Source organism: Allokutzneria oryzae, assembly GCF_042429765.1.
GTDB lineage: Bacteria > Actinomycetota > Actinomycetes > Mycobacteriales > Pseudonocardiaceae > Allokutzneria > Allokutzneria oryzae.
In genome coordinates, this window is the sequence record NZ_JBHLZU010000014.1 from 116,635 (window position 1) to 174,305 (window position 57,671).

A 57,671-nucleotide genomic window follows, 5' to 3' on the forward strand; every position below is an offset into this window, starting at 1 on the left:
TCACCACCCCCGGCGCCCTCACCCCCTGGCGCCCCCGCGCCCTCACCCCCCTGGCGCCCTCACCCGCCGCCCCTCATTTCGCGTTTTGTCACCTTGATGCGCGAAAGAGCGCTCCCAAATCGCATCTAGGTGACAAAACGTGAAAACCCCGACCACGCCAGCCAAGCCGCGCGCGCGTTCCCCCAGTACGAGCGCGGTTCTCGTCCGAGCAGGCCAGCAGCAGGCGCGTGTTCTGACGCCGTCAGGTGGTGATGTGCCGTAGTGCTGCGGCAAGGGCCGGCTCACGTGGTTGAGCGGTGTCCACGACCAGTGCCTCCCCGCGCCAGGAGGGGAACTCGGCCGATCTCCGCCGCACGTCGGACCAGTCGCCCGCGTCGTGCCAGCCGGGGATGCCGCGGCTGCGGCCTTCGAGCCTGGCCCGGTGGAGTTCCGGGTCGGAGCACTGGCACACGACCACCCGGAACTCCGCTCCGGCCCTGCGGGCCAGGCTGCGCCAGCGATCCCTGGTCGCGACCCGTTCGACGGGGTGATCGAGGATGACGGACTGCCCGGCGACGAGTTGCCGGAGGGCGAGCGTGGTCAGCATCTCCTCGGCGACATCCAGCGCCGCCTCGACATGGCGACCGCCGAACGGGGTCAGCGCGCCGAGCAGCCAGTCGGCGGCGAAGACCGGAATGCCCAGCTCGGCGCCCGCGGCGTCGGCCAGGGTGCTCTTACCGCTGCCGGGCAGTCCGGAGAACACGACCAGCCGAGCATCCGCAGCGACGGGAGGGAGGTCGTAGTCGGTGAAATCGGCTGGCAGCCTCGGTGTCAGATCGGTCGGCACCAGTCCGGTGACCCATGTGGTGGCAATGCGATGCGGCGGTGCGGGCTCCACGACACAGGTCACGACATCGACAGTGCCGTCGTGACGGCGGATCCGTGCGCGTGCGGTGGTCTCGTCGACATCGAGACCGACCACGACGACCGGCGCGTAGTGGCCCGCTCGACCGCGGGTAACCTCGACGTAGCGTTCGGGTGTGACAACGGTGAACGCGGCCGAGAGCACGTCGGACGCGTCAGCTCCCCAGCCGGGTTTCCCGTCCAGGCCGTCAAGAATCCATTCCAGCCGCGCTAGGGCAGGGCTGGCCGCGAAACGTTGCACTGGTCCCCCGGGCAAAGTGGCTGAGGCGAGCCAGCCAAGCCTAGCGAGCCTGCCCGGCGACAGATCCGACGTTCGCCCACGACTGAAAGCGACTGCCCTGGGCACGCCGCGCTGGGAGAAGCCAGACCGCCGCGCGAGTTGAGTGAGGCGCAGGGCGCGCCGCATGGCCGATGGTGCGGCCACGTTCACTCGCCGTTCGAGGCCACTGGGGTCGACGGATGTCATTGGGATTCACCGAGATCAGCCCAATGGGTTCAAAAAAGAACAGTGATGCCGCCGAAACTCCCTTGCGGTCGCATTGCCGCGCATCGCTGTCTCTCACCCATTTCCGGGGCAGCCGATTGGTCGCCAGCCATTCCGAGCAAGTCGCACAACGCCCGTACGGCGGTTGCCCGGCCGGATTGGACATTGAGACTGTCCAAGATCACGAATCTTACCGCGAGCACGATCCAGACCAACGGCGCGGTGCCGCACGACATCAGGCTTGCGAGGAATAGAGAGGCAGTGGAATGACCACAGTTCGGCACAACAGGGAGATCGACAGGACGTTACTGCCGATCCCGGAAGCGCCGTTCACCGGAGTGACCCGTCGCACCTTGGCGGGGTCGATACCGCAATGGCCCACGGAGGTGCGCCCTCCGGACGGCGCCCCCAACGTGCTGCTGATCCTCACCGACGACGGGGGGTTCGGGAACCCGGGCACCTTCGGCGGGCCGATCGACACGCCGAACCTGGCCAGGATGGCGGCGGGCGGCCTGCGCTACAACCGTTTCCACGTGACCGGTTTGTGCTCGCCGACGCGGGCGGCGATGCTGACAGGGCGCAACCACCACGCCGTCGGGTTCGGGTCGATCGTGGAGCGGCCCGGCGGCTGGCCCGGGTACTCGATGAGGCTTCCCCCTGAGGCGACCCCGGTCCCGCAGGTGCTGCGGATGAACGGCTACAGCACGGCGGCCATCGGCAAGTGGCACCTGACGCCGGACAACCACCAGGGGCCGGCAGGTCCGTTCACCCAGTGGCCCAACGCCTGCGGGTTCGACTACTTCTGGGGATTCCTGGGCGGCGACTCGGACCAGTACGACCCGGTGCTCGTGGAGAACAACACGGTCATCGGTGTGCCGCCGGGCGAGGACTACTACCTCCCGACCGCATCGGCTGACCGGGCGATCCAGTGGCTGCACGGGCTGCGTGGGCACTCCGCCGACAAACCGTTCTTCCTCTACTACCCCACCGGGTGCAGCCACGCACCGCATCAAGTTCCCGAGGAGTGGAGCGAGAAGTACCGAGGTCGTTTCGACGAGGGCTGGGACGTCTGTCGTCAGCGCACGTTCGCCCGGCAGAAGGAGCTCGGCGTCATCCCCCCGGACGCCCAACTGACCCCTCGTAGCCCCGAGCTCCCCGCGTGGGACTCCTTGCCGCCGGACCGTCAGCAGTTCTTCGCGCGGCAGATGGAGGTCTACGCCGGGTACAACGAGAGCAACGACCACGAGATCGGCAGGGTCCTGTCGGCCATCGAGGAGATGGGGGAGCTGGACAACACCGTTGTGATCTACATCTGGGGTGACAACGGCACCAGCTTGGAAGGCACGCCCACCGGGACGTTCAACGAGCTCGTCCCGCTGAACGGCATCACCCTGACCTACGAGGAGCAAGCCAAGCTCATCGAGTCCTACGGCGGTGTGGACGCTTGGGGTGGGCCGACGATGCGTCCGCACTACTCCGCCGCGTGGGCCTGGGCCGGCAACACACCTTTTCAGTGGGGCAAACAGATCGCCTCACACCTCGGAGGCACTCGCAACCCCATGGTCGTGCACTGGCCCGCCGGCATTCAGGAGCCCGGCGGTCTTCGGTCGCAGTTCACCCACTGCACCGACATCGGCCCGACCATTCTTGAGATCGCAGGAATCCCCCAGCCCCAGACCGTCAACGGCACCCCCCAGATGCCGGTGCACGGCACCAGCTTCGCCTACTCGCTCAACGAGCCGCAGGCGGCCGAACGGCACTCCCAGCAGTATTTCGAGATGTTCGGCAACCGGGCCATGTACAAGGACGGGTGGTGGGCGGCTGCCCGGCTCGACCGGGCCCCGTGGGACTTCACCCCCGCGACGTTGGCGAGGTTCGCACCGGACGTGTGGGATCCCGACTCCGACCGCTGGGAGCTGTACTACCTTCCCGATGACTTCAGCCAGGCGGACGACCTCGCCGCACGGTATCCCGACAAGCTCGCCGAGCTCCAGGACCTGTTCTGGGCCGAAGCCCGTGAGTACCAGGTGCTTCCGCTGCTCGGCAGCTTCTCGGTGTACTACGGCTTCCTTCCGCCGGCTCGCGCGCAGACCACCTTCACCTACTACGCGGACGTGCGGAACGTGCTTCCCGGGACGATGCCCCCTGTCCTCGGGCGCTCGTACACGATCAGCGCCGACGTGGAGGTTCCCGCCACCGGCGCGGCAGGTGTCATCGTCGCGGCCTTCGACTACCTCGGGGGCTTCGCGCTCTACGTCGAGGAGGGCATCCTCAAGCACACCTACAGCATGCTCGGGGTCACTACGTACACCCAGGTTTCCAGCACAACCTTGCCCGCTGGTCGTCTGAGCGTCGCCATGGAGTTCGTCGCCGACGCCGCGAAGCCCGGAACTGGCGGTACCGCGACGTTGCTGGTCGACGGGCGCGCCGTGGGCAGCGGGCGCATCGAGCACACCGTCCCGCAGCGGTTCTCCTTCAGCGGGGGGATGGACATCGGCAGGGACAACGGAGAACCCGTGTCCCGCAGCTACGCCGAGGACTCCCCCTTCCCGTTCACCGGAACCATCCACAAGGTCGTCTTCGACGTCCACCCCGACAACAGTGCGGAGAAGCGCCGGGCGCGTGCCGGGGGACTGTGAACGTCCGCTCAGCGGCTGTCGGCCAGGAGCTTCTGGATCACGTCGGCGGCCGCGGCGGCACCGCCGCCCTCGCCGAACCTGGCGGCCATCGCCTTGGCCGCCGTGCGCATCGTCGGGTCGGCCAGTGCGCGTTGGACAGCCGCTCGAAGCTCGGCGGGCGGCACGGGTCGGTCGGAGACGTTGTGCCGCAACACGATTCCGGCACCTCGGTCGGCGACGGCGCGACCGATGACCAGCTGCTCGACCTGCTGGGGGAGCACGACCAGCGGCACGCCGTTGGCCAGTCCTTCCAGTGCGCTGTTCATGCCCCCGTGGGTGACGAACAACGCCGCCCGCCGGAGCACGTCGAGCTGGGGTACGGAGGTCCGGGCCAGCGTGTTCGCCGGTGGTGGGCCGAGACGGGCGGGATCGGTGTGCGTGCCGACCGAGAGCAGGACGCGCGCGGGCAGCTCACCCAGCACCTCGAAGCAGGTGCGGAAGAAGGCTTCGCTGCCCGCGTGGAGGGTGCCCAGCGAGACCAGGACGAGAGGGTCCCTGCCATCGACGTGGGCGGCGAGCTCCGGGTCGAGACCGCCGCCGCGGACGGCCGGGTCGAACGTGGGGCCGACGAAGTGGCAGCTCCGGTCGATCCGCGCGTTGGCGGACTGGAGCTCGCGCGGCACCGGGAAGATCGTGACGTCGCCGCGCATCGGCAGAGTCGGCGCGGGCGGGTAGTACTGCTTGCCGAAGCGGCGCAGGAGTCGCCGCCTCGCCGCGATCACGCTGGGGACGTCGGGGAGCATCACCCGGAGGAAGTGGGCCCACTCCCGCGCGGTCAGCACCTTGATGTCCTTGGCGCCCAACATGACAGTGGTCATCAACGAGATCTTCGGCAGGCCCAGCATCGCCGCGGCCATGTAGCCCCAGATCGCGTTGGAGTCGAAGGCGATGGCGGCCGGCGGCTTGTCGCGCAGGTCGGCCAGCAGGAACGGCACCAGCGAATCGGTGGCCGCAAGGGCCCGGGTGACCACGGCCACCGAGCTGCCGCTCCGGGTGGCTTCGGCGATGTCCTCCGAGGAGAGCGTGCCCTCGGGATAGGCGCGGAACTCGGCGCCCGTGCGCTCCACCGTGTCCCGGAACTGCTCGGTGGCGTAGTAGGTGACCTGGATGTCCCGGCGCACGAGCTCGCCCACGACCGGCACGCTCGGGTTGATGTGACCGGAAGCGGGCATGCCCGCCACGACGATGCGACTCATCTGGCTCCCCTCCTCAAGCTCCTTACACTGACTATAAAGTTACACTCGCTGTAAATATAGTGGCACTGTAAGATCTGCCTCGTGACGGAGTCCCGGCGGGAGCGCAAGAAGCAGCAGACCAGGCGGTTGCTCACGGAGACGGCGATCAGGCTCTTCGCCGAGCAGGGCTACGAGCAGACGACCGTCGCGCAGATCGCCGAGGCCGCCGACGTGGCCACCAAGACGTTCTTCAACTACTTCCCCAGCAAGGAGGACGTGCTCTTCGCCGACAACGGGCCGAGCAGCGCGGTCCCGCTGGAGGTGATCGCCAGCCGCGGCCCCGGGGAGAGCGTCGCCGACCTGCTCCTGCGGGCCTACGAGGCGATGCGGGCGGACTACCTGTCCCTGGACACGGGGCTGCGTGATCCGGCGCTGATGAGGATCTACGCCCGGTTGCTCCTGTCGGTACCCGCGTTGCAGGCGCGAGCGCTGCACATGACCTTCAAGGTCCAGCGGGAGATGGCCGCGGCGCTGCTGAAGGTCTACCCGGACGAGCTCGACCCGGTCGGCGCCGCGGCGGTGGTCGGCGCGCTCGCCGGTGGCGCCCAGCAGGCGGCGTTGACGAGCATGGAACTGGGCGAGCCCGAAGAGCGGTTCTGGGCATCCGTGCGGCGCGGCGTGGAGATCGCGCTGCGAGGCCATCCGCAGACGCGCCAAACCCCTTCCGTGGCCACATCCGCAGCAGACGACCGGCACGGGAGGTAACACGTCGTCGCAGCGGTCCTGCTCGTGGCGGCGATCATGTTGCGCCCCAAGGAGATCACGCGCTCGCTGACCGGATCCTGGCCACGGCGTGCTGCCTCAGCGGTCAAGGTCGTCGCCACCGCCCCGCCCTTCGCGCTGGCTTCCACCTGCGGGCTTCAGCCGTTCGGACGTTGCCGGGGCGGATACCGGCGGTCACTGTGGATTTGTGGGGTGGTTCGGCTGTAGCGGAAGGTGACGAGCGCGGGGGGACACCATGAGCACTGGAGCACCATCACCCGAGGAGCAAACCGTCACGGCAGGCGCCACGAGGGTGCGCGACGTGGTCCGCGATGTGGTGGCCGAGGTGGCCGCCGAGGAACTGCCGATCGTGGATGGTCTTGCCGCGCTTGATGACGCCACGGTCGTGCGGCGGCTGAGTGGGCGGGGGCGGCGGCGTGAGCCGCTGGGCTTCGGCCTTGGCGAGTTCGTGGTGATGGTGACGCCGGTGGTGTGGCTGGTGGTCGACCACATGGCGAAGAAGCTCGCCGACTCCGCGGTGGACGGCGCGGCCAAGGGGATGAAGTCCTTGCTGCGCAAAGTGTTTCGCAAAGGTGCCACGTCCGTGGTCGTCACTCCGCTGACCGCTGAGCAGCTTGCCGAGGTGCGGCGGCGGGTGCTGGAGGTGGCCGCGCAGCGGGGTCTTCCGGAGGAGCGCGCCAACGCGGTCGCCGACGCGGTGGTGGCCAGGCTGGCACTGGACGCGCGGCGGAGGACCTCGAAGGGGAAGGACCTGGAGAGGCCAACCGATCCTGACGACCCTGCCGGTGGCGGTGTGGCGCCCCGGGAGTAGGGCGTGACGGCCATCGAGCTTGTCAGGCGGCGAGTCGACGAGCGGGTGTTGGGTGCGGGCACGACACAGCGGTTCGTGCTGCTGGTGGTGCTGCTGGTGCTGGCCAGCGGCTCGATGGCGCTGAGCGTCGCCTCCGGGCTGTCCGACTCCGATGGTGGTGGGTGGGGCTGCGCGCTGGCCGCCGGGTGGGACCTCAGCCACGGCGACGACCGGGCCACGATGATGGCCCGCCTGGCCCAGCCGCACGCCTACGAGACCTGCATCGCCCGTTTCGCGCCGCCACCACCGTGGTGGATACCGCTCGTCTGGCCGGTCCTCCTGACCGCCGCGGCCGGAGTGCTGTTCTTGTGCTTGTCAGCGTGGAAAACGCGGCGCGGCCGGGTCTTCCCGTTGGAGGTGGACAAGCACGACACCGAGCTGCGCGCTCTGCTGGAGGACGTGGTCGCGGCGGCCGGCCTGACCCGAGCGCCACGGTTCGTCGTGGACCCCGTTGCGGCTTCGACCTCAGCGGTGGTGTTCGGCAGCAACCGTCGGCCGACGGTGTGCCTGCACGGTGGTCTGCTCGCCAGCAGGCACGCCGATCCTGAGCGGTTCCGGGCGGTCTTGCTGCACGAGCTCGCCCACATCCGCAATGGCGACGTCACCATCACCTACGCCACCGTCGCGGTGTGGCGGGTGTTCCTCGCCATGGCGCTCCTGCCCTACCTGGCGACGAACATCTACTGGTTCGCCGCCGGGTTGCGGTCGCCGTGGTGGTCCGCCAGCTCGCCGAACCTGACACGCGGCCTCCTGGTCACGGCCGTCATGGTCGTGCTGGTCTACCTCGCGCGGTCGGATGTGTTGCGCAGCAGGGAGGTCTACGCCGATCTGGCCGCCGAGCGCTGGGGCGCGGACCCCCGTGGCTGGGCCGTCATGACAGCGCCCCCGGCTGCCGGCGCGGTGCGGCGTGCGCTGGACTCGTTCGTCGAGCTGTGGCGCACCCATCCGCGTTGGGATCTGCGCCGGGACGCCTTGAACGACCCCGTGGTGTTGTTCGAGGTGCGGGCGTTGCCGATGTTCCTGACCGGCACCGCCGCGGCATTGATCAACAACTCCGCGTGGCGGTACCTCAAGCAGTACGGCCTGACCGGGTGGTGGGTGGACCAGGCGACCGCGTTCATCGCGGCGGGGCTGGTCACCGGGGTGGTCGGGATCGCGCTGTGGCGGGCGGTGGCCCACGCGGTGCTCACCTCGCGCACCGTGCCGAACGGGGTGCGCGCGGGGCTGTGGCTGGGCTTCGGGATTGTCGTCGGCGAGCTGGTCACGGGCCAGCAGGTGATCGACGACTGGCTGCCGGGCCACTCCGAGTTCTTCGTGCTCGTCGTGCTCGCGGGCGCGGTGTTCACCTGGTGGGTGACGCAGTGCGCCCACCTGTGGATCACGACGTGGCAGGGGCGGACGATCCGCCCGGTGATGCTGCTGGGCCTGGCCGCCGCCTGCCTGGTGCCGGTGTCGTGGTTCGCGTGGTGGCTGGGCAGTGGCGCGCTGGTCGTGGTCGGGTGGCCGGACCTCGCCACGGGGATGCTCCAGATGATGCGGCGGGCGTTCCCCGGCCCGGCCGACCACTCGGCCATGCTGTCGGCCATCGCCGAGGCGATCCCGGTGGTGGCCAGTGTGACCAAGGTGCCCCTGGTTCTCGCCGGGGTCGCGGCCCTGTGGGTCGTGCCCTTGCTGGCCTGGACGATTCGGCCTGGCGGGGCGCTCCCCTGGGCGCGACGTGCCACCGCTGGCGTCGAGGAGGCACCCGGGCACGCGTTGCCGACGCTGTGGCGGGTGCTGCTGCCGGGCGTGCTGGGCGGCGTGTTGTGCTGGGTCGCCGTCGCGGGTGTGCAGGCGTACATGCACAGCTGGCAGCCAGACGGCCAGGGAGGCGGGGGTCTCTATTCGTTGGTCTACTGGGCGTGGGTGTTCGTGGCTGTCGTGGCCGCGCCCGCGGTGGCCGCCGTTGTCGCCAGCGTGCTGGCGAGCCACTACCGGCTGCTCGTCACGCTCATCGCAGCCGAGACCGCGGCGATGCTGGGTTTCGTCGGAACGTTCGTGCTCGCGTCCGTCGACGGATGTGTCCGGCCGTTGAACACGCTCCAGTCGTCCTGCGGCTGGCGGCCCGAGTTGGCACAGACGCTCTTCGAGGTCCTGCTGACCCCCGTCCTCGTGTTCACAGCGGTCTTCGCCGTCGTCGCCGCCGCGGTCGTGTCGGTGTTCCGGAAGGCACGGGCCCCGGTTCCCGCGCACCCGCCGAGCAGGAAGGCGGTGATCGCCCGCCGACTCTGCGTCGGGGTGTTGTGCGCTGCGGCGGTGGGCGTCGTCCCTCCGAACGCGTCGCAGGGGCTCTCATCCATGGGCCTGCAACAGGACGTACGACCTTCGGGTGTCGTTGACCCCACGTCGGTGTCCGTGCAGACGAGGCAACTCCAAGCCGCAGCGTGGAGACGGTTCGGTGGAGCGGACCTGCTCCGCCGGTTCAACCAGGACGGCGGCCGTCTCGTCGCACTCGTGAACCAGCCGACCAGCCCCGTCGACGAGGCGCGCGTCCGTCCCGTCTGCGTCGCTCTGAAGACGACGGCGCGGGAGGCCAACGACTACTTCCGCCTCCCCGCCCGCCAGGCCCAGCAACGCTGGCAAACGTTCGTCATGCAGGCACGGATGGTCGGCCAGAACTGCGAACAGGCACTGAGCCAGAGCAACGGAGACCTCTTCGGCGCGTCACTGCTGTGGCTAGAGGCTGCTTGGACAACGTCCAGATCCGTGGACGCCTGGCTCACCTCGGTGATGCGTGACAGCGGCCAGCTCGACACCCCCCCAGCCACCCAGCCCCGGCAGCTGTCGGCGGGGGCCTGGAAAGCCTTCGGCGGCGGAGAGCTGGTTCTCCGCTACCTCAACACTTCGAACAGCCTCATCACGTACGTGGAGCAGGCGCGCGGCAGGGTCGATGTGACCCGGCTCCGCCCCCTCTGCGACACCCTCGGCAAGACGGCTCAGGAGGCTGGCGACTACTTCCCCGTCCGCGACCCGGAAGCCCGGACACACTGGCAGACCTTCGTCGCCAAGGCCCAGAAGGCGGGCCAGGACTGCGATCGAGCCCTGACCGAGCTGGACAACCGCCTCTTCGGCACGTCGCTGAACGAGGTCGAGGAGGCGGCGACGGCCGCGCGAGCGGTCGAGTCGCGGATCGACGCCGCCGCACGCGCCGGTGGCTAGGCCCGGTCCTGCGTCGCCCCGATCCCCCGAACCGGCGCGCCGCCCCCTGCCCTGATGCACGCGTGGGCCAGCTGGCGTGGTCGAAGTTTTTCGCGTTTTGTCACCTTGATGCGATTTGGGAGCGCTCTTTCGCGCATCAAGGTGACAAAACGCGAAATGAGGAGCAGGGGGGGTGAGGGGGCCAGGGGGTGATGAGGGGCGCCAGGGGGTGATGAGGGGCGCCAGGGGGGTGAAGGGGTGACGACGGGGGCGCGAGCGGTCGAGTCGCGGATCGACGCCGCCGCACGCGCCGGTGGCTAGCGACCGCGTCCTCCCCCAGTCAGTGCGCACGCCGCGGCGTGGCGCGGCTTGGAGAGGCAGCGAACGCGGTCGGGCTGGCACCTTGGGGCCGTTCCGCCGTTCGGGGTATCTGGTAGCCGGTCTTCCTGATCGCGTGGGGCGGTCGTTGCATACTGTCCGGCGGCTCACAATTCCACCGTGCCTCGGACGGTGTGAGCAACCGCCGCGATCCGCGGCGGTCAACGACCCGAAAGCTGCGAACCAGCGATGAGCGCTGGCGGGGGACGCAGCGGTGTTCCCACTGCGACGGCATTCGGCCCATTGCGGCGTCGGTGCGCTGGGTTCGGGCCCTTTTCTCGGCTTTGGATCGTTCGGGAGAACGCGCGTCTGAAGGAGTTTTCTTGTGGCTGAGTTGACGCCCTTGAGAAGGAACAAGCAGTTCCAGCTGCTGTGGTTCGGCAGCGCCGTCTCGCAGCTGGGCACGGAGCTGACGAGACTCGCGATGCCGCTGCTGGTGCTGGCCCTGACCGGGTCCCCGGGGTGGGCGGGTGTGGTCGCCGGCGCGCGGACCGCCGCGTTCATCGTCACGCAGATGCCCGCCGGGATCTTGGTGGATCGGTGGGACCGCCGCCGCACACTGATCGCCAGCCAGGGCGCGCAGCTGGTCAACGCCGCGGTCCTGGCCCTGTTGATCGTCACCGACGGGGCGCGGATCTGGCACTTCGTGGTCCTCGGCGTCGTCGACGGGATCTGCACCGCCTTCAGCGGGCCCGCCAGGACGATCGCGATCCGCGGGGTCGTCCCCGCCGAACAGCTGCGCGGCGCCTACGCACAGGAGGAGGCGCGATCGCACGCGGCCAGGCTGCTCGGTCCGCCGCTCGGCGGCCTGCTCTACGGGATCGGCCGGGCGGTTCCGTTCGTGCTCGACGTGCTGACCTTCCTGGTCGCGTTCCTGTGCTCGGTGTTCGCCAAGGTGCCGAGGCGCCCGGCGACCACGAACAGCGCCGAGGAGGCGGCCCCGCGCAAGCGCACCATGCGCCGCGAAGCGGCCGAGGCCGCCGCCTGGCTGTGGCGCCAGCGGGGACTGCGCGGTGTCTGCGCCGCGGTGATGGCGATGAACCTGCTGGGCCCGGCGATCCTGATTCCGCTGATCGTGCTCGTCGGCCAGCGTGGTGGTGGCGCGCTCACCACCGGCATGGTGCTGGCGGGCATCGGGATCGGCGGCCTGGTCGGCGCGCTGCTGTCCGACCGCATCGGCGGGCTGCTTCCGGCGGGCATGCTGCTCATCTCGATCCTGGCGGCGTTCGGCGTCGCGGACCTCGTGATGGTCCTTCCACTGGGTTCGTGGTGGCCGATGGTCCCGTTGCTGATCACGGCCGTGTTCACCCCGACCCTCAACGTCCTGCTGAGCGTGGCTGTCTCACGGCTGGTGCCGCACGAGATGCTCGGGCGGCTCGACGCCATGCTCACCGTGGCGGTGATGGGGCTGTCGCCGTTGGCCCCGGTCCTCGGGGGCGCGCTCGCGGCGGGGTTGGGTGGCGCGGGCGCGATCGTCGTCCTCGGCGTCGGATTCCTGCTGGTCGCCGCCGCGGCCGCAACCAGCAGGGAGCTGCGCCACTTCACCGAAGAAGCCCCGGCCGAGGTCGCTGGCGACGCCGAACCGTCTAAAAAGGACTGACGTGGTGTCGGCAAATAACTACAACGATGCTGATGTGGTCGAGATGGCACAAACAACCGAGTCCATATAGGACACATTACCTGAAAGCGTTATGCGCCAGACTGTCTACCGTGACAGTGCCGTGACGCCCCATTGACGGATCGCGGCATATGCCCAGGAGCGCGCAGCGGTGACGCGGGTCCGAAATCGCGGCAAGTGACGCCTTGAACTGCGACTATTAGCAGTCAGGTGCGTGATTCGACAGAACCATCAGCTGATTCAAGATCTTCTCTTCCGGTCGTGTTCGCGGGTAGCCTCCACCATCGCCTGTTCCCCTCCCTGCTCCGACCGAGGACATGACAACTCCAGAAAAGCCTTATGACAGCCCTGTCTTCGTTGACGCCAGTGGTCGCCGTCGCCGCACGTTGCGCACCGTGGTCGGCTTGGGATCCGTGGGTGCTTTCGCCTATGTGGCGCTGCTGTGCGTTGCACTGAGCAACAACGCCCCGGGTCCGGCCATGCTGTTCCCCAAGCCACCCAACGAGAACACGACGACGACGGCCGTTCCGCCGACGACCACGCCGACCAGGTCTCGAACCACACCGACGAGCCGAACGACAGTGAAGCCCGTTCACACCAAGTCCCCCAGCAGCTCGAAGCGCACAACCAGCAAGCCTGGCAATGGCCACTGAACGCCGGACGCCGAGGACGCATTGGGCGCTGCTCGCGGTGACCCTTCTGGTTCTGCTCGGCGGTATTCTGCTGGACACTCTTGTGCTGCAAGGGATCGACGGTGGAGCGCGGATCACGAAGGACGCGGCGGCGAACGTGCCCGCCAGTGTCAGCTCCGGCGGGCCGCTGCTCGGGCGTGACGAGCATGGCCTCGCATCGCGACGCGTTCCTGATCACACGATCGCGCTCACCTTCGACGACGGCCCGGACCCGGTGTGGACGCCCGCGGTCCTGGACGTGTTGCGCCGCAACGAGGTGCACGCGACGTTCTTCGTCACCGGTGCCGCGGTCTCGCGCAATCCCTCTGTCGCGAAGCAGATCGTCGACGCCGGGCACGAGATCGGGCTGCACACATTCACGCACACCGACCTCAGCCAGGCCGGGCCTCTGCGCACCAGGCTGGAGCTCGACCAGACCCGCTTGGTGGTCGCCGGGGCAACGGACCGGTCCAGCCGACTGGTTCGGCCGCCCTACTCCGCGAGGCCGGAGGATCTCGACGACGCGGACTTCCGGGCGGTCAACGGGCTCATCGACTCCGGGTACGTGGCCGCCCTGTCCGACCTCGACTCCAAGGACTGGATGAGGCCGGGGGTCGACGCGATCGTCAAGGCGGCGACGCCGCAGGACAACCGTGGCGCGGTGGTGCTGATGCACGACAGCGGCGGTGATCGCGCGCAAACCGTCGCGGCACTGGAGAAACTCATTCCGTCACTGCGGCAGCGAGGGTGGCACTTCAGCACGCTCGGTGGCGTTCTCCCGTCGGCGGCGCCCACGTACGCGTCCTGGGGCGAGCGGACGCAAGGCAGCGCCATCCTGCTGACCACCAGCGCCGCCCACGCCCTCAACAGCATCATGGGATGGCTGGTCATCGTGTGCACCCTGCTCGCCCTGGTGCGCGCGGTGCTCCTGCTCGGCTGCGCCATGGTGCACTCGCGCCGCAAGAAACTGAGCCGCCGCGACGACCAGCCGTACCGGCGGCCCGTGACCGTGCTCGTACCCGCGTACAACGAGGAAGCGGGCATCGAGGCCACGCTCCGCTCCATCCTCGCCAGCACGACGCCGGTGCGGGTGATCGTGATCGACGACGGGTCGACGGACGGCACGGCCGACGTGGTGCGGCGTCTCAGACTGCCCGACGTTCGGCTGATCCGCCAGGACAACGCCGGTAAGGCGGCGGCGCTCAACACCGGCTTGGGCTACTGCCAGACCGAGCTGGTGGTGATGGTGGACGGGGACACGGTGCTGGAACCGGACACCGTCTCGGAGCTCGTTCGCCCGTTCACCGATCCGGTTGTGGGCGCGGTGTCCGGCAACGCGAAGGTGGGCAACCGGAGCGGGTTGCTCGGCACCTGGCAGCACATCGAGTACGTGATCGGCTTCAACCTGGACCGCCGCATGTACGACGTCATGCAGTGCATGCCGACCGTTCCCGGCGCGGTCGGCGCGTTCCGGATGAGTGCCCTGCTCCAGGTCGACGGGATCCCGATGGACACCCTCGCCGAGGACACCGATCTCACGATGGCGCTGGAGCGGGCCGGGTGGGCAGTGACGTACCAGGAGTCGGCGCGGGCCTGGACGGAGGTGCCTGCCAGCCTGGGGCAGCTGTGGAGGCAGCGCTACCGCTGGTGCTACGGAACCCTTCAGGCGATGTGGAAGCACCGGGGCGCGGTGCGCGAACGCGGGTTGGGCGGCAGGCTGGGGCGTCGGGGCTTGCCGTACCTGCTGCTCTACCAGGTGTTGTTGCCGTTGCTGGCCCCCGCGGTGGACGTGTTCGCTCTGGTCAGCCTGTTCAGCCAGCCGATGCTGGGTGCCGTGGCCTGGATCGGCTTCTTCGCACTGCAACTGGTTCCCGCCCTCGTGGCGTTCTGGCTCGACCGTGAACGGTTCCGTCCTCTGTGGACCCTGGTGTTGCAGCCGGTCGTCTACCGCCAGCTCATGTACCTGGTCGTGATCCAGTCGGTGGTGACCGCGTGCACCGGTGCCCGCCTGCCGTGGCAGAAGCTGCACCGCACGGGCAGCGCGGCGCAGGACTCACCGCTGACCGTGTCCTCGGCGTCGGGTCAGTAGAGCTCGGCGGTGTCGGGGGTGAACCGCACCGGCAGGCTGCTGATGCCGGTGAGGAAGTTCGAGTGGATCCGGCGGGCGGGGCCGGTGACCTCGAAGCCGGTGCTGAACGCGCGCAGCGCCGCCAGCACCTCGGCGATCTCGATCCGCGCGAGCTGGGCGCCGAGGCAGAAGTGCGGTCCGTGGCCGAAGGCGATGTGCTTGTTGGGTGAGCGCCGCAGGTCGAAGCGGTCGGGGGCGGTGAACACGGTCTCGTCCCGGTTGGCGGAGCTGTGCCACAGGGTGACGACGTCCCCGGCCGCGAACCGCTGGCCGCCGAGCTCGACGTCGACGAGCGCGGTCCGGCCGAAGTGCATCGTGGGGCTCGCCCAGCGGAGCACTTCCTCGACGGCACTGGCGAGGTCGGCCTCTCCCCTCCTGAGCAGGTCCCACTGGTCGGGGTGCTCTGCGAGGGCGCGCACCGCCTCGATCATCGACAGGCGGCTGGTCTCGTCGCCGCCGATGACCAGGCTGTAGCAGTTGAGCACGACCTCGTCCGGGGACAGCGGGCGGCCGTCGACGCGGCTGGTCACCAGCGCGCTGAGCACGTCGTCGCCGGGCGCCTGCCGCCGCCGGGCGGCGAGGTCGGTGAAGTAGGCGAGGATCTCGTTGCGCGCCAGGGACGACTCCAGCTCGTCCGCGTCGTGCTCGTCGGAGCTGAGCGCGATCTTCGTCTGGGTGAGCAGGAACTCCCGGTCGCCGTCCGGAACGCCGAGCAGGTCGCCGACCGTGGTGATCGGGATCTGGCCGGCGATGTCGGTGGCGAAGTCGCAGTCGCCGCGACCGACCGCGTCGATCACGAGGCGGCGGGTGTTCTGGCGAACCCGGCGGGCGACCTGCGCCAGTGCCTGCGGGGTGAACACCTTCTGCAGGATCTGGCGCAGCTCGCGGTGTCGCGGTCCGTCGGTCACCGCGAGCATCCGGCCCGCCGCGGAGTCACCGCCCGCGAGCAGCGTCACCAGGACGTTGCCGCGCTCGGAGGTGAAGCGGGTGTTGTCGCGGTAGACGGTGAGGATGTCGGCGTGCCGTGACACCACCCAGAAGCCGTGGGGCTCGTGCCAGTAGACCGGCCGCCTGGTCCGGACCTCGCGCCAGAACCCGGACAGGTCGGCCTCGGCGAAGGTTCGCGGATCGGCGAGGTTGACCGCGGTCGTCTCCATCGTCGTCCCGGTCACGTGAGCAGCGCGCCGACCTCGTCGGCGAGTGCGCGGACCGTCGGGTGGTCGAACAGGGTCGCCGCGGGCAGGTCGACGTCCAGGTGCTGGCGGAGCCTGGTGAGCAGCTGGGTCGCCTGGAGGGAGTTGCCGCCGAGGGTGAAGAAGTCGCTGTCGAGTTCGAGGTCCGGCACTCCGAGGGTTTCCTCCCACAGTTGCAGCAGGGTTTTCTGGAGCTCGGTCGCGCCGTCCAGCTGCGGGCGCGCGACCGGGGCCAAGTGTCCTTCAGGCGCGGGTGTCGGCGCGGGTGGGACGCTCGGGGTGCTCATCCGCTGGTCGGCTTCGCGGCCGACCTCCGCGAGTCCGCGGGGCGAGGCGATCACCTGGGGGCCGAGCCGGGAGCCGAGGACCCGCCAGAGCAGTTCGAGCCCCTCCGCCGTGCGGATGTAGTCGGTGTCCTCCCGGGGCTCGTCCGAGGCAAGCATCCCGGTCTCGCTCCAGGCGTCCCAGTTGATCGACACCGTGTACCGGGGACCGGCGGGGCACGAGTGGGCGAACGCGTCGAGGTAGGCGTTGGCGGCGAGGTAGTCGGCCTGGCCGTAGAAGGTCGGCACGAGCGAGGTCACCGAGGAGAAGAGCACGAGGAAGTCCGGTTCCTGACCGAAGAGCCGGTCCAGGACCTGGGTTCCCGTCACCTTGGGGGCGAGGACCGCGTCGACGTCCTCGCGGCGGCGGACCGCCATCATGCCACCACCTGGGCTGCCCGCCGCGTGGAAGATCCCGTCCACCCGGCCGTACGCCTCGTGCGCGGACTCGCGGACCGCGCGCATCGCGTTCTCGTCGGTGGTGTCGGCGACGCGGACCAGCACGGAGCCGCCGAGGGCCTCGATCGCCTTGAAGCGCCTGATGGTCCGCTTGCGGATGGGGCACGGTCCTTCGGCGAGATAGGTGTCCCAGTCGGCGCGGTCGGGGAAGCTGGAGCGGCCCACCAGGACCAGGCGGGCCCGGACCAGGCGCGCGAGGTCCTCGGCGAGGGCGAGTCCGATGCCGCCGAGCCCACCGGTGATCAGGTAGGTGCCGCGTTCGCGGAGCAGGGCCGGGGTGGACTGCTGCGGGGCGGAGGGCAGCGGCCGGAACTCGCGCACCCAGCGGCGGTGACCGCGGAGTGCGACCTGGTCGCCTTCGGCGGTGAGCTCGGCCAACAGTCGCTGTGCCTGGGACCGGGCATCGTGTGGCGGCGCGAGGTCGATGACGCGGCTGGTCACGTTCGGGATTTCCTTGTTGACCATGTGATGCGGGCCGAGCACGGTCGCCTTCGCCGGGACGACCGGGTCGGTGCCGGTGACCTCGTGCAGCCCCGTCGCGATGATCGAGAGCGCGATCGGCACCGAGATGCGACGCCTGGCCAGGGTCCGGCCGAGCGCGAGCAGGCTGTGCAGGCCGTGCTCCAGGCTGTCCTCGTCCAGCAGCCACGCGTGCGCGATGCGGCGGGGAGCGAGGTCGGCGGCGGCCAGGTCGGTCAGGAGCCGGTCGTAGTCCTCGTGGTGCCCGGGACGGACGGTGTACTGGCCGGGAGCGCGACGGGCGTAGTCCTCCCCCGGCTCGACTCGCACCACCTTCGCCCCGGCTTGCCGCAGGTCGTCGAGGACGAGGTCGATCACCCTCGCTCCAGAGGTGAACACCAGCCATGCCTCGCCCGGTGTGATGCCGGTGTGGGCTTGGTCCAGCGGGTGCTCGGCCCAGGTGGGCAGCGCCAGCGGGGACTCCTCGGCAGGGGCGCTCGCCGGCGTGATGGCGATGTCCCACATGCCGTCCAGCGGCGGGCGGGCCGGGTCGGGTTCCACCCACGCGCGCACCCGCTCGTAGGGGTAGCCGGGCAGCGGCAGCCGCTTGCGGTTCTCCCCCGCCCAGAACGCCTCCCAGTCCGGTTCGACCCCGCTGGACCACACCGTGCCCACGGCACGCAGCAGGAGGTCGGAGTCGGTGCGGCTGTCGGCGCGGTGGCGCATCGAAGGCACGATCGTCGGCGGGGTCCCCGTCCGGGTCTCGCGCCAGTGGATGCGGGCGAGAGTGGACAGGGTGCCGCCGGGGCCGACCTCGATCAGGGCGTGGTTTCCCTTGTCCCACAACGTGCTCAGCGCGTCGGCGAAGCGAACCGGCTCACGCAGCTGCCGCACCCAGTACTCGGGGTCGCGGGCCTGCTCGTCGGTGAGCCAGTCGCCGGTGAGGCCGGACAGGATCGGGATCTTCGGAGCGTGCAGCTCGATGTCGTCGAACAGGGCGCGGAACTTCGACAGCACCGGGTCCATCAGCGCGGAGTGGAACGCGTGGTCCACCGGGAGCGGGACGCAGCGCAGTCCCTTGGCTGTCAAGCGTTCCCGGACCTGGTCGACGGCCTGCGTGGTTCCGGAGACGACCGTGAGCCGGGTTCCGTTGACCGCCGAGATCGACAGGTCCTGCGGCAGTTCCGCGCGGACTTCCTCTTCAGCGAGGGGGACGGCGAGCATCGCGCCCGCCGCGGTCTCCGCGAGCAGCCTGCCGCGGAGGGCGACGAGCTTCGTGGCGTCTTCGAGGCTGAGGCATCCGGCGACGCAGGCCGCCGCGTACTCGCCGACGCTGTGTCCGACGAGGGCTCGTGGTCGCACGCCCCAGTGGGTCCACAGGCGGGCAAGGGCGAACTCCACGGCGAACAGCGCGGGCTGGGCGAGTTCGGTGCCGCGCAGGCTTTCCATGGACATGAGGTCCAGGCCGAGGAGGTCGGCGCAACGGTCGAACTCGCGGCGGAACACCGGCTCGTGTTCGTGGAGCTCACGGCCCATGCCCGCGTACTGCTCGCCCTGGCCGGGGAACAGGAACGCGACAGCCGGTGCGCGGCGCGGAGCCGGAGGGCGGCCCTCGACGACCAGTTCTTCCAGCCGTTGAGCCAGGTTCTCACCGGATGCGGTCACCAGGGCGCGGCGGTGGACGTGCGCGGCTCGGCCTCGGTGAAGGGTGTGGGCGAGGTCGGCCAGGTCGAGGTCGGGGTTGCGGCGGACGGTGTCGGCGAGCGCCTGCAACGCCGCGTTAGCGGCCGTTTCGGTCCGGCCGGAGACGGTGATCAGGTGCCGGGGACGGGCGGTGGCCTCGGCGGTGACGGCCGGGGCTTGGGTGAGCACGACATGGGCGTTGGTGCCGCCGATGCCGAAGGAGCTGACGCCCGCGACGCGGGGGCCTTCCTGCCAGTCGCGGAGCTCGGTGTTGACGAAGAAGGGGCTGGTCTCGAAGCCGATGTCGGGGTTCGGCTCGGTGAAGCCCGCGTTCGCCGGAATCTGTCCGTGGTGGACCGCCAGGGCGGCTTTGATCAGCCCGGCGACTCCGGCCGCCGTGCCGAGGTGACCGACGTTGCCCTTGACCGAGCCGATCGGGGTCCGCGCGGTGGCGGTGACACCGTGCTTGTCGAACACCGTGGTCAGAGCTTCGACCTCGATGGGGTCGCCGACCTGGGTCCCGGTGCCGTGGCATTCCACGTATCCGAGGTCGGCGGCGCTGAGACCGGCGCGGGCGAGCGCGGCCTCGATCAGCTCGACCTGGCCGATGATGCCCGGGGAAGTGAAGGTGAACCTGCGCGCGCCGTCGTTGTTCACCGCCGAGCCGTCGATCACCGCGTAGATGTGGTCCCGGTCGGCGACCGCGTCCGCGAGGCGTCTCAACGCGACCACACCCGCGCCGGAGCCGAACACGGTTCCGTCGGCGGAGGCGTCGAACGGTCGGCAGCGGCCGGTACGGGAGAGGATGCTGCCCTCGTGCCAGAGGTACCCGTGCCCGTAGGGCAGTTGGACGTCGGCGGCTCCGGCGAGCGCGAGGTCGCAGTCGCCCGACCGAAGTGACTGGGCGGCCAGGTGAACGGCCACCAGCGCCGAGGAGCACGCCGTGGCCACGGCCAGGCTTGGGCCGTCGAGGCCGAGACGGTGCGAGACGGTGGTGGCCAGGTAGTCGTTCTCGTTGCCGACGCTCCATTCGAGAGCCGCGAGCGAGGCGCGCGCCGCCGGGTCGCGGCTGACGTGCAGTGCGCCGTAGAGGTTCGGGGCCGCGGCACCGAAAACGCCGACACGACCCGGAGCTCGGCCCGTGTCGTAGCCGGAGTTCTGCAAGGCGGAGTGGGCGCATTCGAGGAACAGCCGGTGTTGCGGATCGACCGCGCGGGCTTGTTCCGGCGTGTAGCCGAACAGGTCGGCGTCGAACCCGGCCAGGTCGTCGACGAGTGCGGCAGCGCGGACGTAGTTCGGATCGGAAAGCCGCCTCTCCGAGACGCCCGCCGCGCGGAGGTCGGCCTCGGAGCGGGTGGTGACCGAATCGACGCCGTCGCGGAGGTTGTCCCAGAACTGGGTCACCCCGTCCGCGCCGGGGAACCGGCAGGCCATGCCGACGATCGCGATCTGCTCGCTCATCGCGCTCCTCGTTCGATCAGCGTGTCCGAAAGGGTGCGCACCGTCGCCGAGTCGAACAGCGCGCCCGAGCTCAGCGCGATTCCGTAGCGCTGTTCGATCTGGTCCACGATGTGCACCGCCGCGAGGGAACTGCCGCCCACGTCGAAGAAGTCGTCGTCCAGGCCGATGTCGGGGTTGCCGAGCAGGTCTGTCCACAGTTGACGGACGACTTCGGTCACCGGCTGCTCGCTAGGCGGTGGTGGTGCTGCTTCTTCAGGTTCGGGTTGCTCACCGATGTAGTCGACGATCACCGTGGCGGGCAGGCTTCGCCCTAGGGCGTCAAGGAAGATCCGCGCGCCTTCTCCGGGACTCAGATGCGGCTGCCGCGACACCGGCTGGACTTGCGGGGTGGTGAAGTCCGCGCGAGGCACGGCGCGGAAGGTCAGCGAGCGAATCGCGACCAGGTGCTCGCCGGTCGCCGTGTCGTGGATGTCCACATCGACCACTCGTGCGGTGTCGGTGTGTTCGCGCAGCCAGGAACGGGCGGTGATGCGAGCCGTGAGCCGGTCGAACACGGCGACCGTGCCGTAGCGGAACGGGACGAACACCGTGTCGGCTGTGGTGTCAACGAGGACGGAGGTCGCGACGTCAAGCAGCGCGGGGTGCAGGACGTGGTCACTCAGGTCCGCGTGGAACTGTTGGGGCAGAGCGAGTTCCACGACGGCTTCGCTGTCGTCGCCCTGCCGGTGGACCTCGCTGTTCCATCTCGGGCCGAAGCCGAATCCTGGTCCTGCCGCCGCACTCGGCCCTTGTTGGGCTCCAGTGAGTGAAGGTTGGCGCACCGGACGGACGGCCTGCTGTGCGAGATCGGCGGCTTCGATCCGCCCTTCGGCGTGGTCGGTCCAGCCGTCACCGTGCACGGGCCGCGAACGCAGACGGAACCTGGCGCCGGAGGTGGTGACCTCGATGACGTGGGGCTCCGACGCGGGCAACGGCCGCAGGATCAGCATGTCTCGCACGCCGACTGCCGCCGTATCCGGCACGAGGGCCTGTTCCCTCGCGGCAGCGACGACGAACTCCAGCATCGCCGTGGCGGGCAGCACGGGGACCGCGCCGAATCGGTGCTCGTCGAGCTGCCAGGTCCCACCCGGCGTGATCATGACCTGGTAGCCGCCGTGATCGGTCATGCCGGTGTTCTCCCAGGCGGGCCAGGCGATCGCGAGGGTCCTGGGGTGGTCAAGGCGGCGTCGCCGGGCGTGTGCGTTGAGGAAGGCGTTGGCCGCCGCGTAGTCCGCGCTGCCGCGAAGTCCGGAGATCCCCGCCTGGCTGGAGAAGTGCACGAGGAAGTCGAGATCGCCGAGGACCCGGTCGAGCGCGAGGGTTCCGTGCACCTTCGCCCGCAGCACTCTGTCCACTTCGGATCTACTGCGGCGTTCGATGAGGCCGCCGCCCGCCACTCCGGCCGCGTGGACGACCCCGTGCGGGCCACGGCCGAACCTGCGCTCGATCTCGGCGAGTGCGGCGCGCAACGACTCCGGGTCGGTCACGTCGGCCGTGATCGCGGCGACGGTGGCGCCTGCGGCTTCGAGTCGGCCGATCGCGGCGGTGTGGCCGTCGGTGGAGCGGCCGAGCAAGGCCAGCCTCGGGCGCAGTCCGGTGTCGGCCAGGGCTTGCGCGATCACCAGCCCCACTCCCCCGAGCCCGCCGGTGATCAGGTAGATCCCCTGCTCGCGCAGGAGACCGGGTTCGGCCGGGCCGTCGTCGATGGGCGCGATGGCGGGCAGCCACCGCGTTCTGCCGCGCAACGCCACGCGGTCGGCGGTCAGGCTCGCGAGTTCGGTGGCCAGGACCGCGTTGACGGTCAACGGCCCGACGTCGATGAGCACGCAGCGGATGCCGGGGTTCTCGCGTTCGACGGTGCGGGCGAAGGCGTTGAGCATCGCACGGGTGGGGTTGATCGGTTCGGCTCCGGTCAGGTCGACCGAGTACCGGCTCAGGATCGCGAGGGTGACCGGTGTAGACAGCTGCTTCACGAGGTCGTGGATGCTGTGGAGACCGGCTTCCAGCTGAGCGTCCACAGTGTCCAGATCGACATCGGCTTCAGGGGTGACGCCGAGCGCGTGGACGACCAGGTCCGCCGCCTGTGCTTCGGTGGTGACCGAGTATCCGGCCTGGCTCACGGCGTCGCTGACCCACTGGGCGTCGTCGGGCCGCAGCACCCAGGCCCGTGCGCCGGTCGGGACGGGTGCGGCAGGTGCTTCGTCGGCGGCGCGCCAGGCTTCGTGCAGCAGGGTCCATCCCGTTGGCGCGGGCGGCTGGTCGGCAGGCACCGCGACTGCCGGACCGTGGTAGTCGACCCAGTAGCGCTTGCGCTGGTACGGGTAGCCCGGAACCGCGACCCGGCGCGCGGAGCGGGGAGCGCGCCGCCGCCAGTCGATGTCCTGGCCGTGCACCCACAGGGTGGCCAGGGCCTCGTTGAGAGTGGTCTCGGAGCGGATCGGCAGGGCATCGCGGCCGAGGTGGATCACCAGCACCGCTTCACCGCCGACCTGCTCAGTCCGTTGTGGACCGTTCGTCACGCGTTCGGCGATCTGCCGCGAGATCGCCCCGTCGGCCACCGCCTGGGCGGCCAGCTCACCGACTCCGGCACCGGACGTCCGAGCCGGTCGCACACCCCAGCGGAGCAGGCAGGTCGCCAGCGCGTACTGGATAACGAACAGGATCGGCCGCGCGACATCGGGCGGCACCTCCGACCCGGACAGCCACATCGTGCGCAGTGGTTGTCCGGCAAGGGTTTCAACGACGTCGAAGGCGCTGTCGCAGGCGTCGCGGAAGTCGGCTTCGGCCTCGTGCAGCTCGCGTGCCAGACCCGGCCGCCAGGAAGACTCGTCCGGGAAGCGCAGCTCCGCCTCGTGCGGGGTGTCCGTGGCGATCACGCCGGAGGTCAAGCGCTCGACGAGCTGGGCGCGGTCGCGGGCGACCACCGCCGAGCGCACGGCTCGCGCGGTCCTGCCGACCTGGAGCGTGTACGCGGCGTCGGCCAGCAGCTCGTCGTCGAGATCGGCGAAGTGCTCGCGCAGGCGGTGGCGGAGCGCGGTCGCGGCGGTCGCCTCGTCGGCCGACCAGACGACGACCTGCTCGCGCTTCTCCCTCGGCTCGACCGGCACCGGGGGCGGCTCCTCCAGGATCACGTGCGCGTTCGTGCCGCCGATGCCGAAGGAGTTGACGCAGGCGCGGCGGACCTCGCCCGGCCGCCGCGGCCACGGGCGGGACTCCGTGATCACCTCGAACGGCGAGTCCGCGAGCCCGAGCTCCGGGTTGACGGCGCCGACGTTGATGCTCGCGGGCAGCCGCTCGTGCCAGAGCGCGAGCGCGGTCTTGATCACGCCCGCCACCCCGGCGGCCGTGCCGAGGTGGCCGAGGTTGGACTTGACCGAGCCGAGCAGGCAGGAGCCCGGCGGCAGGGGCTGTCCGGCGAGGGCGCGGAACGCCCTGGTCATCGCGGCGACCTCGGTGCGGTCGCCGATTCCCGTCCCGGTGCCGTGCGCCTCGAAGTAGGAGATCGTGCGCGGGTCGAGCCCGGCGGCGGTGAAGGCCCCGGTGATGCAGTCGGCCTGGCCGTCAACACTGGGGGCGGTGAAGCCGGTGGAGCGCCCGCCGTCGTTGTTCACCATCGACCCGCGCACCAGCGCGTAGACCGTGTCGCCGTCCGCGAGCGCGTCGGAGAGCCGCTTGACCACGACCGCGCCGACGCCGTCGCCGAAGTTCGTGCCGGTGGCCTCGCTGTCGAACGGGCGGCACGAACCGTCGCGGGAGTTGACCCCGCCCGGCACGTGGAGGAACCCGCGCTCGCTGGCCGGGTCGATCATCGCGCCGCCGACCAGGGCCAGCTCGCAGTCGCCGGACAGCAACGCCTGGCGGGCCAGGTGCAGCGCGACCAGCGAGGTGGAGCACGCGGTCCGCACCGTCACGCTCGGCCCGGTCAGCCCGAGTCGGTGGGCGATGCTGGCGGCGAAGTAGTCGGGGTCGTTGTTGAAGTCCACTGCGAGCTGGCCGACCGAGCGCAGCAGGGCGGCGTCCGGCTCCACGTGGGCGCTGGCGTACCTGTTGGCGCCCGCGCCCGCGAACACGCCGATCCGCCCCGGGAAGTCCGCGGGCACCTGCCCCGCGTGCTCCAGGGCGGCGTGCCCGACCTCCAGGAACACCCGGAACTGCGGGTCGCGGATCTCCGCTTCCCTCGGCGTGACGCCGAAGAACCCGGCGTCGAAGTCGTAGGGCCCGTCGATGCGGGGCCGCCTGCGCACGTACCCGGGCATCGCCAGGCGCCGGGGGTCCTCACCGGCACGCAGGATCTGCTCGTCGGAAAGCGACCCGATGCAGTCCCGGCCCTCGACGAGATTGCGCCAGAATTCGTCAAGATCGCTCGCCGCCGGAAACCGAACCGCCATACCGACTACGGCAACCGGCTCCATATCCACAAGCACCCCATCACGACGAATCCCGCTTTCTCACCTTATGAGAGAGCCAATGGGCGGACATTCGAACACGGCGAGAAGCCGACGAGCCATGGTTTCGGGCACAGCCGAAGCACGGCACGGGGGACATCAAACAACCTGGTCAAGCCTTGACCGGACCAGAAAGGCGGGAAACACTGCGGCCACATCAGCCCCGGCTCGGGCTCACTGGCTTCGGGAGTTGTACATGGGCGAACAGAACAGTCCCGCCTCTTACGAACAGGAGCGGATCTGGTTCGCCAGCCAATTCGAGCCGAATTCACCGGCGTACAACATCTCGGCGTCCATGCCACTTCTCGGTATCCGACTGGACACGGAACGCATCGAGAATCTGCTCGGGATCGTGGTGGCCCGCCACGAGGCACTGCGCACCTCCCTGGCCATCGACGAGCACGGAGCCCTGCGGCAGACGGTCCACGACGAGGTCGAGCTCGACATCGACCACGTGGACCTGCGCGGGCGGGAGCGCGGTGAGGCGGAGGCGAAGGCCCACGATCTGCTGCGCGAGCTGAGCCTGCGGCCGATCCCGCTCGACCGGGCTCCCCTGTGGCGCGCGACGCTGGTGCGGCTGGCCGATGACGACCACTGGCTGCTGTTCGTCGTGCACCACGCGGTGTTCGACGCGGCGTCGAGTGTGTTGTTGCAGGCCGAGCTGGACGAGCTGTGCGCGGCGGCCGTGGCCGGGCGACCGGCCGAGCTGCCCGCACTGGAGCTGCAATACGCCGACTACGCCGTGAGTCAGCGCGGCGGTGACCGGACGCGGCAGCTCGCGTACTGGCGCGAGCAGCTGGCCGAGCTGCCCGCCGAGCACGCGCTGCCCACCGACCTGCCCCGCCCGGCGGTGCCGGGGCGTGAGGCCGCCGCAGTGCCGTTCCGGCTGCCGGAGGGGTTCATCGACCGTGTCGCGGTTGTCGGGCGTCAGCTCCGCGCGACCGCGTTCATGGTCCTGCTCGCCGCGCATCACGTGCTGCTGGCGCGGCTGTCCGGTGGGACGGACGTGGCGATCGCGGTTCCGACGTCCAGCCGTGACCGGCCGCAGACGCGATCGGTGATCGGCATGTTCATCGACACCGTGATCGTGCGGGTGCCGCTCCCCCACGAGCTGACCTTCACCGAAGCTGTCGCCCGTGTGCGGGACGCGCTGTTCGACGGCATGCGGCACAAGGGGATCTCGTTCCAGGAGCTCGCGGAGGAGTTCAGTGCGAGCGGCGCGGACGGGCTCGGGCGGCTCTCGCGGATCGCGTTCAACTACGTGCCGTCCTCCGGGCACGAGTCGATCCACAACGGCTGGGCGCGTGCCGACCTCGCCCTTGAGCTGTCCAATGTGGACGGCTGGCTGCTCTACCGGACCGACCTCTTCCAGCGCCACGGCGCCGAGGCGCTGGTGCGGCGCTACCTCGGCCTGCTCACCGCCGCGCTCGACGCTCCGGACACGCGCCTGCGCGACCTCCCGCTGCACACCGACGCCGAGCTGCGGCAGGTGCTGGAGTGGGGCACGGGCGAGGCGGCGGAACCAGCATCGTCGCTGGCGGATCTGCTTGCGCGCCATGCGGAGTCGTCACCCACCCGTCCAGCGGTGGAAGCCGCCGACGGCACGCTGACCTACGCCGAGCTGCACGCGAAGGTCGAGCACCTGGCCCAGGTGCTGGTCGCCCGTGGGATCGGCCCGGAGCGGATCGTCGCGGTTGTCGTACCCCGCTCAGCCGCCTACCTGACGGCCGTGCTGGCGGTGATCAGGGCAGGAGCGGCGTTCGCGCCGATCGACCCGACGAGCCCGGCCACCCGGATCGCCACAGTGCTCGCGAACACGGCTCCGGCAGCGACACTCGCCCTATCGTCCACAGTGGACATTCTGCCACCGGGAACCGATCCGGTCGTGCTGGACGCACTCGACCCGCTTTCGACTGAGACGATCGTGCGTCGTGCCCACCCCGACAATGCCGCATACCTGTTGCACACCTCGGGTTCGACCGGTGTTCCCAAGGGGGTTGTGGTCACGCACGGCTCGTGGGCGCGGCTCGCGGCGGTGTGGGCCGACCGGCTCGGGCTGACCGGCGAGTCGCGAGTCGCACAGCTGGCCTCCTCGTCGTTCGACGCCTCCGTGGCCGAGATCGGCGCGGCGGTGGTCGCGGGCGCGACGCTGGTGATCCCCAAGGCTACGGTCGCGCCAGCTGGAGAGGGCCTGGCCGAGTGGCTCGACGAACGCGCGGTGACCGAACTGCTGCTGACTCCGACGGTGCTCGCCAGCCTGCCCGCTGAAGCCCTCGGCAGCGTCCGAACCGTGTTCGTTGGCAGTGAGGCTTGTCCGATCGAACTCGCGGCGCGATGGCACGGGGACGGACGCCGTGTGGTCAACGCCTACGGCCCCACCGAAGCGACAGTCAGCGCCACGCTGTGGGACTACGAGCCGGGGACTCAGGGACCCGGAGCGCCGATCGGTCATCCGCACCGGGGTACCCAGGTCTTCGTGCTTGACCGGACGCTGCGACCGGTCCCGCCGGGTGTGACCGGGGAGCTGTACCTCGCGGGTTCGGGTGTCGCGAGGGGGTATCTGGGTAGGCCGGGCCTGTCGGCGGAGCGGTTCGTGGCCTGCCCGTTCGGCCAGCCGGGTGCGCGGATGTACCGGTCCGGTGACCTGGCCAGGTGGAGCCACCACGGGGTGCTGGAGTTCCGTGGCCGGGCCGACGAGCAGGTCAAGGTCAACGGCATCCGGGTGGAACCGGGCGAGGTCGAGGCCGCGTTGACGGCGCGGCCGGACATCGACAGCGCCGCGGTGGTGCTGCGCGAGCGACGGCTCGTCGCCTACGTTGTCGGCTCCACTGTGGACAGCGATGAAGTGCTGGCGGACCTGGCTCTTCGCCTGCCCAGTGCCCTCGTTCCCGGTGCGCTGGTCGTGCTGGACGCGCTGCCGACCACTCGCCACGGCAAGCTCGACCGGAACGCGTTGCCCGCGCCCGTGGTGTCCGCGACACATCGCGCCACCGGCGAAGTTTCGGAGCTGGTGCGGCGGATCTGCTCCTTGGTCGCCGAGGTGCTCGGAGTGGCCGAGGTCGGGCCGGATGACGGCTTCTTCATGCTGGGCGGGGACAGCATGTCCTCGATCCGGCTGGTGAACCGCGCCCGCAAGGCCGGTCTCGTGTTCACGCCACGGGATGTGTTCCGGCGCCGGACCCCCGCGCGGATCGCGGCCGTGACCACCGAGGTCGGCGCTGAGGCGGCCGAGCCTCGCGCGCAGTCGTCCCCGCTCGGCTCCCCGCGTGGTGAGCGGACGCTGCTGGAGGTGTTCTCCGAGACCGCGCAACGGTTTCCGGAGGCTGCGGCCCTGGACGACGGCACCACGGTGCTGACCTACTCGGCACTGGCTGACCGAGCACGGACGCTGGCGGATCGCTTGCGCGAGAACGGGGTCAGCGCGGGTGACCGGGTCGGGGTGCGGATTCCCTCCGGCACGGCGGAACTCTACGTCGCGATCCTGGGCGTGCTCGTCGCCGGTGCCGCCTACGTCCCCGTGGACGCCGAGGACCCGGAGGAGCGCGCCGAGCTGGTCTTCACCGAAGCCGGGGTCAGCGCCGTGGTGCTGGCGGGCAGCCGCGTGGAGCCGCGCCAGGCGGGCAACGGGCGGGGTGATGAGGCATGGGTCATCTTCACCTCGGGTTCGACGGGCAAGCCCAAGGGTGTTCCGATCTCCCACGCCGCTGCTGTGTCCTTTGTGGATAGCGAAGCCCGGTTGTTCCGCACCGACGAGCCGCTCGGCCCCGCCGATCGGGTCCTCGCGGGCCTCTCCGTGGCCTTCGACGGGTCCTGTGAGGAGATCTGGCTGGCCTGGCGCAGCGGCGCGTGCCTGGTCCCCGCCGCGCGGGAGCTGGTCCACGGCGGCGATCTCGGACCGTGGCTGCGGGAGCGGCGGATCAGCGTGGTCTCGACCGTCCCGGCCCTCGCCGCCGGGTGGGACGCGGCGGACCTGGAGCACGTGCGGCTGCTGGTCTTCGGCGGCGAAGCGTGTCCCACGGAGCTGCTCGACCGCTTGGCAGGGCCGAACCGCGAGATCTGGAACACCTACGGTCCCACGGAGGCCACGGTCGTCGCGACGCTGTGGCGGCACCGGCCCGGCAGGGCCGCGACGGCGACGGCTCCGATCGGCCGCCCCCTGCCCGGGGTCGGCGCACACGTGCTCGACGCTCGGCTGCGGCGGGCCGCCCCGGGCGAGACCGGTGAGCTGTACCTGACCGGACCCGGGCTCGCCCGCGGCTACCTCGGCAGGCCGGGCTTGTCGGCGGAGCGGTTCGTGGCCTGCCCGTTCGGCCCGCCGGGCGCGGTGATGTACCGGACCGGCGACCTCGGTCACGAGGACGAGGACGGTTTCCTCCACTTCGCCGGGCGCGCCGACGAGCAGGTCAAGATCCACGGGGTCCGGATCGAGCCCGCCGAGGTCGAAGCCGCGCTCACCACCGATCCTGCCATCGAGCATGCCGTGGTGGCCGTGCTGGAGGACACGCCCGGCCGACGGCGGCTCGTCGGCTACGTCGTGCCGACCTTGGGGTCCACGGTGGACTCCGACCACGTCCTCGCCGGGATCGCCGACCGCCTTCCGAGCGCCTACGTTCCCGCTGACCTCGTTGTCCTGGAACGGATTCCGACGACTCGCAACGGCAAGACCGACTACGCGGCGCTGCCCGCTCCGGACCGGAGGGCGACGGTCACCACCCGGCCGACGACCCCGGTCGAGCAGCGGCTGTGCCGGGTCTTCGCCGAGGTCCTCGGGCTCGACGAGGTCGGTGTCGACGACAGCTTCTTCGCGCTGGGCGGGGACAGCCTGCTCGCGATCGCCGTGGTCGCGCGGGCCGGAGCGGAGGGCCTGCGGTTCACCCCGCACGAGCTGTTCCTGCGCCGGACACCGGCGCGCCTGGCGGCGGTGGCCACCGAACGCCGCGCGCCCGCCGACTTCCCGTTGCTGTCTTTGAACCAAGCCGAGATCGACGACCTGGTGCGCGACTACCCCGGCCTTGTCGATGTGCTGCCTCTGACGCCGCTGCAACGGGGTTTGGTCTTCCACGGCAACTACGACGACCAAGCCACCTACCGCGTACAGCTGGCGCTCGAACTCGACGGCGACCTCGAACCGGAGCGACTGCGTTCCGCACTGGACACGGTGGTCCGCCGGTATCCGAACCTCGGCGCGGCATTCCCGGCCACTCGCGAGGGCCAGCTGGTCCAGGTGATCCCCCAGCACCGCGCGCCCGCATGGCGTGAGGTCGATCTGCGTGGACTGTCGGAATCCGAAGCCGAGCAGGCTTCCGCCGAGGAGCTGCGGTCACCCCTGGATCTGGCGCGCCCACCGCTGATGCGCGCGGCCCTGCTGCGGCTGGGCGAAGGGCGTGCCCGGCTGCTGCTGACCATCCACCACGTCCTGCTCGACGGGTGGTCAACGCCCATCCTGACCCGCGAGCTGCTCGCACTGGCCACCGGCGGTGCCGAGCTGCCGCCCGCGCCCGACCACCGCGAGTACCTGCGGTGGCTGTCCCAGCAGGACCACCCGACCGCGACCAAGGCGTGGTCCCAGGCGTTGCGGGATCTCGACGGCCCGACCCTGCTCGCGCCGGAGCGGCTGCGTTCCCGCACCGTCCGACCCTCGCAGGTCGCCACGCGGTTGCCCGCCGAGGCCACGGCGACCCTCCGCGACCGGCTGCGCCGACTGGACTCGACGCTCAACGCCGCCGTGCAGTCCGCGTGGGCGGTCCTGCTGGGCAGGCTCACCGGGCGCGGGGACGTGGTGTTCGGCACGGCCGTCTCCGGGCGACCGGCGGATCTCGCCGACGCCGACCGGATGGTCGGACTGCTGATCAACACCGTCCCGGTCCGGGTGCGCTGCTCCCCGCACGAGCCGCTCACCGGACTGCTGCGCCAGGTTCAGGACCAGCAGGCGGACCTCCTGGAGCACCAGCACCTGGGCCTCACCGAGATCCAGCGCGCCGCCGGGCACGGGGTGCTCTTCGACACCGCGACCGTGGTCGAGACCTACCCGGACCTCGGCGGCCTCGGCCGCGCCGAGAGCAGCACGGTCGCGGTCTCCGGCTTCGGGCGGCAGGAGTCAACCCACTACACGCTCTACCTGTACGTCATCCCCGGCCGCGAGATCACCGTCGAGCTGGCCTACCGGCCCGACGTGATCGACGAGGCCACCGCGACTGAGATCGCTGAGGGCTTCACCAGCCTGTTGGCGGCCATCGCGACCGAGCCCGAGCGGCCGTCCGGCGCGATCCGGCTGCTCACCGGCGAGCGCCGCGCCGCACTGCTCGCGCCCGGAGTCGGCGGCGAACCGGCCGGGCGGTTCGACCCGGTCACCGCTTCTGGCCGGGTCGCGGTCCGCGATGCGCGCGGCCAGCTCACCTATGCGGAGCTGGACGCGGCGGCGAACCGGTTGGCGCACCTGCTGATCTCCCACGGCGCCGGCCCCGACCAGGTTGTGGCGGTGGCGATCCCGCCTTCAGCGGAGTACGTGACCGCGCTGCTGGCGATCACCAGGGCTGGAGCGGCGGTGCTGCCGCTGGACCTCAACCATCCCGTGCAGCGTCGGCAGTACATGGCCGAGGACACACGGCCGATGCTCACACTCGGGGAACAGGGGCTGGACCTCTCCGCTTTGGCCGAGCAGCCCGACACCAGGCCGGTCGAGCGCGCAACGCCCGAGCATCCGGCCTTCCTCTTCTACACCTCGGGTTCCACCGGTGCGCCGAAGGCCGTCGTGACCACGCGCGCCGCAGTGGCGAACGCGGTCGCCGCCTTCGTGGACGGCTACCGGCTCGACGAGGGCGCCCGGATGGCACACACCACCTCAGCGGCCTTCGACATCTCGGTTGCGGAGCTGTTCGCGCCCTTGGCGGCAGGGGCGACGGTGGTGATCCCCGATCCTGAGCTGCCTCGCGCGGGCGCCGAACTCGGAGAGTGGTTGCGCGAGGCCGAGATCAGCCACGCGCAGCTCGTTCCCACCGTGCTGGGCACGATCCCGGTCGGCTCGGTCGGCGGACTGTCCACAGTGGTCGTTGGCGGGGAGGCTTGCCCCGGCGAGCTCGCGCAGCGGTGGGGCGAGGGCCGCACGCTGGTCAACGCCTACGGTCCGACCGAGGCGACGATCTGGGCGACGCTGTGGGACTACGCGCCCGGCTCCGACGTCGTCGCGCCGATCGGCAGGCCGATGCCGGGGGTGCGCGCGATGGTGCTGGACTCGGCGTTGCGCCCGCTCCCGCCGGGGATCACCGGCGAGCTGTACCTGGCCGGAGAGTGCCTGGCGCGGGGGTACGGCGGACGGGCCGGGTTGACCGCCGAGCGGTTCACGGCTTGTCCTCACGGCCCAGCGGGCGCACGCATGTACCGAACCGGGGACCTGGCGCACTGGGACGCCGAAGGCACGCTGCACTACGACGGCCGCGCGGACGGCCAGCTCAAGATCAACGGCGTCCGGGTCGAGCCGGGTGAGATCGAGGCCGCGCTCCTCGCGCAGCCGGGCGTCCGCCAGGCCACGGTGATCACCAACGGGGACAACAAGAACCGGCTGGTCGCCTACGTCGTGGGCAGCGCGGGACTCGACCGGGCCGCGATCGCCGCCGGTCTGGCCGACCGGCTCCCCCAGGCGCTGCTCCCGCACGCGATCGTGGCGCTCGACCAGCTGCCCCGGCTGGCCAACGGCAAGATCGACCGCGCCGCGCTCCCCCAGCCGGCCCGTCAGGGCCACCGCCGGCCGCGCACCGTGCAGGAGACGACGCTGTGCCGGATCTTCGGCGAGATCCTCGGACTGACCGAGGTCGGCGCCGACGACGGTTTCCTGGACTCGGGCGGGGACAGCATCTCCGCCATCCAGCTGGTGAGCCGGGCGCGCGCGGCAGGGCTGGAGTTCACCCTGCGCGAGGTGTTCCGCCACGGCACCCCGGCCGGACTGGCCGCCGTGGCACGGGAATCGGCGGACTCCGCTCCGGGAACCGGGACCGTGCCGCTCACACCGGTCATGCGGTGGCTGGCCGAGACAGGTGGCCCGATCGACCGGTTCAGCCAGTCGGCGTTCGTCCACACACCAGCGGGCCTGACCGAAGAACGGCTCACGCAAGCGCTCGGCAAGCTCATCTCGCGGCACGACATGCTGAGGATGCGGCTCGGCGAAGCGTGGTCGATCGACGTCCAGTCGCACGCCAGGGACTGCTTGCACCGCATCGATATCACGGGTCTCGACGCACAGGACGCCGAGGCACGGATTCGGGCGGAGGCGGCCGAGGCGGGCGCTGGGCTCGCTCCCGAACGCGGCGAGATCGTGCGGGCCGTCTGGTTCGACGCCGGGCCCTCGCGACGCGGCAGCCTGCTCTTGGTCGTGCACCACCTCGCCGTGGACATCGTCTCCTGGCAAGTTCTGCTGTCCGACCTCGCCGCCGCGTGCGTAGAACCCGATGTGCCGTTGGCGGACGTGCCGACCTCGTTCCGTGCCTGGGCCGAACGACTCCACAAGGAGGCTCGGTCGGCAGGGCGGGTCGCGGAGCTGCCGTACTGGAACTCCGTCGTCTCGGACACCGGTCCGGCGATCACCACGGGCGAACTCGTCGGCGAGCGTGACACCTTCGGCTCCGCCACGCACCACACCCTGACCCTGCCGGTGGAGACAACCCGCGCTGTGCTCGGGCCGGTGTGCGCGGCCTTCCACGCCACGGTGGAGGACGTCCTGCTCACAGCGCTCGCGCTCGCCGTCGCCGACTGGCGGGAGCGGAAAGGATTGCCGCGCAACGCGATCCGTGTCGATGTGGAGGGCCACGGACGGGCGGACCTGGACCGGATGGACCTCACGCGCACGGTCGGCTGGTTCACGAGCATGCGTCCGGTGCGGCTGGACCCCGGGCCGCTGCGGTGGGCCGACCTCTGGTCCGGCGGAGCCGACACGGGCGCGTGCCTGCGCCGTGTCAAGGAGCAGGTCCACTCGGCACCGGGCCAGGGCATCGGCTACGGGCTGCTGCGCTACCTCAACCCGGACACCACGGCCACCCTCGCCGCGGCCCCTGCGGCCCAGGTCGCGTTCAACTACCTGGGCCGGTTCACTCCGAGCGCCGAGGCGGACTGGGCTCCTGTCGCCGACTACGGTGTCCTGACCGCCGACGTGATCGCGGGCGGCTCCGCCAACCGGCAGCCGCTGGGCCATCCCCTGCTGGTCGACGCGCACGTGACCGAGACCCCGGACGGCCCCGTTCTCGGCGCCACGTGGACCTGCGCCCCGGCACTGCTGTCCACTGAGGACGTTCAGGATCTCGCGGAGAGCTGGTCGCGGGCGGTGACGGCGCTCGCCGAGCACGGCAGGCAGCCCGGCGCCGGTGGGCACACGCCGTCGGACTTCCCGCTGACCCCGATGAGCCAGTCCGATGTGGACAGGCTGTCCACGGAGTATCCGGATCTCACCGACATCCTTCCACTCACGCCACTGCAACGTGGATTCGTCTTCCACGCCAACCTGGACGGGGCAGACACCGACCTCTACCGGATGCAGCTCACGCTCGACCTCACCGGGGACGTGGATGCTTCGCGGCTGCGCGCAGCGATCGTCTCGGTGCTGAGGCGGCACCCGCAGCTGCGCGCCGCTTTCCGCACAGTCAGCTCCGGTGATGCGGTCGCCGTTGTTCCCGCACAAGCAGATCCGGAATGGGCCGAGGTCGATCTGCGCACGGGCGAGCTCGCTGACTCCTACGCCGAGGAGCAGGCACGACGGCCGTTCGACCTGACCCGGCCACCGTTGCTGCGGGCGCTGCTGCTCCGACTGCCAGAAGGTCGCAGCCGGTTGGTGCTCACCTACCACCACATCCTGATGGACGGGTGGTCGATCCCGCTGTTGCTGGACGAGATTCGCCGGGGATACGACGGTGACCACCGCGCACCGGCCGTGGAGCTGCGCGACTACATCGACTGGCTCGGCGACCAGGACCGCGACGCGGCGGTGCAGGCGTGGCAGCGGGCCCTGCACGGCCTGGCCGGTCCGACGCTGATCTCCGAGCCCCGTGCGAGCACCGTGGCTCCGAACGAGGTCACCACATCTCTGTCCACAGAGGACAACGTGCGACTGTCGGCGCGGCTGCGGGAGCTCGGGATCACTCTCAACACCGCCGTCCAAGGCGCGTGGGCGATCCTGTTGCGCGAGCACACCGGGCGACCGGATGTCGTCTTCGGAGCCACCGTGTCCGGGCGACCGCCGGAGCTGCCGGAGGCGAACGAGTTGATCGGGCTGCTGATCAACACGCTCCCGGTGCGGGTGCGCATGACCGCCGGTGAACCGCTCGGCGAGTTTCTGCGGCGGATCCAGCGCGAGCAGGCGGAGCTGTTCGAGCACCAGCACCTCGACCTGGCCGAGATCCAGCGCCTCGCCGGGCACGGCGAGCTGTTCGACACGGCGACGGTCGTGGAGAACTACGCCCGCGCGGGCGACCTCGGAACCGGTGGCCTGGCCATCGAGGGGATCAGCGGACGGGAGGCAACGCACTACACGCTCGACCTGACTGTCCGCCCTGGCAAGGAACTCGGCATCCGGCTGGCCTACCGCCCCGATGTGGTCACCGAGGCGACCGCGAACGACCTCGCCGAGGCGTTCCGCAGCACCCTGCTGACGATCGCTGACAGCGTTGCCGGACCGGTGCTGCCCCCGACGCAGACCGTGCCGGAGTGGTTCGAGCGGATCGCCGCAGCCAACGCGCACCGACCCGCGGTCTCCGACGCACGGATCTCCTACACCTACGCGGAGTTCGACGCGGCGGCCAACCGGCTGGCGCACCTGCTGGTCTCCCACGGCGCGGGTCCGGAAAGGACGGTCGCGGTCGCGGTGCCACGCGGAGCCGACCACGCGCTCGCGATCGTCGCGGTGCTCAAGTCCGGCGCCGCCGTGCTGCCCATCGACATCAACTATCCGCCCGACCGCATCCGGTTCATGCTGTCCGACTCCCGGCCGCTGCTCACCTTGGCGCACCAGGACCTGGACACCCCACACCTCAACCTCCTCGCTCCTGGCATCGCCGAAACCCTTGCCGCACAACCACCAACGGCACCAAGGACCGATCTGGGACCGCTGAACCCGGCGTTCGTGCTCTACACCTCCGGTTCGACCGGCACTCCGAAGGCGGTGTGCGTCCCGCACGGGGCGGTCACGCACATGGCGGGCGAGCAGATCAACGGTTTCGGCGTCGATGCGGAGTCCGCAGTCGCCCAGTTGTCCTCGCCGAGCTTCGACGCGGCCGTCTCCGAGCTGTGCACCGCGTTGCTCTCGGGCGCGCATCTGGTGCTGCCGGGACCGGAGGTGATCCTGGAAGGCGAGTCGCTCGCCGAGTGGGTGACCGAGCAGGGGATCACTCACGTGCAGCTCGTTCCCGCAGTGCTCGCGACCGTACCCGCGAACGGTCTGCCGGAAGTGCGCACGCTCGTGGTCGGGGGCGAGGCCTGTCCGGGGACACTGGTGGACACCTGGGCAACGGGGCGCCGGATGGTGAACACCTACGGACCTGCCGAGGCCGCCGACACGGTCACGCTGTGGGGGTGCCGTCACGGCTCTGGTCATGCGGTGGCTCCGATCGGCAGTCCGATCCGCAACACCGACGTGTTCGTGCTGGACGACAAGCTGATGCCGGTGGCAGCCGGTGCCGTCGGCGAGGTCTACGTCGCCGGGCCCGGCCTCGCGCGGGGCTACCTGGGTCGGCCGAGCCTGACCGCGCAACGCTTCACCGCCTGCCCGTTCGGCCCACCGGGCACGCGGATGTACCGCACCGGCGACCTCGGCCGCTGGGACTCGGCGGGCACGCTGCACTACGAGGGCCGCGTGGACGACCAGCTCAAGGTCAACGGGATCAGGATCGAGCCCGGCGAGATCGAGGCTGCGCTGGCCGACCACCCGGACGTCGGCCAGGCCGTGGTGGTCGCGCACGAGGGCCAGCGGCTGATCGGCTACCTCGTCCCGGCACCGGCGGCGGCGCTGGACCCGGCGGAGGTCCGCGCGGATCTGGCTCAGCGGCTCCCCGCTCACCTCGTGCCGGCGGCACTGCTCGTGCTGGCGCAGATCCCCCGCACCGCCAACGGGAAGATCGACCGCGCCGCGCTGCCGAAGCCGAAGCCCGCCAGGTGCAGGCAGGCAGCACCGCCCGCCAGCCGTCCCGCACGGACCCCGCACGAGCGGATGATCTGTGAGGTCTTCGCCGACACCCTCGACCGGGCAACGGTCGGTGTCGATGAGGACTTCCTCGCTCTCGGTGGGCATTCGCTGCTGGCGATGCGCGCGGTCTCCCGGCTCCGGGACCTGCTCGGGGTGGAGCTGGCGGTCCGCGAGCTGTTCGACCACCCGACCGCGGCCGGGCTCGCGGCGCGGGTGGACCGGGCTCGCCCCTCCAAGATCGCACCGCTCGTCCGCCGACCACTGCCAGACCGGATTCCGTTGTCGCACGGTCAGTTCCGGTTCTGGGCCCGGGATCAGTTGCACGGCCCCACAGCCACCACCGTGCTCGCACTCGCGCTACGCCTGCCGGTGCTCGACGAGCCCGCGCTGCGCGCGGCGTTGGCTGATCTCGTCGCGCGTCACGAGTCGCTGCGCACGATCTACGAGGTGCATGAAGGGCAGCCGTACCAACGCGTGCTCGGGCCTGGGACAGTTCCCGTGCTGAGAAGGCTCACCACGACGACAGCAGATCTTGACCGTGTTCTCTCCGATGCCGCGGCTGAACCGTTCGACCTCGCCGTGGAACCGCCACTGCACGCTTATCTGGTAGCAGGTGCGGAGCCGGTGTTGTTGCTGGCTCTGCCGCACGTCGCCGCTGACGGCTGGTCGCTGGACGTGCTCTCGCGTGACTTCCGCCAGGCTTATGCCGCTCGGTGCACCGGTGGCGCGCCGACCTGGCAACCGCTTCCGGTCAGTTACGCCGATTACGTTGTGTGGCAACGGACTCTGCTCGCTGACGAGCACGCGGTGGCCGGGCAGCTCGACCACTGGCGGTCCACGCTCGCGGGACTGCCCGCCGAGATCCCGCTCCCCACCGACCGGCCACGACCGTCGAGCAGGACCGGCCGTGGCGGGACCGTGGTCCACCGGTTCGACGCCGCGCTCCGCGCTGGTCTGACCGCCGTGGCCAGGCAGTGCGGTGCGAGCTTGTTCATGGTGCTGCACGCTGGGCTTGCCGCGCTGCTCACCCGGCTCGGCGGCGCGACGGATCTGCCGCTGGGCACGCCGATCGCCGGGCGGCACCGCGCGGAGCTGGACGACCTGGTCGGCTGCTTCACCGACTGCCTGGTGTTGCGCACGGACACCTCGGGTGACCCGTCGTTCCGGGAGCTGGTGGCACGGGTGCGTGAGGTGGACCTGACCGCCTACGCCAACCAGGACGTGCCGTTCGACCGCCTCGTCGCCGAGTTGGGGGCGCGCGCGTCCGACCGCCACCCGTTGTTCCAGGTCCAGTTCGCGCTCCAGGACATGCCGGTCGGCGCCAACCGGGGTGACGAGCTTCCGGTCGCGATTGGCACGGACTCCCACGACCACGACCTGTACCTGGAGTTCCAGGAGGCACAAGCACCGCACGGGCTCGATGCCTACCTGCACTACTCCAGCGACCTCTTCGACCGCGCCACCGTCGAGGCCATGCTGACGCGGCTGCGAGTCCTGCTCAGCGCGGCGGTGGACGCGCCGGACGCACCACTGTCCAGATTGGACCCGTCGTGAGCCGAGCCCACATCTGCATGGTGAACCTGCCCGCGTTCGGGCACGTTCTGCCGAGCCTGGAGGTGATCAGGGAGCTCGTCGACCGTGGCCACCGGGTCAGCTACGCCATCGACCCCGCGTTCGCCGACGTGGTCACGGAGGTCGGCGCGGAGTTCGTCCCGTGCGCCTCCACGCTGCTGCCCTACCTGGACGGCAGGAAGGCGCTGCCGGAGGACGAGGTCGAACACCGGGACCTCTTCCTCGACGACTCGATCGCGATGATCCCACTGCTCCGTGCGGCGTTCGACGAGGATCGTCCCGATCTCGTCCTCTACGACCAGGGCGTGGGCGCGGTCCGCGTGCTGGCCGAGAGCTGGGGCGTCCCGCACGTGATGTTCGCGCCGAACTCGGTCACCGAGCACAGCGACGACGAGCTGGTGCGCTCGTTCGAGGACATGCGACGGGACCCACGCCTGTCTGTCCATTGTGAACGGTGGATGGAGTGGTTGCGGGCCAACGGGATCGAGTCGGGCTTCCTGGGCCGACCGGCCCGCGAGCTGGCGCTCATCCCCCGCGTGCTCCAACCGAACCCCGACCGGGTCGATGAGCGGAGGACCACGTTCGTCGGGCCGTGCTTCGGCTCACGTGCGACGGAGTCCGACTGGCGGGCGCCGCCCGGCAGGCGCGTGCTGCTCGTGTCGCTGGGGTCCACCCACACCGCCAGGCCGGAGTTCTACCGCGAGTGCGTGGCGGCCTTCGGTGACCTGCCGGGGTGGCACGTGGTGCTCCAGGTCGGCAAGCAGGTCGATCCGGCCGAGCTGGGTGAGCTGCCCGGCACCGTCGAGGTGCACGACTGGGTGCCGCAGATGGCGGTGCTGGAGCGCGCCGACGCCTTCCTCACCCACGCGGGCATGGGCGGCTGCGTGGAGGGCCTGTTCCACGGAGTGCCGATGATCGCGGTCCCCCAGGACCCGCACTCCGACCAGCCGGACAACGCCGACGTCCTGGTCCGGCTCGGCGTCGGCGTCCGCGTCGACCCGCCCGCCGCGACCGCCGCCACGCTGCGCCGGAGCCTGCTGGAGCTGGCTGACGACCCCGACGTCACGGCGCGCTTGGCGGAGATCCGCAAGGAGCTGACAGCGGGCGGCACCACCCTCGCCGCCGACCTCATCGAAGCGGAGCTACCGCCCCCGCCTCGATGATCCCCGCCTTGAAGAAGTCCCACGGCTTTCCACCACGGCAACCCGACCGGAGAAGCGGCGACCGGGCGAATGCGGGTGGTGCTCGGCCGTTGCCGGGCTACCGCTCCGGCTGCCAGACGATGCCCGAGGGACGGTCGCCGTCGGTGGCGAGGAAGTCCCGCACGGCTTGCCGCACGGTGTCCACGGGCACTTCTGCGTTCGGGGGGAACTCGGTGCAGGTGTCCATGTAGAAGTAGGCCAGCGGCTTGCCCTCGGCAAGGCCGTCGCCGGTGCTGTAGACGCCTTCGGGCCAGTCGCGGCCGCTGTAGCGGAGCACACCGCGGTCGCCGTTGATGCCCACGTCCAGCCCTTGGGTGTACGGGTCGCCGGAGATGTGCACCTCCATCAGGATCGGCGCGGTCTCGGGCGACTCGGCGCGCACGCGGTCAATCAGCGCGTCTACCTCGTCCGGCGTGCTGACCGTGATCGGGTTGTCGCCGTGTCCTCGGGCGTAGTACACGTCTAAGGCAGCCACGATGAGGTCTTCCCTCCTTCGTACTCTTCGTAAAAACCGTCGGCGCCGTACACGGTCAGCGTGTACCCCTTGGGCAAGATCACGCCTACCAGCGTGCTTGCGCATGTGGGTGGCCAACTTCATCTCGACATCCGAGGCTGTTACCGGAATCCGGCGGGCCTTCATGTCCTTGAGGAGCTGGATGGCTGAGATCACCCTGGACCTGGCCGCACTGGTCCAGCACTCCGCGAAGGCGTGCGATGACGTCCCCGAGCTCGCCCACGATCCCCCCTCGACATCCCCGGACGGCCAGCGTGCGAACGGGCACTGACAAGAGGGCCATTCGGGTGAGGGCAGATGCCAGTCTGCGCCACGAAGGGTCAGTACAGGTCAGGGGGTGCCATCAGGTACGCGGGGCGGCTCGACGTGGACACCGCTGGCGCTTCCCAAACACGGCGGAAGCGCCACCCGATCCCCGTCCTGGAGAAGTCCCACGGCTTTCCACCACGGCAACCCGACCGGAGGTGATGGTCCGCCCGCACCGGTCATCGGACGTGCCACGAGTCCCACAACGCGGCGTAGGTTCCTTGTGCCGCAAGCAGATCGTCGTGCCCACCGACTTCGGCGATCCTGCCGTGCTCCATCACCACGATGCGGTCCGCGTCGTAGGCGGTGTGCAGCCGGTGCGCGATCGCGATCACGGTTCGCCCCTCCAGCACGGCCGCGAGCGCTCGCTCGACCTGGCGGGCCGCAGTCGGGTCCAGCATCGCGGTGGTCTCGTCGAGGATCACCGTGTGCGGGTCGGCGAGCAGGACTCGGGCGAGCGCGACCTGTTGCGCCTGCGCGGGATCGAGGCGCGTCTGCGTGGGATCTCCGAGCTCGGTGTCGAGACCGTCCGGCAGGGTCCGCGCCCAGTCGGCCCCGATCACCTCCAGCGCCCAGGTGAGCCGCTCGTCGGTGGCGGTCGGCGCGGCCATCGCCAGGTTGTCCCGCAGGGTTCCGACGAACACGTGGTGCTCTTGTGTGACAAGCAGGATCCGGCGCGGCCCGAGGCGGTGCACAGCTACTCCGCCGACGGTGACGCTGCCCGTTCGGGGCGGTTCCGTGCCCGCGAGCAACCGGCCGAGCGTGGACTTGCCCGCCCCCGACGGTCCGACGATCGCCAGCCGCTCACCGGGGCGCACCGTGAGTTCCAGGTCGTGCAGGACGTCGTCGGTGCCCCGGTAGGCGTAGCGCACGCCGTGGACCTCGATCCGGTCGTCGACCGGTGTTGCCTCCGTTGGCTTCTCGACGGTGGCGGCCTCGGCCACGCCCACGATCCGGGCCAGGGAGGCCCCGCTGCTCTGCAGTCGTTCCAGCCAGAACAGCACGTGGTCAAGGGGATCCACGAGCTGCCACATGTACAGGCTCGCCGCGATCACAGCTCCGAGGTTCAGCCCCGTCGTGCCGCCCACGAGCAGGACCACCGCCACCGGGATGCTGTGGGCGAACACGGTGCCGGGGATGAACACGCTGCGCAGGGCCAACGTCCGCATTCTCGCATCGCGTGAGGCAGCGATCGTGCGCTCCGCGGCGTCGATCCGCTGCTGGTGCAGGCTGAACGCGTCCACCGTCCGCGCGCCTTCCGCGGTGGCAGCCATGGTTTCGGCCAGCTCGGAGTTGGTCTGGCCCTCCGCGAGGTAGGCCACGCGGGACCGCTTCAGGTACCAGCGCGTGACGAACCACATCAGCGGTGCTCCGGTGAGCGCGCACAAGCCCAGCAGCGGGTGCAACGCGAACACCGCGCCGAGGATGAACAGTGCCTGCACGATCGAGACGAACAGGTCCGGAACCGCGTCGCGCAGGGTTCCGCCGACCTGGGCGACATCGCTGGAGCCGCGGGTGATCAGATCGCCGACGCCAGCGCGCTCCACCACGGACACGGGCAGCGCGAGCGTGTCGTCCACGAACCTCTCCCGCAACCTGGCGAGCGCACGTTCGCCGTAGCGGAACGCCGCGTACCGCCCGAACCGCGTGACCAACATCTGCGCCAGGGCGAACATCACGATCGCCGCCGCAAGAATGTCCACAGTAGACACAGCAGCCCCGGCGACGACCCGGTTCACGATCTCGCCGACCAGCCATGGACTGGCGAGTCCGAGCGCTGCCGCGATGCAGTTCAGCACGACGATCACCGCGACGGCGCGCGGTTCGCTGCGGAGCAGCTGCCAGCTCACGCGGCGCACGGCACGGCTGTCTGCCACGGGAAGCGATGTGGCGGTCACACGTCACCTCCGCGTGAGACGAGTGCCCGGTAGGCGGATTCGCGCTCCAACAGCTCGGAATGCGTTCCTGACGCGACGACACGGCCATCGACGAGGAAGGCCACGAGGTCGGCCTTGGCCAGCAAGAGTGGTGAGCTGCTCGCCACCACCGTGGTCCGGCCTCGCCGTCGGACACGCAGGCGGTCGGCGATCAGGGCCTCGGTGTGCGCGTCCACGGCGGAGGAGGGCTCGACCAGGAGCAGCACGTCCGGGTCGGCGAGCAGGGCGCGTGCCAACCGCAGCCGCTGCCGCTGGCCTCCGGAGAGGCTCCACCCCTTGGCGTCCACAGTGGACGACAGGCCGTCCGGGAGCGCCGCCACCACGTCCTCGGCGGCAGCAGTGTGCAGGGCGGCCAGTATCGCCTTGTCGTTCCCGTCGGCGGCGAGGGTGTCTCGGAGCGGGCCGGCGAACAGGTAGCCGTCCACGTCACTGAGCACGATGCGGTGCCGGAGCTCGGCGAGTGCGATGCGCCGCAGGGGAACCGCACCCCATCGCGCGTCGGACTCCGTGAACCTGGCGAGGCGTTCCATGATCGTGACTGCCTCGGTCGTGTTCGCGGCCGCGATCACCACCAGGTGCCCTGCGGGCACGTCGAGCCCGGATTCGGGGTCGCACAACGGTTCCGGCTCCGTCGGCCCCGCCTGCGTCCCCGGCTCGTCGGTGACTTCCGGCTCCAGCCGGAGCACCCGGACCACCCGTCGTGCCGCCACCAGGCCGAGGCTGAGGTCCCCCGCGCCTTCGATGAAGAAGGACACCGGCACCACGAGCACGGCGACGTAGCCGTAGACGGCGATCATCTCGCCGATCGTGATCTCCCCCGCCGCGGTCATCCGTGCCGCTATCCACGTGATCGCACCGAGGAACAGCGCGGGCAGCCCGACTCCGAGCGCCTGGATCCAGCTGATCACGGCGCCGATCCGGTTGCCTTCCCCGCGCAGGTCCTGTGAGGCGCGTCGGTAACCGGCGACGAACCGGTCCTTCCCGCCGATCCCGCACAGCACCCGCAGCCCGCCCGCGATGTCCGTTGCCCGCGTGGTCAGCGCCGCCTCCTGGCGCCGGTACTCGGTCTCCACGTGCTGGAGCCGGTTCAGCAACGGTCCGGTCAGGACGGCGAGCAGTGGCACGCCCAGCAGGACCACGAGCGCCAGTGTCGGCGACACCGAGAACAGCAGCACCGCGACCACGATGTAGGCGACAACACCGCCGAAACCGGGGCCGGTGACCGTCAGAGCCCAACTGATCCGCATGACGTCGGTGGAGGAGATGCTCACGACCTCCCCCGCCGAGATCTTCCTCGGCAAGGTCGCGCCCAGGTGCGCGGTCCGGCGCACCAGCGCCCGCACGGTGCGGAAGGTGGCGTCCAGGCGGACGTGGGTCATCGTGCGATGCCGCAGCGTCTCCAGCGTCGCGTTGACGGCTCCGACTCCGACGATCGCCGCCGCCCAGGTGATCAGGGCTTGGGTGTTGCCGTCGCGCAGTCCCTCGTCGACGGCACGGGAGAGGAAGTGCGGTGGCAGCATGAGGCAGCCCATCCACACCGCGCTGATCACCCCGCCGCGCAGCACCCGGCCCGGCTGACACCTGACGAGCCACCACAGATACCTGCCCGGCCCCCTGGTGTCCGGATCACGCATCCCCCACGCTCCGCACCGCCACGAGCCCCCTCGCCACAAGTTTGTCCACTGTGGACGCCAACTCGTCCACGCACGTGTCCCCCTCGGCGAGTCTACGGAGCAGCTCCTCCTCGTCCTCGCCCAGGGGATGAACGCGGGAGCCCTTCCGGTCGACCGCGATCGTGATCGCCAGGTGCGAGCGCTCGAAGCCCGCGTGCCCCTCCTCGGAGCCGGTGTCGGAAGAGCCGGTGTCGAAGTGGACCGCGCCGGAGTTGGCGACCAGGACGCGGTGCAGCTCGACGCCCTCGGCAAGCGACACCGTCGCGTCGTGCGGGATCTCCGTTTCCCCACAAGGGCTCTGCCCGTCGAAGAACCGCCGGAACTCGTTCGGCCCGAACTCGGCGATGTAGAGGATGTCCTCCGGCACGTCGACCAGCGCGACCTCCGGGTAGAGCCGCTGGATCCGCTCGGCGAGCCCCGTGCTCACGCCGGTCCGCTCCTCGTAGTCGAGGTGGTACCACCTCTGCGACGGCTCGTCCCGGACGGTGATCCCGTACAGCTCCGGCTCGTCGGCGATCGGCGCGCCCTTGAGCAGGCGGAAGGTGCCCGCGTCGGCCCTGCCGATCACGTGCCGGTGCTCGTGGACGAACCGGTAGGTGTCCTCCGCCTCGGCCGCGGTCTCGGAGGGGAAGTCGCTGAACACCCCGGCCTCCACCGAGATCCCCGCCGTGTGGCACATCGCGAGGATCTCGGCCATGCGCTGGGGGGTCGTGCCCTTGTCCATCGCCTTGAGCACCCGCTCGTTGGCGCTCTCCAGTCCCATGTAGAGCCGCACGCATCCGGCTTCGCGCATCGTGGCGAACACCTCCGGCGTGAAGCCCTTCTCGAAGCGCGCGACACCGTGCCAGCTGATGTCCACCTGCCGCTCCAGCAGCGCCTCCGACAGCGACCGCAGGTGCATGGGCAGCATGACGTCGGCTTCGAAGGAGAACACGTCCTCACCGGTGGCCTGCACCACTGCCGCCACGTCCTCGGCGATCAACTTCGGCGAGCGCATCCGGTACGGCGCCAGCTTGATGAAGGCGTAGTTGCAGAACGCGCAGCGGTTGAAGTAGCAGCCGCGCGTGGGCATCATGCAGATCACCCGCTTCGGCGCGAAGTAGTCGCCCAGCGGCAGCATCGTGTAGTCGGGCGCGGGCAGCCAGTCCAGGTGCAGCTGGTAGGTCGGGTCCAGCTGTTCGCGGACCTCGCCGCCGACGTAGCGGACGACGTTGCGCACCTTTCCGAGGTCCCGGTCCTCGGCCAGGGCGTCCACGAACTCCAGGAAGGTCTCGTCGGCCTCCCCGACGAAGAACGAGTCGAGCCAGCGGCCGAAGCGCGGGTCCGCGGTGAGCACCTCCCTGCCCCAGGTGATCACCGGCCCACCACAGGTGATGTGCACGCCGGGGTCCTGCCTGCGGATCTCCTCCGCAAGCAGGAACGCCGGGACCAACTGCGAGAAGTAGGGCACCGACAGCCCGATCACCCGGGGTTTGCGCGCCAGCAGGGACGGGACCGCGACGTCCCGGTACCAGGCGCCCAGCGGCCCGGTCTCGGTGTCGACCGCGTGCGCGACCTCCTCGTAGCTGTCATAGCTCGCCGAGGAGTAGGAGTACTTGCCGAAGCTCGACTCCGGCTGACCCGCGGTGATCAGGTCCCCGGCCAGGTGGAAGATCCGCTTGGCGTAGAGCAGCTTCGCCGGGTCGTAGAAGTCCACCGGGTCGCGCAGGATGCGTCGAGCCTCGGTGATGTTCGTGACGACGTCGATCGCCACGTCCCGGTGCCGCCCCTCGGCCGCCCGCGCCAGCGGCTCCGGCCGCAGGAGCTGGTCGAAGACCTCCAGGTTCAGGTCGCGCAGCTCGACCTCGTCGTGCCCGGCCCTGCGGAGCACGGCGCCCAGCAGCGGCAGCGCGCCGTGCGGCAGTGACGGGTCCGCCGAGGGCGGGAAGACGAGTGTTACTGGGAGGCCCATGGTCGCGCTCCTCGCGTCTGGCCCCCGGCCCGCGCGCGGGAGCGGCGAGCACGGGCACGTCGGTCGGCCGCTTCCAGCGCGGTGTCCCCGGCCTCGCCGTCCAGGAAGGCGGCGAAGGCGCGCACGGTCGGATAGCGGAAGAGATCCACCAGGCGGACCCGGTCGCCCCAACGCCGCGAGATCCGCCCGTGCAGCAAGGAAAGCGAGAACGAGGTGCCGCCGATGTCGAAGAAGTTGTCCTCGGCACCGAAGTCCCCCTCCAGCACCTCTGCCCACAGCCGGGCCAGTTCCCGCTCGGTGGTGCTCCAGGTGGCTCGGTCCTGTCCGGTCACCGGCGGTCGGCTGCCCGCTCCCGGTTCGTCGACGAGGCCCGCGCGGAGCCGGGAGTCCTCCAGCACCGCCTGACCTACGGCACGGGTGGGTGCCGCGACCAGCGTCGCAGTCAGCTCCAGGTACGCGGTGAGCAGCGCACTAATCCGGTCGGCGTCGTAAAGCTCGCGGTCGTAGACCAGGTCAACGGCGAAACTGTCCGCGTGCCTTTCCACATAGACGGTCAGGTCGAACGCGGCGCCGGGCTGACCGGCGGGCAACCGTTCGGTGGTGACACCGGGCAGCACCAGCTCTCCCGGCGCGAAGCCGTAGACGTTGAACAACACCTGCACGAGCGGGCCGCGAGTGGACTCACGGGGCACGCGAAGTTCTCCGACGATCCGCTCCAGCGGAGCGGCGGGGTGCTCAAGTGCCGCCACGAACTCGGCGGCGGAGACGCGGACCGAGTCGGCGAAGCTCCGCGCGCGATCGGCCCGGCACCGCAAGGGGGCGATCTCGACGAAGAACCCGACCAGGTCATGGAAGGCGACGTGGCCCCGATCGGCGACGGGAGTTCCGATCACCACGTCGTCGCGGCCGGTGATCCGGTGCAGCAACTCGGCGAACGCGGCGAACAGGACCACGGAGGACGTCGTGTTCAGCTCCCCGGCCAACGTCTCGACGGCCGCCGTGACCCCGGCTTCGAGCCGACCGCGCACGAGGGCGCCTCGGTGCGTCTGCGCCGGTGGGCGCGGACGGTCGCGGGGCAGATCGACCACGGTCGGCGCGCCCGCCAGGTGATCACGCCACCAGGCCAGGTCCTCGGCGGAGCACTGCCGGTCGCGTTCGCGGCGCCAGGCGACGTAGTCGGCGTAGCCGACCGGGAGCGGCTCCAGATCGGCCGTCTCTCCACTGTGGACGGACGCGTAGGCGGTCGAGAGGTCCCGGCAGAACGGCTCCAGTGACCAGCCGTCGAACACCGCGTGGTGGAAGGTGATCGCGAGGACGTGCTCCTCGGGCGCGAGCCGCAGCAACCGTGCCCGCACGAGCGGACCGCCCGCCAGGTCGAACGGCCGCACTGCCTCAGCGTCGAGCTCGGCTGTCACCTGCTCGGCGGTGACGTCCACGACCGGCAGCGGCACCAGGCTCGGCGCGTCGATCACCGCTCGGGGCGAACCGCCGTCGGCCGGGAAACGCCACCGCAGCACGTCCTGGCGCACCAGGACCGCGTGCAGCGCGGCACGCAGCGCCTCCGGGTCCACCGGTCCCCGCAGTCGCCGCGCCATCGGGGTGTTGTACGCGGCCGAGCCGGGGGCGAGCTGGTCGAGCAGCCACAGTCGTCGCTGCCCCGGCGAGAGCGCGGGCCGGTGCCCGGTGGTCACCTCGACCTCGTCGAGCCGCGCGGCCGACGCGACGCGGGCGGCGAGGCGCGCCGGGGTGCGGCTGTCATAGATGTCGCCGACGCCGATGTCGCGACCGAGCTCGGCGCGCAGGGCCGCCACCATGGTCATCGCGATCAGCGAATGCCCACCGCTGTCGAAGAAGTCCTCCCCACCGCCGAGCAACTCCCGCCACACGCGGGCCACCACATCGGACAGCGACCGGCTGGGACCACTGACGGGTTCGGTGTCCCGCACGACCATCTCCCGGAGGCTGCGCAGATCGACCTTGTGCGAGGACAGCAGCGGCAGCTCCGGGAGGCAGAACACCCGAGCCGGAACCATCGCCGCGGGCAGGCGTCCGGCGCAGTGTTCGCGCAGGGCCGCCGGGTCCACGGTCGCGGGCACGCAGAACGCGACCACCTCGGGGCCGCGCGGACCGGGGACCGTGTCCACGACCGCGTGCCCCACCTCGGGGTGCGCCCGCAGCACGGTCTCGATCTCGCCCAGCTCCACCCGCTGGCCACGGATCTTCACCTGGCGGTCGAGCCGCCCCAGGAACTCCAGGTCTCCTTGGGCGTTGCGGCGCACGAGGTCTCCGGTGCGGTACACCCGCCCGCCAGTACCGAACGGGTCGGCGACGAACCGTTGCGCGGTGAGGCCGGGACGTCCGACGTAGCAGCGGGCGAGACCGACTCCGCCGATCAGCAGCTCTCCGGGAGTGCCGATGGGCACCGGGCGCAGTCGCTCGTCGACCACGTGGAGCTGGTGCTCGCCCAACGCGCGGCCGATCGGGATCGGTCTGTCCCACTCGCCGTCGGCCTCGAAGCAGGACACCATCACGGTCGCCTCGGTCGGCCCGTAGCAGTTGATGAACGGGCGGCCGGAGCGCGTCCACCGCGCGACCTGCTCCGGACCCGGTGCCTCGGACCCGGTGCCGATGAGCGTCAACGCGGGCAGCGCGTCCGGGTCGATCAGTGGCAGCACCGAGACCGGCAGGTTGGCGTACTCGATGTCGTGGGCGCGCAGGAACTCCTGGAGCCGGGCGGGGTCGAGGCGGTCGGCGTCGGGGACGACCGCCACCTCCGCGCCGAGGCTGAGCGCGAGCCCGATCTCGTGGATGGAGACGTCGAAGCCGAAAGCGGAGAAGGAGACCACGCGGGCACTCGCGTCGAGCCGGAACCGCTCGGCCGCGGCGTCCAGGTGGGCGACCAGGCCGCCGTGCCCGAGCGCGACGCCCTTCGGCTCCCCCGTCGAGCCCGAGGTGTACATCAGATAAGCCAGGTTCGCCGGGGTGAGCGCGACCGGCTCCGCCCCACTGGAAGCACCGCCGAGTCGAATCCGGGGAATGGCGTTGTGCGCCAACGCCTCCTCGCCGTCGTCATCGACGATCACGAGCGCGGCCCGCGCGTCGGCGAGCACCGCGTCCCGGCGGCGGCGCGGGTGGGACGGCTCCAAGGGCAGGTACACCCCACCCGCAAGCATGATCCCGAGCAGCGCGACCACCATGTCGGGCGTCCGCCGCAGGCACACGCCGGCCGGTGTCTCGGGTCCGATGCCGCGACCGCGCAAGGTCCCCGCCAGCGCGCTCGCCGCCGCGACCAGCTCGCCGTAGCTCAGCCGCCGGTCCCACTGCCGCACGGCGATCGCATCGGGTGAGCGGCGGGCGTGGGCGAGGACGCGCTGCGGGAGCAGGGTCGGCCCAGTCATCGGCACAGTCATCGGCACACCTCCGGGTCCCGCAGCTGGACGCGCAGCTCCGACAGGTACCGGCGCCCCTCCGCGTCGGGCAGCCAGGCGTGCTCCGGTCCGGGCAGCTGCTCGGTGACCGTCAGCGCGACCTCCCCGCCTGCCCGCGCCGCCGCGCGCAGCGCCTGGCAGAACGCCGACACGTAGAGCGGACTGGTGAAGTCCACGTACAGGGGCTTGCCCTCGGTCGCGAGCTTCACGAAAACCCGTTCGGGCAAGCCGAGTTCACGTCGCCAGCGCCGGACCGCCAGGTACTGCTCGCAGTACCCGGTGACCTCGACCAGGCCGGTCGCGGCCACGGTCGTCCGCCAGCTCTCGCGGCAGACGACCAGCCGGTCCACGGTGATCCGGGGCGTGTGCGGCCGCGCGGTCCCCGACCGGAACGCGTCCACAGCCCGCATCATCAGCATCTCGGCGAACACCTCGACCACCGGCCGCTCGAACCCGCCGGGGCCGCGCACGAGGAGCTCGCCCTGCCGCTCGGTGACGGTCAGGGCCGCGATCGGCAGCAGCCGCTCGGGATCGGCTCCGGGCGCGGCGACGAAACCGAGCTGCCGGTCGCTGGCGTTGTCCAGGCAGCGGGCCACGCGCGCGGTGACCCGGGGCCAGGTCACCGGGAACAGCGGGAGCACCCGGCCGGGGCCGAGGTCCTCGCGCAGCGCGGCGCGCAGCCACTCCGGGTCGGGGTGGACCCGGACGGTGACACCGGAGTCGAACGTCGGCCACGACACGTGCATTTCGCCGAGCACGGCGAAGAACTCCCCACGGCGCAAGGCATCGAGGTCCTCCGCGCACAGCTGGAGGTCCGGGCTGTGCACGCGTGCTCCCGGCCACCCGGGGCCTTCCGCGGGGAACAAGCCGTCGATGTCCAGTCCGGCACTGTCCAGCTGAAGGTCGCGCGTCCCTTCGGGCAGGGCGTCGAGCCCGAACAGCGCCGCCCACCGTCTGCCGAAGTCTGTCAGCACGGCCGCGACCGGGCTCTCGTCCTCGCCGAAGAACATGCCGCGCGACAGGTACCACAACTGTCCAAAAGGGACTTCACGGTCGCCCGCGTCCTCGGCGAGGTCGGCGTGCAGCCGCCGGAGACCGACCAGGGTGGCCTCGGCCAGCGCGGCGGTGAGCCAGCGCGCCAGCCGGGCCATCCCGGTGAGCGCGGGGCCGAAACCGCTCAACAGCCCGGTTCCGAAGCTCAGGTCGAGATCGCGGACGGTGTCCTCGTGGCAGGGAGTTCGTCCCGCGTACATCTCGCCGTGCCGCTGGCGCGGCGCGCTCCCGGTGACCGAGGTGACCGCGTCGTCCAGCTCACCGAGGGCGGCGAGCAGCGCCTCCGCGTCACCCGCGGCCTTCGCCACCCCGGCCCGCGCCCGGTCGAGCCGGTCGAGCCCTGCCAGCGCCTCTTGCCGGAGCTCCGGGTCACCGATCGCCAGAATCCCTTGGCGCAGAACGGACTCCGCCGTGTAGTCGAGCGGAAGACCGATGCCCCAGGACACCAGTTCCCGGTCGTGCAGGTCGGCGAGCATCCGCTCCAGCTCGGCCCGCCCCGCGACCCGGTCTGCCAGCGCGGCCAGCACCTCCCGAGCGGGACGGCCGTCGCAGTGGGCCAGCAGCTCCGCCTGCTGCGGAGTGAGGGTCCTGGCGGGCTGGGTGGGGTGCAGCAGCAGGTTCCCGTCGAGGCTGACGTGCGGTGGCAGCCGCAGGGGCAGCCATGCGCGGATCTCGCCGTTCTCGGCCAGCCGTCGCGCGTAGGCGTCGAGCACCCAGTACTCCAGGTGAGTCGCGCGGTCGCGGACCAGGTTCGGACCGACCGAGGCGTTCACCACGTCGGGACCGTCGGTGATCTCGACCCAGCAGACGGGTCCGAAGAAACCGATCGTCTCGACCTTGGCGCAGTAGCGCTGCCAGTAGCGCGCGAGCAACGCCTCGTCCTTGCGGCGCCGCGCGTTCAGCCGCGGCGGTTCCGCCGTGGGCGTGAGGTCGTCGGCCACCCGCAGGATCCGCGGGTTCTGCCAGACGATCGCCTCGCGCAGCAGCGGGTTCGCCGCGACCTCGGAGATCGCGCGGCTGGCGTCCCCGGCGGCCTCGGCGAACGCCCGCTCGGCCGCCTCCCGGCTCGCCTCGCCGTCGAGGTGCGCGTCGACCACCGCGGCGGCCTCGGGACTGGCGAACGCCGCGAGGCCGTCCGCCGGGAACCCGGTCGTGCGCAGCAACGCGGGCCGCCAGATCCGCCAGTCACCACCGGGAACCGCGAGCAGGTGCTCCTCCGCGCTACGCGTTCCCACCGGACTCCCCTCGCATCCGCGCCACCACTCCCGCCATCGCGGACACCGTGGGCGCGTCGAAGAGCACCTGCATCGGCACCCGGACACCGACCGCCCTGCGCACCTGGGAGATCAGCTGGACGGCGGTCAGCGAGTTCCCGCCGAGGCCAGCGAAGTCCTCGTCGGCGCCGACCTCGGCGATCCCGAGCACCTCGGCCCACACCCGGGCGATGGTCGTCTCCAGGTCCTCCGAGCCGTCTCCCCCGGCGTCGGCGGCGGGCCCGTGCGCCAGCATCGCGTCGTTGCGCCGCCTGATCCGTGCCAGCGGCACGGCGGAGACGATCGCCCGAGGGCCGAGGTCCGCACCCAGCAGGCGTTCGAGGATCTCCACAGCCTCGCCGGGCCGCATCCCGTCGGCGGCGGCGGCGACCTGGTCGTCAACAGTGGACGACTCCCCGCCGAGGGCGGCGACCTCGGTGCGGCGCATGACGAAGTCGGTGATCGTCAGCACCGGCTCACCCCACTCGTCCACCACGGACAGGTCGGCGGTGATCACCTCGCCGTCTCGGTCAGCGCCGCCGTGGTAGCGGACCCAGGTCCACAGCCGAGCCGGGAAAGGACGGTGCACCACCAGGTTCCCGTAGCTCAGCGGCAGGTACCGGCCCTGTCCGTCGCTGGCCACCGAGGTCACCTCGTCCAGCACCGCCGGGTGCAGCGGCAGCCGGTCCGACTCCGCGAGCACCTGCTCGGGCAGCTCGAACCACGCCAGGCGGCTCGTCCCGTCGGCGGCGTCGGTGGTGTGCCGCAGGCTGCGCCACCGACTGCCGAGCGCGAACCCGCCCGACCGCGCCAGGCGCTCGCCCTCGTAGTGCTCACGCCGCCCGGAGTGCCTGACCCGGACAGCGCGCACATCGACTGGTGCGGTGGCATCGGGCACGGTCCACCGCACCACGGCCTGTGCGTGCACGCCACCGGTCTCGCTGCTCACTTCGACGCGGTGTCCGTCAGCGTCGGCGTGGACCGACACCCGGATGTGGGCGGATTCGTCGTCGGCGACGAACAACGGCCGCACGAACACCAGGTCGGCCAGTTCGGCGCGGTGCCGCGTTGACGGCCGTGGCACGTGGTCCTCGAAAGCCGCCCGGACCAGCTCGACGTGGGCAGCACCGGGCATCAGCGCGCGCCCGGCGTGGCGGTGCTCGTCGAGCACCCAGTGCGTTGCCGGGGTGACAGCTCCGCTGTAGCTCGCGCCGCCGGGATGGCGGTTGGTCAGGATCGGATGAGTCCACGGCTCGGCATCCTGGCCGAGCACGCGCCGCCACTCGCGCGGCACCGGGGTCTCGGCGGCCATGCCGATCTCCAGCCACCGCCCCCAGTTGATCGACAGCCGCCGGGCGGGCCACCCGTCCCGGGCACCCGCGCAGGCGTCCAGGTACGCGTTCGCGGCGGCGTAGTCCACCTGTCCCGGCGCGCCGAGCAGTGCCGTCGTCGAGGAGCAGAACACCAGGAAGTCCGGGGCGAGGTCGCCGAACACCGAGCGCAGGACGGCCGTGCCGAGCAGTTTCGGGCCGAGCACCCGCTCCGCCTCCGCGCTGTCCCACGCCTCGATCATCCGGCCACCCGCGACACCGGCGGCGTGCACGATGCCGTCGAGACGGCCGAAACGTCCACAGAGGACTTCACGCACCCCGGTCATGGCTTCGGCGTCTGCGACGTCGGCGGCGACGACCTCGACCTCCGCGCCGGCCGCCCGCATCCGGCGGATGGCCGCGATCGCCCTGCTGGTGCGGTCGACCCCGCCGTGGACCCGAAGGTGCTCGTCCCAGCTCTCCTCCGGCGGAAGTCCTCGGCGGCTGGTCAGCACGAGCCGCGCCGCCACCCTCCGCGCGAGGTGCTCGGCGACGGTGATCCCGATTCCCCCGGTGCCGCCGGTGATCAGGTACACGCCGCGCTCGCGCAGCACCATCTCGTCCACTTCGGACAGTTCAGGAACGGGCTGATGACCAGGAACCCAGCGCCGTCCGCCGCGCAGCGCCACCACCGGATCGGCCGGCGTGGCGCGCAGCTCGGCCAGCAGGGCTCCGGCGGCTGGACGGTCACCCGGCCCGATGTCGATGTGGCGGACACCGAGGACCGGCAGCTCCACCGGAGCCACCGTGGCAAGCGCGGCGACCGTGGCGCTGGCAGGACGCACGAGGTCGGCACCGGTGACGTCGCGAGCGCCACGGGTGAGCAGGTCGAGCCGGATCGCGCCCTCCTGCCCCGCCTGAGCCTGCGGCGTTGCCGCGAGCGCCCGCACGCACGCGACCAGGCTGAACAGCCCTTTGTGTTGAGCCAGAAGGGGATTCTCATCCTCATCACCCTCCAGCAGCCACGCGTGCACGATCCGGTCCGGGATTCCGCCGTGCGCGGTGAGGTCCGCGAACAGCCGCTCGTAGTCGGCCTGTTCGGTCGCGCGGACGCGGTACCGGCCCGCGCCGTCCGCGCCGTACTCCGTTCCCACCGCGACCTCGGCAACGTCGGCACCGCCGTCGCGCAGCGCCGCGACCAGTGGTCCGTCGCCGAACACCAGCCACCTGGGCGCGGTCTCGGCAGGAGCGGGCGGCGCGGTCTGCCGCCAGGTCGGGACCGACACCCAACTCTCATCCACAGTGGACTCGACGGGCTCCGGCACAGGAGCGGGACCCGCCGGGTCCGGCTCGACGAAATGGTGCGCGCGTTCGAACGGGTAGGTGGGCAGCGGCACGCGCCGCCCAGCGGAGCCGATCTGGTCGACGCGCACAGCGACGCCTGCGGCCCACAACCGGCCAGCGGTGGTGTAGAGCGTGTCCAGGTCGCCTCGGCTGTCGCCGGGAGTGGGCAGGCTGGGCAGCGACAGCGGCTGCGGGCCTTTCTCCCCTCGCGGCCGGATGCGCGCCAGTCCCGCGAGCTGTCGTCCGGGACCGCATTCGACCAGCGCCCAGGTTCCGGTGGCGAGCAGCCGCTGGACGCAGTCCCCGAAGCGGACGGTCTCCCGCAGCTGCCGCACCCAGTGCTCGGGGTCCGTCGCCTGCTCCGGGGTGATCCAGTCCCCGGTGAGCGTGGAGAGGTAGGGCCGGTCCGGGCGGCGGAGCGCGACCCCGGCGACCTCGGCGCGGAAGGCCGGGAGCACCTCGTCCATCAGCGGCGAGTGGAACGCGTGCGAGGTCCGCAGACCCCGGCTCTGAATGTCCTCAGTGGACAGTTCGGCGGCGAAGCCCTCCACTGCCTCCACCGGTCCCGCGACAACGCAGGTTCCCGGTGCGTTGACCGCCGCCAGGGCGAGCCCGGCGGGCAGCCGTTCCCTGAGCCGGTCCTCGTCCAGCGAGACGGCCAGCATCGCGCCCGGCGGCGCCTGCTGCATCAGCCTGCCCCTGGCGCACACCAGCCGGATCGCCTCGGGCAGGGTGAACACCCCGGCGTCGGTGGCGGCGACGTACTCACCGACGGAGTGGCCGATCATGGCATCCGGTTCGACTCCCCAGGAACGCCACAGGCGGCTCAACGCGTAGCCGAGGGCGAACAACGCGGGCTGGGCGAAGCGGGTCTCCTCCAAGGGCGCGGTCAGCAGGTCGGTGCCGAGCTCCGCGCGGGCGAGTTCCAGGCAGTCGTCCATCGCGGCGCGGAACACCGGCTCGGCGCGGTAGAGCCCCGCGCCCATGTCCGGGTACTGGCTGCCCTGCCCGGAGAACAGGAATCCCACCTTCGTCGCGGGGTCCGCGACCGTCGAGGCGGGCGGGCGGTTCCGGAGCTTGAGGAGGTCCTCGCGGTCCCTCACGACAACGGCCGCGCGGTGCTGGTGCTCGTCGCGGCCGGTCCGCAACGTGTGGGCGATGTCGGTGAGGGTCAGCTCCGGCGAGTCCGCAACGTGGTCGGCCAGCCTCGTCAGTGCCTCGCGCAGGGCGCTGGCGGTCTTGGCCGAGACCGGGACCAGCTCGGCATCCCCGGCACTCGACGCCGAGGGGACGGGCGGTTGTTCGAGGACCAGGTGCGCGTTCGTGCCACCGAAGCCGAAGGAGCTCACCCCGGCCCTGCGCGGCCGACCGTCGTCGGCCCAGTCCCGCGCGACCGTGTTGACGTAGAAGGGCGAGTTCGCGAAGTCGATGTCCGGGTGGGGCGCGGGAACGTTCAACGAGGGCGGGATCAGCCCGTGGGCCACCGTGAGCGCGGCCTTGATCAGCCCCACCACGCCGGCGCCCTGGCTGAGGTGGCCGATGTTGGACTTGACCGAGCCGATGGCGCACCACTGGCCCGCGCGCGAGGGACCGCCGAAGGCCTCGGTCAGCGCGGCGATCTCGATCGGGTCCCCGAGCCGGGTCGCGGTGCCGTGCGCCTCCACGTAACCCACCGACGCCGGGCTCACCCCGGCCACGCTCAGCGCCTGGGCGATCACGGCGGTCTGCCCCTGCGGGCCGGGAGCGGTGAAGGACACCTTCTCCGAGCCGTCGTTGTTGATCGCGTTGCCGAGGATCACGGCGTGCACGTGATCCCGGTCGGCGATCGCCTCGGACAGCCGCTTGAGCACCACGGCTCCGCCACCGCTGCCCCAGACCGTGCCCGAGGCCTGGTCGCTGAACGGCGCGCAGTGCCCGTCCATCGAGTCCACCCCGCCCTCGCGGGGCAGGTACCCGCGCCGGTGCGGCAGCTCGACGTTGCTGCCACCCGCGACGGCGAGGTCGCACTCGCCGTTGCGCAGGGCCTCGCAGGCCAGGTGGACCGCGACCAGCGAGGTCGAGCAGGCGGTCTGCACGGTCAGGCTCGGCCCGCGCAGGTTCAGCTTGTAGGAGGTGAAGGTCGCGAGGTAGTCGGGCGAGTTGCCGACCATCGCCAGGCCGCGCCCCGCGGACTCCCAGATCCGCCGGTTGCCCCGGATGTTGCGCCAGAGGTAGTCGTCGACGCCGGTGCCGCCGTAGACCCCCACCTCGCCGCGCACCCTGCCCGGCGGGTGCCCGGCGTCCTCCAGCGCGGTGTGGCACAGCTCCAGGAACAGGCGTTGCTGCGGGTCGGCCAGCTCGGCCTCGCGCGGGCTCATCCCGAAGAACGGGGCGTCGAAGCCCTCCATGTCCTCCAGCACGGGCGCGGCGGCGACGAACGCGGGATCGTCCAGCTCCTCGGGCGGCACACCGGCGGCCAGCTGCTCGGCCCGGCCGAAGTGGCGGATCGACTCGACCCCGGCGGTCAGGTTCCGCCAGAACTGGCGCACGTCCGCGGCCCCCGGCACGCGGCAGGCCATCCCGATGATCGCGACCGGCTCGACGGCCGGACCGGAAGCCGTGTCCATCGTGTCCGTCCGATCACCGATTGTCATGCCGCCTCACACACTAGGAACAAGAAATCTGATGACAGGGGTAGCCGCGTTACTTGAAGCATTCACAACAACACCGCGACACCCTTTATATTCATGTCATTGATACAGCGCGGGAAGGGCCTTTCCGGGCCTCGGTTCGCCGAAAACGGCGAGTCACCGGCAAGTAGAACCAGGTCACACGCCTGTGTCCATGCTTTCGGCTCGAACCGAAACGACATCCGACAAATAGGTTTCGCGGTTACGCTGCGCCCCTGCCGAATATCCGGCGCCTTCCTTCGGCCAGCCGAGATCGAAAGGATCGAGATTGCCGGGCGCGCACCAGAATTCGAACGACGCACCGGCCGCCGCCGTGACCGGCCACGAACGAGGAGGAACGATGGCGGCCCCCATCCGCGCGTCCCGGAACCTGATCACCGACTACTACGACC

Annotated in this window: 23 protein-coding genes (1 of these 23 running past the window's edge); 10 read left to right on the top strand and 13 right to left on the bottom strand. The window is 70.9% G+C overall.

The annotated features are described in order from the left end of the window. Positions 1–241: 241 nt before the first annotated feature. Positions 242–1,144, bottom strand: a complete 903-nt coding sequence (locus ACFFQA_RS16840) for a P-loop nucleotide/nucleoside kinase family protein (protein WP_377852904.1) — start codon at positions 1,142–1,144, stop codon at positions 242–244. Positions 1,145–1,773: 629 nt separating this feature from the next. Between ACFFQA_RS16840 and ACFFQA_RS16845 the strand changes: the two genes are divergently transcribed. Beyond that, on the top strand, positions 1,774–4,026 hold the full coding sequence (locus ACFFQA_RS16845; protein WP_377852905.1) for an arylsulfatase: 2,253 nt from the start codon (positions 1,774–1,776) through the stop codon (positions 4,024–4,026). Positions 4,027–4,034: 8 nt separating this feature from the next. Here ACFFQA_RS16845 and ACFFQA_RS16850 read toward each other — a convergent pair whose 3' ends face one another. After that, a complete protein-coding gene (locus ACFFQA_RS16850) occupies positions 4,035–5,261 on the bottom strand; it encodes a macrolide family glycosyltransferase (protein WP_377852906.1) in 1,227 nt (408 codons plus the stop codon). An 81-nt stretch (positions 5,262–5,342) separates the two neighbouring features. Here ACFFQA_RS16850 and ACFFQA_RS16855 point away from each other — a divergent pair, with 81 nt between their 5' ends. The 5 genes from ACFFQA_RS16855 (at position 5,343) to ACFFQA_RS16875 (ending at position 14,806) form a co-directional block, all read left to right on the top strand. After that, a complete protein-coding gene (locus tag ACFFQA_RS16855) occupies positions 5,343–6,005 on the top strand; it encodes a TetR family transcriptional regulator (protein WP_377852907.1) in 663 nt (220 codons plus the stop codon). A gap of 253 nt (positions 6,006–6,258) precedes the next feature. Continuing rightward, entirely contained in the window at positions 6,259–6,834 is a 576-nt protein-coding gene (locus ACFFQA_RS16860) for a hypothetical protein (protein WP_377852908.1), read from the top strand. A gap of 3 nt (positions 6,835–6,837) precedes the next feature. Beyond that, a complete protein-coding gene (locus ACFFQA_RS16865; RefSeq protein ID WP_377852909.1) occupies positions 6,838–10,071 on the top strand; it encodes a M48 family metalloprotease in 3,234 nt (1,077 codons plus the stop codon). Positions 10,072–10,753: 682 nt separating this feature from the next. Next, positions 10,754–12,028: an MFS transporter gene (locus tag ACFFQA_RS16870; protein WP_377852910.1), complete on the top strand. Its 1,275-nt coding sequence runs from the start codon at positions 10,754–10,756 to the stop codon at positions 12,026–12,028. 660 nt (positions 12,029–12,688) lie between these two features. Then, positions 12,689–14,806 carry a bifunctional polysaccharide deacetylase/glycosyltransferase family 2 protein gene (locus tag ACFFQA_RS16875; RefSeq protein WP_377852911.1) on the top strand — a complete coding sequence of 706 codons (2,118 nt, stop codon included), beginning with the start codon at positions 12,689–12,691 and terminating at the stop codon, positions 14,804–14,806. Here the strand turns inward: ACFFQA_RS16875 and ACFFQA_RS16880 are convergent. Genes ACFFQA_RS16880 through ACFFQA_RS16890 form a run of 3 tightly spaced genes read right to left on the bottom strand, consistent with a single transcriptional unit; the run spans position 14,800 to position 24,874 of the window. Continuing rightward, the gene (locus ACFFQA_RS16880; RefSeq protein ID WP_377852912.1) at positions 14,800–16,017 is read right to left on the bottom strand and encodes a cytochrome P450; all 1,218 of its coding nucleotides are present in this window, start codon (positions 16,015–16,017) and stop codon (positions 14,800–14,802) included. The genes ACFFQA_RS16875 and ACFFQA_RS16880 overlap by 7 nt on opposite strands. Continuing rightward, on the bottom strand, positions 16,014–20,423 hold the full coding sequence (locus ACFFQA_RS16885) for a type I polyketide synthase (RefSeq protein WP_377852913.1): 4,410 nt from the start codon (positions 20,421–20,423) through the stop codon (positions 16,014–16,016). The genes ACFFQA_RS16880 and ACFFQA_RS16885 overlap by 4 nt, the downstream gene beginning before the upstream one ends. After that, positions 20,420–24,874: an SDR family NAD(P)-dependent oxidoreductase gene (locus tag ACFFQA_RS16890; protein ID WP_377852914.1), complete on the bottom strand. Its 4,455-nt coding sequence runs from the start codon at positions 24,872–24,874 to the stop codon at positions 20,420–20,422. The genes ACFFQA_RS16885 and ACFFQA_RS16890 overlap by 4 nt, the downstream gene beginning before the upstream one ends. Before the next feature lie 229 nt (positions 24,875–25,103). Here ACFFQA_RS16890 and ACFFQA_RS16895 point away from each other — a divergent pair, with 229 nt between their 5' ends. Together ACFFQA_RS16895 and ACFFQA_RS16900 are read left to right on the top strand one after the other, a co-directional pair. Further along, complete coding sequence (locus ACFFQA_RS16895; protein ID WP_377852915.1) at positions 25,104–38,621, top strand: non-ribosomal peptide synthetase; 13,518 nt, start codon at positions 25,104–25,106, stop codon at positions 38,619–38,621. Beyond that, the gene (locus ACFFQA_RS16900) at positions 38,618–39,802 is read left to right on the top strand and encodes a macrolide family glycosyltransferase (RefSeq protein ID WP_377852916.1); all 1,185 of its coding nucleotides are present in this window, start codon (positions 38,618–38,620) and stop codon (positions 39,800–39,802) included. The genes ACFFQA_RS16895 and ACFFQA_RS16900 overlap by 4 nt, the downstream gene beginning before the upstream one ends. Before the next feature lie 97 nt (positions 39,803–39,899). Here ACFFQA_RS16900 and ACFFQA_RS16905 read toward each other — a convergent pair whose 3' ends face one another. Then, positions 39,900–40,316 (bottom strand): Imm1 family immunity protein, encoded by a 417-nt coding sequence (locus ACFFQA_RS16905; protein WP_377852917.1) that lies wholly within the window; start codon positions 40,314–40,316, stop codon positions 39,900–39,902. Between the two features lie 181 nt (positions 40,317–40,497). Here ACFFQA_RS16905 and ACFFQA_RS16910 point away from each other — a divergent pair, with 181 nt between their 5' ends. Further along, entirely contained in the window at positions 40,498–40,626 is a 129-nt protein-coding gene (locus tag ACFFQA_RS16910; protein ID WP_377852918.1) for a hypothetical protein, read from the top strand. 214 nt (positions 40,627–40,840) lie between these two features. Here the strand turns inward: ACFFQA_RS16910 and ACFFQA_RS16915 are convergent, their stop codons facing one another. From ACFFQA_RS16915 to ACFFQA_RS16945, 7 genes are all read right to left on the bottom strand, one after another. After that, positions 40,841–42,511, bottom strand: coding sequence for an ABC transporter ATP-binding protein (locus ACFFQA_RS16915; RefSeq protein WP_377852919.1), 1,671 nt, complete (start codon positions 42,509–42,511; stop codon positions 40,841–40,843). Between the two features lie 44 nt (positions 42,512–42,555). Beyond that, entirely contained in the window at positions 42,556–44,232 is a 1,677-nt protein-coding gene (locus ACFFQA_RS16920; RefSeq protein ID WP_377852920.1) for an ABC transporter transmembrane domain-containing protein, read from the bottom strand. Then, complete coding sequence (locus ACFFQA_RS16925; protein WP_377852921.1) at positions 44,225–46,222, bottom strand: B12-binding domain-containing radical SAM protein; 1,998 nt, start codon at positions 46,220–46,222, stop codon at positions 44,225–44,227. The genes ACFFQA_RS16920 and ACFFQA_RS16925 overlap by 8 nt, the downstream gene beginning before the upstream one ends. Beyond that, complete coding sequence (locus ACFFQA_RS16930; RefSeq protein WP_377852922.1) at positions 46,207–49,632, bottom strand: non-ribosomal peptide synthetase; 3,426 nt, start codon at positions 49,630–49,632, stop codon at positions 46,207–46,209. Before ACFFQA_RS16930 ends, ACFFQA_RS16925 begins: the two co-directional genes overlap by 16 nt. Further along, positions 49,629–51,938: a lantibiotic dehydratase gene (locus ACFFQA_RS16935; protein WP_377852923.1), complete on the bottom strand. Its 2,310-nt coding sequence runs from the start codon at positions 51,936–51,938 to the stop codon at positions 49,629–49,631. The genes ACFFQA_RS16930 and ACFFQA_RS16935 overlap by 4 nt, the downstream gene beginning before the upstream one ends. Next, entirely contained in the window at positions 51,925–57,243 is a 5,319-nt protein-coding gene (locus ACFFQA_RS16940) for a type I polyketide synthase (RefSeq protein WP_377852924.1), read from the bottom strand. Before ACFFQA_RS16940 ends, ACFFQA_RS16935 begins: the two co-directional genes overlap by 14 nt. Before the next feature lie 174 nt (positions 57,244–57,417). Beyond that, positions 57,418–57,633, bottom strand: coding sequence for a hypothetical protein (locus tag ACFFQA_RS16945; protein ID WP_377852925.1), 216 nt, complete (start codon positions 57,631–57,633; stop codon positions 57,418–57,420). Between ACFFQA_RS16945 and ACFFQA_RS16950 the strand changes: the two genes are divergently transcribed. Next, on the top strand, positions 57,620–57,671 hold the 5' portion of the coding sequence (locus ACFFQA_RS16950; RefSeq protein WP_377852926.1) for a DUF6002 family protein. It continues 1,322 nt past the right edge of the window; the window shows 52 of its 1,374 coding nt (coding positions 1–52); it begins with the start codon at positions 57,620–57,622; its stop codon lies off the right edge, out of view. The two genes, ACFFQA_RS16945 and ACFFQA_RS16950, sit on opposite strands and share 14 nt — an antisense overlap.

Bases quoted from the DNA above. Each gene is read 5' to 3' on its own strand.
- ACFFQA_RS16885 (WP_377852913.1), bottom strand. From the start codon at position 20,423: ATGAGCGAGCAGATCGCGATCGTCGGCATGGCCTGCCGGTTCCCCGGC.
- ACFFQA_RS16920 (WP_377852920.1), bottom strand. From the start codon at position 44,232: ATGCGTGATCCGGACACCAGGGGGCCGGGCAGGTATCTGTGGTGGCTC.
- ACFFQA_RS16945 (WP_377852925.1), bottom strand. From the start codon at position 57,633: ATGGGGGCCGCCATCGTTCCTCCTCGTTCGTGGCCGGTCACGGCGGCG.
- ACFFQA_RS16890 (WP_377852914.1), bottom strand. From the start codon at position 24,874: ATGGAGCCGGTTGCCGTAGTCGGTATGGCGGTTCGGTTTCCGGCGGCG.
- ACFFQA_RS16925 (WP_377852921.1), bottom strand. From the start codon at position 46,222: ATGGGCCTCCCAGTAACACTCGTCTTCCCGCCCTCGGCGGACCCGTCA.
- ACFFQA_RS16860 (WP_377852908.1), top strand. From the start codon at position 6,259: ATGAGCACTGGAGCACCATCACCCGAGGAGCAAACCGTCACGGCAGGC.
- ACFFQA_RS16910 (WP_377852918.1), top strand. From the start codon at position 40,498: ATGGCTGAGATCACCCTGGACCTGGCCGCACTGGTCCAGCACTCCGCG.
- ACFFQA_RS16930 (WP_377852922.1), bottom strand. From the start codon at position 49,632: ATGACTGTGCCGATGACTGGGCCGACCCTGCTCCCGCAGCGCGTCCTC.
- ACFFQA_RS16850 (WP_377852906.1), bottom strand. From the start codon at position 5,261: ATGAGTCGCATCGTCGTGGCGGGCATGCCCGCTTCCGGTCACATCAAC.
- ACFFQA_RS16875 (WP_377852911.1), top strand. From the start codon at position 12,689: ATGGCCACTGAACGCCGGACGCCGAGGACGCATTGGGCGCTGCTCGCG.
- ACFFQA_RS16940 (WP_377852924.1), bottom strand. From the start codon at position 57,243: ATGACAATCGGTGATCGGACGGACACGATGGACACGGCTTCCGGTCCG.
- ACFFQA_RS16895 (WP_377852915.1), top strand. From the start codon at position 25,104: ATGGGCGAACAGAACAGTCCCGCCTCTTACGAACAGGAGCGGATCTGG.